The 57,091-nt window shown below is 74.7% G+C and carries 49 protein-coding genes (2 of these 49 cut by a window edge); 28 read left to right on the top strand and 21 right to left on the bottom strand.

Features of this window, described 5'->3' with window-relative positions:
• Positions 1–27, top strand: the end of a protein-coding gene (locus ACWDBE_RS24920) for a response regulator (protein WP_449790189.1). 639 nt of this gene lie to the left of the window's left edge; the window shows 27 of its 666 coding nt (coding positions 640–666); its start codon lies off the left edge, out of view; its stop codon occupies positions 25–27.
• Positions 28–67: 40 nt separating this feature from the next.
• Here the strand turns inward: ACWDBE_RS24920 and ACWDBE_RS24915 are convergent, their stop codons facing one another.
• The 3 genes from ACWDBE_RS24915 to ACWDBE_RS24905 all read right to left on the bottom strand — a co-directional run bounded on the left by ACWDBE_RS24915 (position 68) and on the right by ACWDBE_RS24905 (position 3,738).
• Positions 68–1,384 (bottom strand): sensor histidine kinase, encoded by a 1,317-nt coding sequence (locus ACWDBE_RS24915; RefSeq protein WP_449809090.1) that lies wholly within the window; start codon positions 1,382–1,384, stop codon positions 68–70.
• A gap of 195 nt (positions 1,385–1,579) precedes the next feature.
• Positions 1,580–2,968: an FtsX-like permease family protein gene (locus ACWDBE_RS24910; RefSeq protein WP_449809089.1), complete on the bottom strand. Its 1,389-nt coding sequence runs from the start codon at positions 2,966–2,968 to the stop codon at positions 1,580–1,582.
• Between the two features lie 5 nt (positions 2,969–2,973).
• Positions 2,974–3,738, bottom strand: a complete 765-nt coding sequence (locus ACWDBE_RS24905) for an ABC transporter ATP-binding protein (RefSeq protein ID WP_449809110.1) — start codon at positions 3,736–3,738, stop codon at positions 2,974–2,976.
• Between the two features lie 661 nt (positions 3,739–4,399).
• Here ACWDBE_RS24905 and ACWDBE_RS24900 point away from each other — a divergent pair.
• The 6 genes from ACWDBE_RS24900 to ACWDBE_RS24875 all read left to right on the top strand — a co-directional run bounded on the left by ACWDBE_RS24900 (position 4,400) and on the right by ACWDBE_RS24875 (position 8,559).
• Positions 4,400–4,891, top strand: a complete 492-nt coding sequence (locus ACWDBE_RS24900; RefSeq protein ID WP_449809088.1) for a hypothetical protein — start codon at positions 4,400–4,402, stop codon at positions 4,889–4,891.
• A gap of 132 nt (positions 4,892–5,023) precedes the next feature.
• Entirely contained in the window at positions 5,024–5,614 is a 591-nt protein-coding gene (locus tag ACWDBE_RS24895) for a hypothetical protein (RefSeq protein ID WP_449809087.1), read from the top strand.
• Positions 5,611–6,168: a hypothetical protein gene (locus ACWDBE_RS24890; protein WP_449809086.1), complete on the top strand. Its 558-nt coding sequence runs from the start codon at positions 5,611–5,613 to the stop codon at positions 6,166–6,168. The genes ACWDBE_RS24895 and ACWDBE_RS24890 overlap by 4 nt, the downstream gene beginning before the upstream one ends.
• Positions 6,165–7,070, top strand: a complete 906-nt coding sequence (locus ACWDBE_RS24885; protein WP_449790219.1) for a ketopantoate reductase family protein — start codon at positions 6,165–6,167, stop codon at positions 7,068–7,070. The genes ACWDBE_RS24890 and ACWDBE_RS24885 overlap by 4 nt, the downstream gene beginning before the upstream one ends.
• Before the next feature lie 246 nt (positions 7,071–7,316).
• Positions 7,317–7,712 carry a hypothetical protein gene (locus tag ACWDBE_RS24880; protein ID WP_449790184.1) on the top strand — a complete coding sequence of 132 codons (396 nt, stop codon included), beginning with the start codon at positions 7,317–7,319 and terminating at the stop codon, positions 7,710–7,712.
• 187 nt (positions 7,713–7,899) lie between these two features.
• On the top strand, positions 7,900–8,559 hold the full coding sequence (locus ACWDBE_RS24875; protein ID WP_449809085.1) for a thiaminase II/PqqC family protein: 660 nt from the start codon (positions 7,900–7,902) through the stop codon (positions 8,557–8,559).
• Positions 8,560–8,586: 27 nt separating this feature from the next.
• On the opposite strand, the gene ACWDBE_RS24870 is transcribed toward ACWDBE_RS24875, so the two are convergent.
• The 4 genes from ACWDBE_RS24870 to ACWDBE_RS24855 all read right to left on the bottom strand — a co-directional run bounded on the left by ACWDBE_RS24870 (position 8,587) and on the right by ACWDBE_RS24855 (position 12,994).
• Positions 8,587–9,120 (bottom strand): hypothetical protein, encoded by a 534-nt coding sequence (locus ACWDBE_RS24870; RefSeq protein ID WP_449790182.1) that lies wholly within the window; start codon positions 9,118–9,120, stop codon positions 8,587–8,589.
• An 884-nt stretch (positions 9,121–10,004) separates the two neighbouring features.
• Entirely contained in the window at positions 10,005–11,240 is a 1,236-nt protein-coding gene (locus ACWDBE_RS24865) for a styrene monooxygenase/indole monooxygenase family protein (protein ID WP_449809084.1), read from the bottom strand.
• A 238-nt stretch (positions 11,241–11,478) separates the two neighbouring features.
• Positions 11,479–12,228 (bottom strand): thioesterase II family protein, encoded by a 750-nt coding sequence (locus tag ACWDBE_RS24860; protein WP_449790179.1) that lies wholly within the window; start codon positions 12,226–12,228, stop codon positions 11,479–11,481.
• 139 nt (positions 12,229–12,367) lie between these two features.
• Positions 12,368–12,994 carry an AAA family ATPase gene (locus ACWDBE_RS24855; RefSeq protein ID WP_449809083.1) on the bottom strand — a complete coding sequence of 209 codons (627 nt, stop codon included), beginning with the start codon at positions 12,992–12,994 and terminating at the stop codon, positions 12,368–12,370.
• Positions 12,995–13,176: 182 nt separating this feature from the next.
• Here ACWDBE_RS24855 and ACWDBE_RS24850 point away from each other — a divergent pair, with 182 nt between their 5' ends.
• Positions 13,177–14,727, top strand: a complete 1,551-nt coding sequence (locus ACWDBE_RS24850; protein WP_449809082.1) for an AMP-binding protein — start codon at positions 13,177–13,179, stop codon at positions 14,725–14,727.
• Between the two features lie 165 nt (positions 14,728–14,892).
• Positions 14,893–15,075, top strand: coding sequence for a hypothetical protein (locus tag ACWDBE_RS24845; RefSeq protein ID WP_449790176.1), 183 nt, complete (start codon positions 14,893–14,895; stop codon positions 15,073–15,075).
• A gap of 64 nt (positions 15,076–15,139) precedes the next feature.
• Here ACWDBE_RS24845 and ACWDBE_RS24840 read toward each other — a convergent pair whose 3' ends face one another.
• The 3 genes from ACWDBE_RS24840 to ACWDBE_RS24830 form a co-directional block, all read right to left on the bottom strand.
• Entirely contained in the window at positions 15,140–16,126 is a 987-nt protein-coding gene (locus ACWDBE_RS24840; RefSeq protein WP_449790175.1) for an ABC transporter ATP-binding protein, read from the bottom strand.
• Positions 16,127–16,364: 238 nt separating this feature from the next.
• Positions 16,365–19,205 (bottom strand): hypothetical protein, encoded by a 2,841-nt coding sequence (locus ACWDBE_RS24835; protein ID WP_449809081.1) that lies wholly within the window; start codon positions 19,203–19,205, stop codon positions 16,365–16,367.
• Positions 19,202–22,525 (bottom strand): FtsX-like permease family protein, encoded by a 3,324-nt coding sequence (locus ACWDBE_RS24830; protein WP_449790173.1) that lies wholly within the window; start codon positions 22,523–22,525, stop codon positions 19,202–19,204. Before ACWDBE_RS24830 ends, ACWDBE_RS24835 begins: the two co-directional genes overlap by 4 nt.
• A 417-nt stretch (positions 22,526–22,942) precedes the next feature.
• Here ACWDBE_RS24830 and ACWDBE_RS24825 point away from each other — a divergent pair, with 417 nt between their 5' ends.
• A complete protein-coding gene (locus ACWDBE_RS24825) occupies positions 22,943–23,674 on the top strand; it encodes an ABC transporter ATP-binding protein (RefSeq protein ID WP_449790172.1) in 732 nt (243 codons plus the stop codon).
• A 368-nt stretch (positions 23,675–24,042) separates the two neighbouring features.
• Here the strand turns inward: ACWDBE_RS24825 and ACWDBE_RS24820 are convergent, their stop codons facing one another.
• Positions 24,043–25,662, bottom strand: a complete 1,620-nt coding sequence (locus ACWDBE_RS24820; RefSeq protein WP_449809080.1) for an alpha/beta hydrolase — start codon at positions 25,660–25,662, stop codon at positions 24,043–24,045.
• 316 nt (positions 25,663–25,978) lie between these two features.
• The gene (locus tag ACWDBE_RS24815; RefSeq protein ID WP_449809079.1) at positions 25,979–26,584 is read right to left on the bottom strand and encodes a TetR/AcrR family transcriptional regulator; all 606 of its coding nucleotides are present in this window, start codon (positions 26,582–26,584) and stop codon (positions 25,979–25,981) included.
• Between the two features lie 175 nt (positions 26,585–26,759).
• On the opposite strand from ACWDBE_RS24815, the gene ACWDBE_RS24810 reads away from it, so the two are divergent.
• The 9 genes from ACWDBE_RS24810 (at position 26,760) to ACWDBE_RS24770 (ending at position 39,500) form a co-directional block, all read left to right on the top strand.
• A complete protein-coding gene (locus ACWDBE_RS24810) occupies positions 26,760–27,980 on the top strand; it encodes an FAD-dependent monooxygenase (protein WP_449809078.1) in 1,221 nt (406 codons plus the stop codon).
• Positions 27,981–28,037: 57 nt separating this feature from the next.
• Positions 28,038–28,559: a MarR family winged helix-turn-helix transcriptional regulator gene (locus ACWDBE_RS24805; protein ID WP_449809077.1), complete on the top strand. Its 522-nt coding sequence runs from the start codon at positions 28,038–28,040 to the stop codon at positions 28,557–28,559.
• Between the two features lie 156 nt (positions 28,560–28,715).
• Entirely contained in the window at positions 28,716–29,204 is a 489-nt protein-coding gene (locus ACWDBE_RS24800; protein ID WP_449809076.1) for a hypothetical protein, read from the top strand.
• On the top strand, positions 29,201–30,067 hold the full coding sequence (locus ACWDBE_RS24795) for an NmrA family NAD(P)-binding protein (protein ID WP_449809075.1): 867 nt from the start codon (positions 29,201–29,203) through the stop codon (positions 30,065–30,067). The genes ACWDBE_RS24800 and ACWDBE_RS24795 overlap by 4 nt, the downstream gene beginning before the upstream one ends.
• Before the next feature lie 391 nt (positions 30,068–30,458).
• Positions 30,459–34,433 (top strand): Pls/PosA family non-ribosomal peptide synthetase, encoded by a 3,975-nt coding sequence (locus ACWDBE_RS24790; RefSeq protein WP_449809074.1) that lies wholly within the window; start codon positions 30,459–30,461, stop codon positions 34,431–34,433.
• A 47-nt stretch (positions 34,434–34,480) separates the two neighbouring features.
• Entirely contained in the window at positions 34,481–35,806 is a 1,326-nt protein-coding gene (locus ACWDBE_RS24785; RefSeq protein ID WP_449790164.1) for a M1 family metallopeptidase, read from the top strand.
• Between the two features lie 183 nt (positions 35,807–35,989).
• Entirely contained in the window at positions 35,990–37,369 is a 1,380-nt protein-coding gene (locus tag ACWDBE_RS24780; RefSeq protein WP_449809073.1) for a serine hydrolase domain-containing protein, read from the top strand.
• 371 nt (positions 37,370–37,740) lie between these two features.
• On the top strand, positions 37,741–38,577 hold the full coding sequence (locus ACWDBE_RS24775) for a GNAT family N-acetyltransferase (protein WP_449809072.1): 837 nt from the start codon (positions 37,741–37,743) through the stop codon (positions 38,575–38,577).
• On the top strand, positions 38,574–39,500 hold the full coding sequence (locus ACWDBE_RS24770) for a lysophospholipid acyltransferase family protein (RefSeq protein WP_449809071.1): 927 nt from the start codon (positions 38,574–38,576) through the stop codon (positions 39,498–39,500). The genes ACWDBE_RS24775 and ACWDBE_RS24770 overlap by 4 nt, the downstream gene beginning before the upstream one ends.
• 101 nt (positions 39,501–39,601) lie before the next feature.
• On the opposite strand, the gene ACWDBE_RS24765 is transcribed toward ACWDBE_RS24770, so the two are convergent.
• The gene (locus ACWDBE_RS24765) at positions 39,602–41,167 is read right to left on the bottom strand and encodes an MFS transporter (protein ID WP_449809070.1); all 1,566 of its coding nucleotides are present in this window, start codon (positions 41,165–41,167) and stop codon (positions 39,602–39,604) included.
• A 137-nt stretch (positions 41,168–41,304) separates the two neighbouring features.
• On the opposite strand from ACWDBE_RS24765, the gene ACWDBE_RS24760 reads away from it, so the two are divergent.
• From ACWDBE_RS24760 to ACWDBE_RS24750, 3 genes are all read left to right on the top strand, one after another.
• Positions 41,305–42,003, top strand: a complete 699-nt coding sequence (locus tag ACWDBE_RS24760; protein ID WP_449790159.1) for a TetR/AcrR family transcriptional regulator — start codon at positions 41,305–41,307, stop codon at positions 42,001–42,003.
• Between the two features lie 56 nt (positions 42,004–42,059).
• Positions 42,060–43,022, top strand: coding sequence for a prolyl aminopeptidase (pip, locus tag ACWDBE_RS24755; RefSeq protein WP_449809069.1), 963 nt, complete (start codon positions 42,060–42,062; stop codon positions 43,020–43,022).
• A gap of 118 nt (positions 43,023–43,140) precedes the next feature.
• A complete protein-coding gene (locus tag ACWDBE_RS24750; RefSeq protein ID WP_449809068.1) occupies positions 43,141–44,139 on the top strand; it encodes a YdcF family protein in 999 nt (332 codons plus the stop codon).
• Positions 44,140–44,284: 145 nt separating this feature from the next.
• On the opposite strand, the gene ACWDBE_RS24745 is transcribed toward ACWDBE_RS24750, so the two are convergent.
• Complete coding sequence (locus ACWDBE_RS24745; RefSeq protein WP_449809067.1) at positions 44,285–44,833, bottom strand: PaaI family thioesterase; 549 nt, start codon at positions 44,831–44,833, stop codon at positions 44,285–44,287.
• 256 nt (positions 44,834–45,089) lie between these two features.
• Here ACWDBE_RS24745 and ACWDBE_RS24740 point away from each other — a divergent pair, with 256 nt between their 5' ends.
• Entirely contained in the window at positions 45,090–46,580 is a 1,491-nt protein-coding gene (locus ACWDBE_RS24740) for an extracellular catalytic domain type 1 short-chain-length polyhydroxyalkanoate depolymerase (protein WP_449809066.1), read from the top strand.
• Positions 46,581–46,648: 68 nt separating this feature from the next.
• Here ACWDBE_RS24740 and mca read toward each other — a convergent pair whose 3' ends face one another.
• Positions 46,649–47,569 carry a mycothiol conjugate amidase Mca gene (gene mca / locus ACWDBE_RS24735; RefSeq protein WP_449809065.1) on the bottom strand — a complete coding sequence of 307 codons (921 nt, stop codon included), beginning with the start codon at positions 47,567–47,569 and terminating at the stop codon, positions 46,649–46,651.
• 59 nt (positions 47,570–47,628) lie between these two features.
• Entirely contained in the window at positions 47,629–49,074 is a 1,446-nt protein-coding gene (locus ACWDBE_RS24730) for an MDR family MFS transporter (protein WP_449809064.1), read from the bottom strand.
• Between the two features lie 158 nt (positions 49,075–49,232).
• On the opposite strand from ACWDBE_RS24730, the gene ACWDBE_RS24725 reads away from it, so the two are divergent.
• Positions 49,233–49,880 (top strand): TetR/AcrR family transcriptional regulator, encoded by a 648-nt coding sequence (locus tag ACWDBE_RS24725; RefSeq protein ID WP_449790152.1) that lies wholly within the window; start codon positions 49,233–49,235, stop codon positions 49,878–49,880.
• A gap of 56 nt (positions 49,881–49,936) precedes the next feature.
• On the opposite strand, the gene ACWDBE_RS24720 is transcribed toward ACWDBE_RS24725, so the two are convergent.
• Positions 49,937–50,137, bottom strand: coding sequence for a hypothetical protein (locus tag ACWDBE_RS24720; protein ID WP_449809063.1), 201 nt, complete (start codon positions 50,135–50,137; stop codon positions 49,937–49,939).
• A 206-nt stretch (positions 50,138–50,343) separates the two neighbouring features.
• On the opposite strand from ACWDBE_RS24720, the gene ACWDBE_RS24715 reads away from it, so the two are divergent.
• Both ACWDBE_RS24715 and murQ read left to right on the top strand, forming a co-directional pair.
• Positions 50,344–51,024, top strand: coding sequence for a DUF6445 family protein (locus tag ACWDBE_RS24715; RefSeq protein WP_449790150.1), 681 nt, complete (start codon positions 50,344–50,346; stop codon positions 51,022–51,024).
• A 435-nt stretch (positions 51,025–51,459) separates the two neighbouring features.
• Positions 51,460–52,365 carry an N-acetylmuramic acid 6-phosphate etherase gene (gene murQ / locus ACWDBE_RS24710; RefSeq protein WP_449809062.1) on the top strand — a complete coding sequence of 302 codons (906 nt, stop codon included), beginning with the start codon at positions 51,460–51,462 and terminating at the stop codon, positions 52,363–52,365.
• An 86-nt stretch (positions 52,366–52,451) separates the two neighbouring features.
• Here murQ and ACWDBE_RS24705 read toward each other — a convergent pair whose 3' ends face one another.
• Together ACWDBE_RS24705 and ACWDBE_RS24700 are read right to left on the bottom strand one after the other, a co-directional pair.
• Entirely contained in the window at positions 52,452–52,964 is a 513-nt protein-coding gene (locus ACWDBE_RS24705; protein WP_449809061.1) for an isochorismatase family protein, read from the bottom strand.
• A 25-nt stretch (positions 52,965–52,989) separates the two neighbouring features.
• Positions 52,990–53,622, bottom strand: coding sequence for a TetR/AcrR family transcriptional regulator C-terminal domain-containing protein (locus ACWDBE_RS24700; RefSeq protein WP_449809060.1), 633 nt, complete (start codon positions 53,620–53,622; stop codon positions 52,990–52,992).
• Between the two features lie 127 nt (positions 53,623–53,749).
• Between ACWDBE_RS24700 and ACWDBE_RS24695 the strand changes: the two genes are divergently transcribed.
• Complete coding sequence (locus ACWDBE_RS24695) at positions 53,750–55,063, top strand: MFS transporter (protein ID WP_449809059.1); 1,314 nt, start codon at positions 53,750–53,752, stop codon at positions 55,061–55,063.
• A 64-nt stretch (positions 55,064–55,127) separates the two neighbouring features.
• Here the strand turns inward: ACWDBE_RS24695 and ACWDBE_RS24690 are convergent, their stop codons facing one another.
• Positions 55,128–55,325, bottom strand: a complete 198-nt coding sequence (locus ACWDBE_RS24690) for a hypothetical protein (RefSeq protein ID WP_449809058.1) — start codon at positions 55,323–55,325, stop codon at positions 55,128–55,130.
• Between the two features lie 41 nt (positions 55,326–55,366).
• Between ACWDBE_RS24690 and ACWDBE_RS24685 the strand changes: the two genes are divergently transcribed.
• Positions 55,367–55,615, top strand: coding sequence for a hypothetical protein (locus ACWDBE_RS24685; protein WP_449809057.1), 249 nt, complete (start codon positions 55,367–55,369; stop codon positions 55,613–55,615).
• Between the two features lie 318 nt (positions 55,616–55,933).
• On the opposite strand, the gene ACWDBE_RS24680 is transcribed toward ACWDBE_RS24685, so the two are convergent.
• Positions 55,934–57,091, bottom strand: the 3' portion of a protein-coding gene (locus tag ACWDBE_RS24680) for a glutamate synthase subunit beta (RefSeq protein WP_449790146.1). 351 nt of this gene lie beyond the right edge of the window; only the last 1,158 of its 1,509 coding nucleotides appear in the window; the start codon falls outside the window, past its right edge; its stop codon occupies positions 55,934–55,936.

The raw sequence follows: 57,091 nt of genomic DNA, 5'->3' as shown, positions 1-57,091 counted from the left end.
GCCTACCTCGCGGAGAGCGGCGCCTGAATCGGACGCGGCCCCGAGGGCTCGGGCCCGTGCCCGCCCGTCAGAGCCGGCCGGGCAGGTCGGCGCTGACCACCGTCGGCCCGCCGGCCGGGCTGTCCACCCGCAGCCTTCCGTCCACGGCCGCGAGCCGCTCGGCCAGGCCGGCCAGCCCGGTGCCCGTCCCGATCGCGGCCCCGCCGTGTCCGTCGTCGCGCACGGTCAGCCGGACCCTCCCGTCGGCCGCCGTCACGCTCAGCTCCGCCGACCGCGCGCCGCTGTGCTTGGCCACGTTGGTCAGCAACTCGGCCGCGCAGAAGTAGACGGCCCGCTCGATCACCTCCTCGGGACGCTCCCGCAGGTCCAGCCGGACGTCGACCGGCACCGGCGAGGTGGCGGTCAGACCCGGCAGCGCCTCGGCCAGTCCGCCGTCCAGCGCCACCGGGTGGATGCCCCGGGTCAGCCGACGCAGGCCGGTGATGGTGTCGTCTGCCTGCCCGCGAGCCCGGTCGAGCAGGGTGCGCAGCCGCCCGAGGTCGGGCCCGGCCGCGCCGAGCGGGCCGCTCCTCCCGGGGCCGGCCCGGCCCGCCGCCCCCTCACCCACCGCGGTCTGGCCCACCGCGGTCTCACCCACCGGGCCGTTCCCCAGCGCGTCGTCGGCCAGGGACAGTGTGATGGCGAGCGCGACCAGTTGCGCCTGGGTGCCGTCGTGCAGGTCGCGTTCCAGGCGGCGCAGCCGATCGGTGCTGTCGGCCAGCAGGGTGGCCCGGGCCTCCTCCAGCTGACGCACCCGCTGCTGCGAGCGCACCGGCCCGAGCAGGGTGCGGGCCAGCGTACGGTCCGCCCCGGCGAGCGTTCGCACCACGGCGGGGACGACGGCCAGCACCGCGAGGCCGGCCGGGATCGCACTGAGGTCCAGCAGACCGGTCGACCTCGGGCCCGGCTCCATCATCCGCGCCCAGAGCGGGAAGCCCACCAGCCAGACGCTGCCGAGCGGCAGTCCGACCACGGCGGGGAAGCCGAGCACGCCCAGCGGCAGCCGCAGGAGCAGGTAGAGCAGCGTCCGCCAGGCCGCCGGATCGGTCAGCACCGCCCGGCCCCGGGCGAACGCCCCGGACGGACGCGGCAGCGGCGGCGGTGCGGGCACCTCCTCCCCGAGCAGCCGCCCGACCAGCCACCGGTGCAGCCCGCCGAGCCGCGTCGCCCCGAGCAGCGCGGCGACCACGAAGGGCAGGCCCAGCACGGTGAGCGAGAGCAGCGCACCGGCGTAGAGGACGGCGACCGCGTACACCCCGCCGAGCACCCCGAGCGGCAACCCGAGCACCGCGAAGGCCAGTTCACCGCCGCGCACCGACCGGTACCGCTGCCGCTCAGCCACCATCCACCTCACCACTCACCCGCCGACCGGCCCCCAGCATCCACCAGGAACCACGGGCACCACGGGAACCACCCACTCACCTGCCCTTCCTCGCTCACGACCCACCGGACAGCCGGTCCACCGACACCGTGCCCGGCCCACTTCCCCGGCCCGCCGTGCGCGGCCCGCCGTCGACGCCGCCTGCTACCTCCCCCCGCCTCACCCCCGTTCCCCGCCCGTCGCCTCCACCGCCGAGCCGCCGACCGCCCACAGCCCCGTGCCGACGATCCCCGGAACCGTGAGCACCGCCGCCCCCAGCACCACCCGGGCGCACGCCGCTCCCGGTACGACCGGCGCCGCCGAGCCCGTCACCGCCAGGCTGAACGCCCCCGAGGCCGCGGCCGCCACCGCCGCCCCCAGCAGCACACCGATCGCCGTGGTCAGGACCGCCTCCACGGAGAGCATCCGCAGCAGCTGCCGCCTCGTCGCCCCGACCAGGCGCAGCAGCGCGAACTCGCGGCGCCGGTCGGCGGTGAGCGCCACCAGGGTGTTGACCGTGGAGACCGCCGCGAAGCAGACCAGCAGCCCGAGTTCCATCTCACGCAGCCAGATGTCGCTCGCCTTGGTGACGCTGGTCGCGGCACCCGTCTCCCGGGCGACGTACTCGGCCGTGCTGGTGAGCACCAGCATGGTGCCGGAGAGCCCCACAAGCAGCGCGACCGGCACCACCGCCGAGGAGAGCCGGGCCGCGTAGCCGCGCAGGTTGGCGTCCGCCAGCCAGCCGGTCCTGGGCGCCAGCATCCGCACCGGGGCGCCGAGCACGGCTGCCAGGCCCCGCGCCGCGACCGGCGCCAGCAGTCCGACTGCGACCAGCAGCACCAGCGAGCCGAGCAGCGAGGCCTGCCCCGCCTTGTCCAGCTCTCCGGCCGGTCGGCTCGCCGCCAGTCGCAGCAGCAGCCCACCGCCCGCGAGCACCGCCAGCCCGGCGAGCAGCCGCGGCACTCCCGTCCGCCGTGGCCCGCCGCCCCCGGCCAGCGCGACGGCCGGGGCCGGCCCGGTGATCCGGCGGGCCGCCACGGCGGTGGCCGCCAGGCCGACCAGCAGCGCCACCCCGATGCCGATCAGCGCCGGCACCGGCGCCCCGGGTATACGCAGCCCCGGTGCGGCCATGCCGCGCTCCTGGAGTGCGGCGAGGAACGCCCGGGCGGCGAGGAATCCCACCAGGCCGCCGGGCACGGCCACCAGCAGGACCGTCACCGCCACCTGCGCGCGGACCACCCTGCGCACCTGACGGGGTGTCGCCGCGACGGTACGCAGCAGCGCGAGGTCGCGGTGCTGCTGGCGCAGGGTGAAGCCGAGCGCGTTGACGACCACGAACAGCGCGACCAGGACGGCGATCTCGCCGAACGCCCCGGCGATCAGCACCAGCCCCGGCCCGGGGACCGCCGCCCGCTTCGCCGCGTCCGGCGCCGTGACCTGTGCGGCGACCAGCGAACCGAACAGCGTCACCGCCGCCACCGCCAGGAACAGTGCCGTCCCCAGCCCGGCGAAGGAGGCCGGTCGGCGACGGATCTGCCCCGCCGAGAGACTCAGTACGGGACTGTTCATCGCGCTCACCCTCCCAACCGGCTCAGCCGCTCGCCGACCTGTGCGGCCGTCGGCCTGGTTAGCTCGTCCACCAGCAGGCCGTCGGCCAGCAGCAGCACCCGGTCCGCGTACCCGGCGGCGACCGGGTCGTGGGTGACCATCACGCACGTCTGCCCGTCGGCGTCGACGCCCGCGCGAAGCAGGGCCAGGACGGCCTGCCCGGTGGCACGGTCCAGCGCGCCGGTCGGCTCGTCGGCGAACAGCACCTCCGGCCGGGAGACCAACGCCCTGGCTATCGCCACCCGCTGCTGCTGACCGCCCGACAGCTGCCCGGGCCGCTGCCGCTCGCGCCCGGCCAGCCCGACCCGGGCCAGCGCCTCGCGCACCCGGGCCCGCTCCGGCGGCCGCCCGGCCAGCCGCCCCGGCAGTTCGACGTTCTGCGCGACCGTCATCGCGGACATCAGGTTGAAGGCCTGGAACACGAACCCCACCCGGGTGCGGCGCAGCTCCGCCAGCCGCCGCTCGGGCAGCCCGGACACCTCGGTGTCGCCCCACCGCACGGTGCCCCTGGTGGGGCGGTCCATGCCGGCCAGGCAGTGCAGCAGGGTGGTCTTGCCGGATCCCGACGGCCCCATCACCGCCGTGAACGTCCCCGGTGCGAAGGCTACCGAGACCCCGCGCAGCGCCCGTACCGCCGCCGCGCCGCGCCCGTACTCCCGGTGCAGCCCGGCCGCGCTCAGGGCGGAGCCCGTCACTCCGTCGTGCGCCACCGTGGCGGCGGCTGTCGTCATCCCGTTCATGCCCTCCATCGTGGGCGTCCGGGGCCGGGAGATCGATTGTGCTGGCACCCGAATCCGGGGTTCGGGAAACCGAACCCCGCAGGTGGTGCTAAACCCCCTCGGAGAGGACCTGGCCAGTGCGAGCAGCCGTGCGCGGGCCGCGGCGGGCAGTCGCAGCGCCGGGTCCTTGCCGAGGACCGCCCCGACCAGCGCCGGGGAGCCGAGGTCCACGGCGCGCAGCAACGGGGTCGTCCCGTCGGGCAGCGGACGGTCCGGGTCGGCGCCGTGCTTGACCAGGACGGCGGCGACCTCGTGATCGAAGCCGTCCACAGCCGCCCACAGCAGGGGCAGCCCGTACGTGGTGCGGGCGTCCGAGTCCGCACCGGCGCAGAGCGCCTCCCACACCGCGTCGACGTCCCGCGCCCGGACCACCGCCACAAGGGGCGCGTCCGCCGCCAGTCGTTCGTCCGCCGCCAGTCGTTCGTCCACCGCCATCCGCGCGCTCCCCCTCGCCGCACAGCCGTCGCCTTCCGCACCCTGGACGAGTAGATCCGATGTGGCAGTGAGCGAAGTCTTCTGAGCACGCGGCTGGAGGGCTGACCAGGCCACTTCGGCCAGCCGCTTCGCCGTTAGACTGCAGTGGGTCAACCGAGGCCAGGAACAAGAGGCGCCCATGACGGTCGAGCAACGGTGGCTGTTGGACGAGACTCCCTGGCCCGAGCGAGCCACTCTGGCCTACGGCGAGTTGGTGGAACTGACGACGCCGAATCCACCCATGCAGGAGCTGGGCTGGCTCGGGCCGGAGATCGTGGGCAGCCGCGGTGTGATCATCGGGTGTGTCATCGAGCAGGACGAGCGCGACGGCTACGTCGGACCGTTCTACTCGGTGGAGACCGAGGACGGCAGGCCCTGGGGACTACGGCCAGAGTTCCTTGTCTCCCGGGGAGGGCTTCATCCCGGAATGCCGCCCCGTTATCGCAGCGACCTGCCCGAAAGAACCCGCGTCCGAATCCGCATCGAGTCGGACTCCCCGGGCGAGACGACGGCCGTAGGGGAGATCACCGGGATCTGGTGGACGACATCCCTGGAACCACCGAAGGGCTACACCGTGGAGGTCGGCGAGTACTCCTACTGCGTCACCCCGGGTCAGGCCGAGGTCATCTGACCCGGCGAGAGCCCGCCTGCGGTCACTTCCGGACGCCGTCAGTGGTCGAACGCGATCTGCCCGCCTCTTCCCCCCCCGGCTCTTCCACCCCCCGGCTCCTCGACCGTCCGCCTGACGGGCGATCATGATCAGGTGACCATCGACCTGCTGCCCGGTCGCGGCGTCGGCCTGCCCGCCCCGCTGCCCGAGCTCCGCTTCTGCCTCACCGAGGCGGAGGTGCGCGCGCTGCTGGCCCCGCACGCCGGCCTGCTGCCCGACGGGGTGCGGAGCACCTTCGTCTGCGGCTGCTCCTGGGCGCTGGCCTTCGAGCTGCCCGGGGTGAGCGTCACCATCGGCGCCGACGACCACGACCGCCTCCACTCCGTCACGGTCGGCCGGAACCCGAGCGACGACCGCCCCGCCTGCCCGGTCGGCTACCACGGGATCGACCTGCTGGGTCGGCCGGCGCACGAGCTGGTCGAGGCGCTGCGCGCCGAGGGCCTGCCGGTGCCCGATCCCGGCGGCGGCAACCTCCGCCATGGAGCGCTCTTCCTCCACCGGGCGCCCGGCCCCCGGCGCCTACCGCCCGCCCCGGGTCGCAAGCCGCGCCGCGAGAAGCCGTCCGCCTTCGACTACGCCTCCCTGTCCGCCCCCGCCGAGGAGGGCGCACCCACCGGGCACGAAGCACCCGCAGAGCACGGAGCACCCACCGGGCACCATGCCCCCGCCGGGGCCGCCGGATGATCCCCCACCCGACCGGTACCGCCACCGGTCCGCACGACGCCGCCTTCCTCCCTCGCAGGCAGCTGTCCCCGCGCCCGGCCGAGCGGCCGATCACCGCACCCGTCCCCAAACTCGGCGGCGAGCCTTCTTGGTTGACCGAGCCCACCTGGCCGCTCTCCCCCACCACCGGTGAACCCCTGGTGTTCATCGGGCAGTTCCCCGTCCCGGGCGAGCCGGTCCGGCTGGCGTACCTCTTCCTGGAGGAGGAGGACGAGCTCATGGGCGGCCTCGACCCGGAGCGGGGCGACGGCCTGCTGCTGGTCCAACCCGACGGGCGCATACCGCCCTTCGCGGTGATCGGGCCGCCCGGCACCCGGGGTCGTACGCTCTGGCGCTGCGAACCCGACGGCGAGCGGACCCCGGTCGAGTACCACCTGGACGTGGTGCCGCTGCCGGACGGCGTCGACCGGGCGATGGACCGACGGGCCGACTTCCAGCGCTACCTGCGCAACGAGGGCCCCCTCCATCCACCCGCCCCCACCCACCCATCCATCCATCCACGGGAGTCACCATGACCACCACACCCTTGACCGTCGCCGTCCTCGGACCGGGCGGCGTCGGCGGACTGATCGGCGGGCTGCTCGCCCGCGACGGCCACCGGGTCGTCTGCCTGGCCGGCGAGGCGACCGCAGCCGCCATCGAGCGGGACGGACTGCACGTCCGCAGCGGCCGGTTCGGCGAGTTCACCGCCCGGGTGGAGGCCGCGACCGAGCTGCGCGAGCCGGTCGACGCGGCCTTCGTGACGGTCAAGGAGACGGCGCTGGCCGCCGCGCTCGACCGGATGCCCCCGCAGGTGCTCGGCACCGGGATCGTGGTGCCGCTGCTCAACGGCCTGGACCACATGGCGCTGCTGCGCGAGCGCTACCCGGCCGGACGGGTGGTGGCCGGCACCATCCGGGTCGAGGCCACCCGGACGGCACCCGGGCGGATCGAACACACCAGCCCGTTCGCCACCATCGAACTCGGCGCGACCACCGAACCCGACTCCCCCGTGGCCGAGTTCGCCGAGCAGCTGCGGCACAGCGGGCTGGACGTCGTGCTGCGCGAGGACGAGACGGCGATGCTGTGGAGCAAGCTCTCCTTCCTCGCCCCGTTCGCCCTGCTCACCACCCGTCACGCGAGCGGGATCGGCACCGTGCGCACCGAGCACCGGGCCGAACTCCTCGCCGTGCTGGACGAGATCGCCGCCGTCACCCGGGCGGTCGGCGCGCCGGCGGACGCCCAGACCCTGCTCGCCTCCTTCGACCGCCTTCCCGAGGCGATGAAGTCCTCGATGCAGCGCGACGTGGAGGCCGGCCGACCGACCGAGCTGGACGCCATCGGCGGCGCCGTGCTGCGGGCGGCCGACGCGCACGCGGTGGCCGTCCCGACCATCGCCGGCCTGGTGCGCGACCTGTCCGACTCCGCCGACCGGTAGGACCGGCCCGGGTGTTCACCCCGCGGACGTCTCCCCGGGGTGAACACCCGGCACCCGGCCCCGCCCGCCCTGCCCTACCCCGCCCCGCTCTGCCCCGCCCCGCCCTGCCCTCCCTGCCCTGCCCTGCCCGGACCAACCGACGGGGCACCTCCTCCCCCGAGAGCAAGGACTTTCCCAACAGTTCACACAGCCACCCGGAACCGCCACACGGCATACCGGCGTTGACCCGGTGGGAGGGATACAGACATGACAAGGAAGCCGTACCGCCTGGCCGCCACCGCGCTCGCGCTGCTCCTCGCGGCCCCGCTGTTCACAGCGTGCGACGCCGACCAGGCCCTGGACTGCGGAAAGCGGGCGATCAGCCTCACCGGCGACGTCCAGGACCTCGCGGATTCGGCGGTCAACGTCGGGCAGATCACCGACGACAGCCGCCGCACCCACACCGTCGAGGCCCTGAAGAAGGTCGCCGACGATGCGAAGAAGATCCGCCAGGACAACGGGGGCAAGGCCGACGCGGCCGCCGACCGGCTCTCCAAGGCCGTCAACGACGCCATCGACCGGGTCTCCAAGGGCAAGCAGCCCGACTTCAAGCCGATCACCGACGCCGCCGGCGACATCGGCAAGGCCTGCGCGGACTCCTGACGGACGGAGCACCCGCCCCCACCCACCCGCCGCCACCGACTCACGGCCGCCCACTCGACCGGCTCCCGGCCGGGCGCACCGCCCGGCCGAGGGCGCGTCCCCGCCCCGGGCCCGGCCTGTCGCCGCCGCACGGGCACCGCCGGACGGTAGGAATGGCACCGGACCGAACCGCACCCCGGAGGCACCGGTGAACCACCCGATCCTCGACCAGATCCACGCCCTGCGCGCCGAACTGGCGCCCGGCGACACCGCCCCCGCTCTGGTCACAGCACTCGCCGACGGCACCGCGCCGCGCTCGGCACTGGCCGAACTCGCCGCCCAGCAGCACCGGATCATCCGCTCCGACCGCCGCAGCCTGCTGCTGCTCGCCGGTCGCTGCGCGGACCGGCCGGTCAGCGCCTGGTTCGCCACCATGGCCGAGGGCGAGAGCGCCGCACTACGAACCCTGCCCGACCTCGGCGCCGCCGTCGGCCTCGACCGCCGCGCGCTGGAGTCCCACCCGCCGCTGCCTGGTTGCCAGGCCTACCCCCACTACCTCGCCTGGCTCGCCCTGAACGGCGAGCCCGACGCCGCGGCCGTCGCCCTGGTCGCCAACTTCGCCGCCTGGGGCGGCTACTGCGCCGCCATCGCGCAGGCCCTGCGCCACCAGTACGGGTTCTCCGACGGGGCCTGCGCGTTCTTCGACTTCTTCGCCCGGCCCGCTCCCGAACTGGAGCAGCAGGCCGCCGACGCGCTGGGCCCGGGCCGGCTGGACGAGCCGACCATGGACACCGCACGCGAGTACGGGCTGCTGCTCCAGGGTTACGAGCACCTGTTCTGGGACACCCTGGGCGTCATCGACATCTGAGCGCGGACCGCCCCGGGCCGAGGGGCCTCAGGCCTGCCAGTGCGGCTTCCCGCTGACCATCCGGCAGTAGATCACCCGGCCGCCGGCCTCGTGGGTGCTCTTGCCCAGGTCCGCGTTGCGGCAGAACTGCCCGGCCTCGTAGCAGTTGCCCGCGTTCGAGCGGATCTCGCACCCGGCGCCGGCCCCGGCCGCCGCGGGGGGCTCGGGGTCGGTCGGCGGCTGGGCGGTGGTCACCTTCGGCTGCGGCGCCTTGGTGGCGGGCGCCTGCGAGTGGGCACCGGGCTGGGCCGAAGGCGCCGCGGGCGGGGGCGTGGCCACCGGGGCGGCGGGCGCCGGCTCGGCCGGCGGGGTGCTGACCGGGGCCGGCGCCGCAGGAGCCGCCGGCGGAGTGGTCACCGCGGCCGCGGCCGTGGTAGTTGCCGCGGTCGGCGTGGCCGAGGCCGTGGCGGCGCTGTCGGCCGCCGACGGGTCGCAACCGGTCAGCGCCAGGCCGACGGTGAGGACGAGTCCGGCGAATCCGGCCAGGCCGGCCCGGCGGCGACCGGGTATCCGTGAAGGCATGGGTGGAGAACGCTCCGTTCCGTTTGGATGAGTCGTGCGATTCAAGCAGGAACCGCACACGCACCGTCCACCGAATCCCCACTCGTTGGCAGATCGAGACCTTCCGACCACCGAGCGTCGCCGACCCACCCGGTCCTCGGCCGCCCCACCCGCACACCCCGCCGTCAGCACCGGCCGTCCGTCAGCGCCAGGCCGGCTCTCAGCTTGGCGTTTAACCTCGCAGGTCACCCGACCTGCTGATCGGCGGTTCTTCCCGAGACAGCGGAGGCGGCCGTTCTCCACGCTTCGAGATGTCGAGTCACGAAGCACGAGAGAACGGCCGCTGCCCCGTCCGACCCCGCAGGCTCACCCCCGCCCGGGTCCGACGGAGGTTTCGCAACATCCGCGCGACCGCGGCGAGGCTGTCGCACGGCTTTCCCCGGCCGGGAGTCAAGAGCGGGATCGTGTGGTGCTGGAGATGAGTTTGCTGAGGTTGTGGACGGTGCCGAGGAGCTTGATCTCGGTGTCGACGGCTCGGCGGCCGCGGTAGTCGAGGTGTCGGCCGAACCGCTGGAAGAGCTGCGCGAAGCCCGGTTCGACGAGAGCGCTGCGCTGGCGGTGTTGGGCCCGGCCGGTCGGGGTTGCCCAGGAGGCCGGCCATGGCTTGCTGGCCGGCGGGGGCGGCCTGGCGCTCCGCGGGGTCCTGCCTGGCCAGCCTCGCTGGTGACCGAGACCAGCAGCGGCAGGTGGGTGAGCTCCTCGAAGGAGGCGGCGCTGGCGTATCCGCTGTCAGCGAGCCACAGGAGGATCTCGCCTGGGATGGTCATCACGGCTCCAGGCCAGGACGGGGCTCTCGGCCGCAGCCGGTGGGAGCCCGCAGACGCAGTCCTGGGGAATCCGCAGTGCTAGCCGAGCATGGCGAGGTAGGCGGCCGTCAGGTCGGGGGTGGCCAGCCAGGCGGCGTGGTCGCTGGGTTCGGCGTAGGTGTTGGCGAGCCGGCGGCCGACTTCAGGGTGTTCGGCGGCGGCCGCGAACACGTCCTGGAGGTGGGCCGGAACGGTCAGCATCGCCGCTGTGAACTCCACGCTGTGGCGGGCTTGTTGCTGCCAGAACCGTTCGGCGGTGCGGCACATCCAGTCGGCCGTGTACGGGGCGTCGCCGTGCTCGACGACGGCCTGGCGGTAGGCCTCGGCCGCGCGGGCGGCGTTGTTGGCGCCCTGTCCGGTGATGGGGTCGGTCACCACCACCGCGTCGCCGAGGCCCAGCACGTGGACGGCGTCCACGCCCGAGCCGAGTTCGGCGACCGGGCGGCGGACCACCGGAGTGACCGCGCCGAACAGTCCGGCCCCCGCGTCGGTCGGCTCGGCTTCCGTCCAGAGTTCCGCCTCCCAGGGCAGGTACTCGCCCAACAGCTCGCGGATCCGGGCCAGTTGGACGTCCGGCGGCGGGGCGTCGCCGAACGCGTCCAGCGGGCTGCCGGGCAGCGCCTCCCAGAGCAGGATGTCGCAGGGGCCGGAGAGGGTGAGCGCCGGCTGCAGGTACAGCTCGCCGAGGCCGGGCAGGGCGTTCATCCGGGCCCTCGGCCCGGCGGCCGGGTCCGGCGAGCCGACGCCGTGGGCGTACAGGCAGGACAGTGCCCGCTGCGGCCGGTCGAAGGGCGAGCGGACGGCGTCGCGCTCGAAGATCCCGGACAGGGCGCCGCGCCCGGCCGCGACCACGGTCAACTCGTGCCGTAGGGCCAGTTCCTGCAGTCCGGCGCGGTCCAGCGTGCGGTACTCGACCTCGCCGCCGCGCTCGGCCAGCAGTTCCAGCCAGGCGGCCAGCTTGAGCCGCTGGTCCACCGACTGGGCGGGTTCGTCCAGCGTCATGGTGTACTCCAGCGCCCGCACGCCGGGGGGCGCCGCCAGCACCGCCTGCACCGAGGAGACGGCCGGCGCCTGCTCGGCCCAGAGGTCCAGCCCGGCCGCCGCCTCGATCCGCAGCGCCGGGCCGAACATCGCCTGGGTGGACAGCACCCGGCCGCCGCGCAGCTGCTCCGGGGTGCGCTCGGCGACCAGCGTCACCCGGTACCCGTCCGCCACCAGCCCGAGCGCGAGCTGGAGGCCTGCCTGGCCCGCTCCGACAACGGCGATCCGGCGCACGGTTTCCTCCCGGTGATCCACTGATGGCCTGTCAAGCAGGCACAGTAGTCGAGCGGGCACGCTCCGGTCACCGGTACGGGCACACCGGTTCGAAAGTCGGAGCGGTGTCCGGCGCGGTGTCCGGCGCGGGAGCCGGTACGGGAGTCGGCACGGTGTCCGATCCGCACCGCCGGCCGCTGCCGGCCCCCGCCGCCGTCGCCGTCGCCCGAGCGCCCCGGGTGTGCCCGAGCGGACCGGCTCAGCCGCGCAGGTGCGCGGTGAGCACCTCCACCACGTCCGCGGTCCGGTCGGCCAGGTAGAAGTGCCCGCCGGGGAAGACCCGCAGGTCGAAGGCGCCGGTGGTGTGCCGCTCCCACTCGCCGACCTGGTGGACATCGGCGTTCGGGTCGGACTCCCCGGCCAGGGCGGTGATCGGCAGCGACACGGTCGCATCCGGGGAGCTGTGGTAGGTCTCGATCGCCGTGTAGTCGGCCCGCAGGCTCGGCAGGATCAACTCCCGCAGGGCGGGGACGGCGAGGACCCGCTCGTCCGTGCCGCCGAGCGCGGAGATCTCGGCGAGCAGTTCGTCGTCCGGGAGCTGGTGGATCCTGCTCGTCCGGGCCAGCAGGGGCGCGCGGCAGGCCGAGACGAACAGCCGGTCGGGGCCCTTCACACCGTCACGCTCGAAGCAGCGGGCGGTCTCGAAGGCCACGGCCGCGCCCATGCTGTGCCCGAAGAAGGCGAGCGGCCGGTCCGCCCACTCCCGCAGCTCCCGGGCGAGTTCCTCGGCGAGACCGGCCACCGAGCGGATCGTCGGCTCGGAGATGCGGTTCTGCCGGCCCGGGTACTGGACCGCGAGCACGTCGGCGTGCGGCGCCAGCGCGTTGGCGTACTCCAGGTAGTAGCTGGCCGAGCCGCCCGCGTGCGGGAAGATCACGATCCGGGCGGGCGCGGAGTCGGACGGGTTGAACCTGCGGAACCACGGATTCTCGACGACGGCGCTGGACATGCGGGGTGTGGCCTCTCTCGGTGTCGAACACTGCCGGCCCCAGTCTGGCAGTGCCGGGCACCGCCGCGGGGCCAACCGGCGATCATGGACCCCGGGTAGGCCGGTTCTCGCCCGGGGCGGCCCCGCCCGTGGCCGGTGGTCAGCCGGCGGGCCCGAAGCGCACCGCCTCGGCGCGGGAGCGGGAGACGGCGTCCAGCAGCAGCACGGACGAGGCCTCGGGCGTCGGCATCGGGCCGCCGGAGCGCACGTGCCGGGTGAAGTCGGCCAGCAGCCGTTCCAGGCCCCGACGGTGGCGGGCGAAGACCCGGGTGGAGGCGTGCCGGCCGCGGGCCCGCTGGCCGTCCAGCGCGGTGGCGGCACCGACGTCCAGCAGCACCAGGTGCAGTTCGCGGCCCCGTCGGCTCGCCTCCCGGGCGAGCCAGCGCCGCATCCAGGCACGGCTGCCGCAGTCGTGCACCAGCAGCGGACCACCGCCGCGCACCGAGGAGCGCAGCAGCCGGAAGTGCTCCAGCCGGGCCCAGGGCCGGTACACCGCGTACGGCAGGGCGGCCGGCATCACGGCCTCGCAGGCCTCGTGCACCGTCCGTGGGTCCACGGCCCGGACGGCCACCCCGGACCAGCGCCGCAGCAGCGTGCTCTTCCCGGCCCCGGGCAGCCCGGACACCACCACGACGGCGTCGGCCGGGTAGACGGTGACGAACCCCGCCCCGTCCTCGCCCCGCAGATCGACCACGCCGCGCGGCGCCACGACCGCATCCGCTTCCACCTCGCCGCCCACCAGCCCGAGCCCCCGTTCACGTCCGACCGGGAACCCTAACAACAGCCGCCGACACCGCTCACCCCCGCCCGCGCGCGCCTGTCGGTGCCGGTGGGGCCCCGGTCGCCGCAGTGCATCCGTGGGACCGGCCATCCACTAGGCTGACGCCCCGTCATACAGGAGGAGGGGCCATGGCCGAGGCGGCTCCGACGTACACCGCGCTGGTGCTGGACGGGCTCGCGGGCGATCCCGCCCGGGTGGCGATCCGCTACGGGGACGAGGCGTGGAGCGCGCAGCGCTGCCTGGACCTGGTGCACCGCGTCGCCCGGGCCCTGGAGCGGGCCGGGCTCGGGCGCGGGGACGGCGTGACGGTCCTGGCCGGGAACCGGCCGGAGGCGCTGCTGGTGCGACTGGCCGCGAACCTGCTGGGCTGCCGGGTCGCGCTGCCGTTCCCGGAGTGGCCGGTCGCGGAGCAGGTGGCGCAGGCGCAGTTCGTCGGAACCTCCGCACTGGTCTTCGACCCGGTCCGGTGCGCGGCGGCGGCCGACGGGATCGCGCGGGCCGTGCCCTCGGCCGTCCTACTCGCCCTGGGGCCCTCGCCGCTCGGGCTCGGCACGGACCTGCTGGACCTCGCCGCGGCCTGCTCCCCCGCCCCGCTGGAACCCCGCTACCGACCCGAGGACGTGATGGCGGTGAAGTTCACCGGCGGCACCACCGGGCGCCCGAAGGGGGTGCTGCGCCGCTTCGCGCGCCCGCCGCGCCCGCGGCTGCTGGCCGGCTCGGTGTTCCTGCTGTGCACCCCGCTCTGCCACGGCGGCGGCACCACCGCGGACCTGGCCCTGGCCTCGGGCGGCACCGTGGTGATGCAGGACGGGTTCGACGCCGGGGCCGTACTGGCCGCGGTGGAGCGGCACCGGGTGTCCCGGTTGTTCCTGCCCCCGCACCTGCTGTACCGGCTGCTGGACGATCCGCTGCTGCCCACGACGGACACGGGGAGCCTGCGCCGGGTCGGCTACACCGGCTGCGCGCCCGCGCCACGGCGCCTGGCCGAGGGGACCCGGCGGCTGGGCCGGGTGCTGCACCAGACCTACAGCCTGACGGAGTGCGGGCCGGTCACCCGGCTGAGCCCGGACGAGCACCTGGCACCGCGTCTGCTGACCACCGCCGGCCGCCCGTACCCGGACACCGGGCTGCGCATCCTGGACGAGGACGGCGTCGAGCTGCCGCCGGACCGCACCGGGGAGATCTGCGTGCGGACGCCGACCGCGATGGCCGGCTACTGGCGCGACCCGGAGCTGACCGAGCGGGTGCTCAGGGACGGCTGGCTGCACACCGGCGACCTGGGCAGCCTGGACGCGGCCGGCTATCTGACGGTGGCCGGGCGGCGCGACCCGATGGCGATCGTCGAGGGGCGCCACGTCTTCCCCCGCGAGATCGAGGAGTCGCTGCGCACCCACCCCGAGGTCCGGGAGGCGGTGATGTTCACGACCACCGACCCGGACCGCCTGGAGCGGGTGCACGCCGCCGTCGCGCTGGCGCCCGGCTCGCGGCTGACGGCCGAGCAGCTGCGCCGGTGGGGGCAGGCGCACGGCTTCGGCCGGAGCGCCCCGGACACGCTCCTGCTGCTGCCCGCGATCCCGCTGAACGGCCTCGGGAAACCGGACCTCGACGCCCTGCGGGCCCGGGTGGACGGCGGGACGGGACGGGCGGCCGCCACCACTGGGGCGCGCGACATGGCGTGACGCGCCCTACGAGTGCGTCGAGCGCCCACGTGTGCGGCCTCTCGTGCGCCACCCGGCGGGAAGAACCGTCCGTGGGCACTCGACCGTGCGCCCCGACCTGCCGATACCTCCCCGGCGGCGTCGCGCACGTCGGTGTGGGCCGCACCATCCCCCGGGAGGCACTCCTTGACCTGGCTCCGCGTCCTGACCGCACTGGGCATCCTCGCCGTGGCGGCCAGTGCCCTGATCGTCTTCGCGCTCTGCACCGCCACCTCCCGCGGCGAGCGCGCCGCGCAGGAGGCACCGCCCGACCTCCGTGCGGACGCCGAGGGCAGCGGCCTCTTCCAACGGATGGGCGGCGACGGCTGACCCCCCGGGGAGGCGGCGGCCTCCGCCTCCCGGACACCCGTCCCCGGGCACTGGGCCGTACGGCTCAGTGCCCGGCGAGATCGTCCGGCCGGACCTCGATGTGGTCGGCCGCGAGGTCCACGGCCACCCGGTGCTCCATGCCGAGCGACTCCAGGAACTTGACCGGCAGCTGCACCCGGCCGCCGCGGTCCAGCATCACGTACTCGCGCTCGTTCACCGACTCCTCGCCGTGCTCGTCCGTGACCGTCCGGCGCAGCACCTCGCTGGCGGTCCGTCCGTCCCGGATCGCGACCGTGCGGCGGACCTCGCCCGCGACCATCGGGTCGTGGGTGACGATCACGACGGTGGCGCCGAGTTCCCGGTTGACGGTGCGGAAGGACTCGAAGATCACCCCCGCGGTCTCCGAGTCCAGCTCGCCGGTGGGCTCGTCGGCGAGCAGCACCGGCGGGTTGTTGGCCATGGCCACCGCGATCGCGACCCGCTGCTGCTGGCCGCCGGAGAGTTCGTTGGGCCTGCGGTGGGCGAGGTCCCCGATCTCCAGCGCCTCCAGCAGCTCCGCGACCCGGGCCGCCTGCTGCCTGGCCCCGCCGGCGCCCGAGCGGCGGCCGCGCAGCTGCATCGGCAGGGCGATGTTCTCGGCGGCGGTGAGGAAGGGCAGCAGGTTGCGGGCGGTCTGCTGCCAGATGAAGCCGACCACCTCGCGCCGGTAGCGCAGCCGCTCCTTGACGGACATCTCCAGCAGGTCGCAGCCGGCCACCGTGGCGGTGCCGGCGGTCGGCACGTCCAAGCCGGCGAGGATGGTCAGCAGGGTGGACTTGCCGCTGCCCGAAGCGCCGACCAGGGCGACCAGGTCGCCCTGCCGGATGGTCAGTTCCAGGCCTTGGAGCGCCTGGACCTCGACCCCCTCCGCGCTGAAGATCCGCACCAGCCGGTCGCAGACGATGGCCGCGCCCTCGCCGTGCGCCTTGGGCGCGGCGGCGGCCAGGGCCCGCTGCTGGAGCTCCTGGAGGCTGGGGGTCTCGGCGACCGTCCGCTCCTGGGGAGTGCTCATCACCGCTCGTCTCCTGTCTCGACTGTCCGCTTCATCGCACCGTTCTCCACTGCCCGGACGGTCGGCGCCGCCGTCACGGCCCGTGCACCGCTCCCGGCCACCGGTCGCGGCCTTCCCGCCGCGCCGCCGGCCACCGCCGCTCCCGACCTCACCGCCGCTCCCGACCTCACCGCCGCTCCCGACCTCACCGCCGCTCGCGGCCTCACCGCCGCTCCCGATCGCGCCGCCGTTCCCGGCCTCACTGCCGCTCCCCCGCCCGCAGTTCGGAGGCGATCTGGCGCCGGCCGGCGACCAGCGTCTCCAGCACCACCCCGAGGCAGACCACCAGGGTCAGGCCGGCGGTGGGCAGCAGCACCGGCAGCAGCGCCGGGGCCAGGGTCTCGCCGACCGGGGCGCCGACCAGCGCCGAGAGGTCGAACGCGCCCCCGAGCAGGGCGACCGCCGCGACGGCGGTCAGGCCGCCGCCGACGGCCGCCGCCAGGGTCTGCGGCAGCGCCTCGGCGATGATCAGCGCCAGGCCCTGCCGGGGTCGCAGACCCATGGTGCGCAGCCGGGCGAGCACCGCCGTACGGTCCGGCGCGGCCCGCAGCAGCGTCAGCAGCACGGCCAGCAGGGCGAACCCGGCGGCGGCGAGGCCCGCGTACCAGAACAGCCGTCCGGCGGCGAGCTGCACCGGGTCGTCGGCCAGCTCGGCGGTCTTCTCCCGGCTGCTGTGCACCACGTAGCCGGGCGGCAGGCCGGAGCTGGTCCTTCCCGCCGCCGTGGCCTCGTCGTTGACCAGCTTGGCGATGCCCGACACCTGGGTGCTGCTGCCGATGCCGCGCTCCCGCAGCAGGGCGCGCACCCGGTCCGGGTCGACGTCGCCGACGGCGAACCACTTGTTCACCCTGGTCGCCCGCTTGAGCTCCGGCAGGTGCTCGGTGGCGGGGCCGGCCGGCACCACGACGAAGGGTTTGCCGGGGTCCGGCAGGGCGGGGGTGGCGGTGACGATCCCGGCGACGGTGGTGGTCATCTGGCTGCCGCTGGGCGTGCGCACCTGGGGCGCGCCCCCCGTCAGGCGTTTGGCCAGGTCCTGGCTGAACAGCGCGGGTACCGGGGCGTCCTTGCCGCCCGGGGCGGCGGCCAGCTTGGCCGGGTCGTACCCGCCGACCCCGACGGTGCGGGAGATCTCCGCGTAGGCGCCGGGCTCGACCACCACCAGGATGGCGTCGGTGGTGTCCCGGTCGCCGCCGATGAAGGTGGCCCGCTCCTCGATCCAGGCGCCGGTGGCGGCCCGGAGGCCGGGCAGTTCGCCGGCCTCCTTGGTGAAGGCCTCCGGCAGGTTGGCGTAGACCGGGACGCCGACGGACACGTCGCCGCCGGTGGCGATCCGCCCGGCACGCGTCCGGGAGTGGTCCACCGTGTCGAGCACGGTGGCGCCGAACCCGGTGGCGGTGACGGCGATCAGCAGGGCGAGCAGGGGCAGTACGGAGGGCCGGCGCCGGCCCGAGTCGTCGCGGGCGGCCCGGACCAGGCCGAGGAATCCGACCAGTCCGCGGCCGCGGGCGGCGAGTGCGGCCAGCCAGCCGACCACGACCGGCTCGATCCGGGCCAGCAGCAGGCCGCCGGAGACGGCGAGCAGCAGCGGGGCGGCCACCAGCAGCGGGTCCACCCCGCCGCCCGGGTGACCGACACCGCGCCGGCGGACCTCGGCCACGGCCGCGGCGGTGACGGCGAGCACGGCGAGCTCGCCGACCATCCGGCGCCGACCGCCGGCGGCCCGCGGGCGGCGCCAGAGCAGCGCGGCCCGGGCCGGGAAGGCCAGGATCGCGAGCAGGGTCACGGCGAGCGCCACGAGCACCGGTTCGACCCACCGCGGGGTCGGCAGCAGCACCAGCGCGAGGGCCGTCCCGAGCACGGCGGCGGGCAGGACCGTCACCGTGCCCTCGCCGAGCAGCCGCAGCAGCACTCCGCTGCGCGAGCCGCCGCGGGCCTGGAGCAGCCGGATCTCGGCGGTGCGCCGGTCGGTGCTGAGCGCCGCGGCCAGACAGAGCACCACGACCGCGACGCCGGCGACGCCGGCCGGGCCGATGGCGCCCAGCGGGGCCGCGGCCTGGTAGCGGTCGGTGGCCCGGGACAGGACGTCCGGCATCAGCGAGGTGGCGTGCAGGTCGGCCCGGAGGGTGGTGTCGATCAGGCTGGTCATGCCGGGGCCGGCCGTGTACGAGCCGATGGCCTGACGGGTCCGGTCGAGCTGGTCGGCGCGCAGCGAGCCGGCGTCGACGGGCAGCCGCCAGAAGTTCTGGCCGACCGAACCCCAGCGGCTCAGCGCGGTCAGGCTGCCGCCGTCGACGAAGCCGCTGGTCCAGTACCACGCTTCGTCGCCCTTGAGGCCCAGGCAGGCCCTGGCCGGGCAGCCGAGCCCCTCCCAGAACGGGTCCTGGGGGTCGTTGACCCGGTAGAGGCCGGTCACGGTGCTGCGCAGCGGGACGGGCCCGTCGGTGCCGCTCTCGATGACGTCGCCGATCTTGATGCCGATGGCCTCGGCGGCCTGCTGGCTCAGCACGATCGGCAGCGGGCCGTCGGCCGGGGCAGGGCCCGGCCAGGTGCCCGCGGTCAGGGTCACCCGGTCGGCGAGGCCGTGCAGGTAGAACAGGCCGAGCACCGGGTTGGCGTTCGGGGAGAAGCGGGTGTACCCGGGGTTGAAGATCGAGCGCTCGTTCTTCACCCGGGTGCCGAAGACCCGGCCGACCGGGCTCAGCGGCAACCGCCGTCCGATCTGGGCGTCGAGCTTCTGCTGCAGGGTCTCCAGCTCGGTGGCGGTGTCGCCGGGGGCCGTCCCCGAGGTGACCTCCAGGTTGGTCACGTTGGCGCCCAGGCTGCGCGTGAACTGCTGGAGCGCGGTGTCCGCGCCCCGGTCCGCGAGGCGCGGGAACGCGGCCGCCAGGAAGACGGTGACGAAGGCGAGGGCCGCGGTCAGCAGCGCGGCCAGCGGCATCGCGCGCAGCCGGGTGCGGACCCAGGGCGCGGGCCGGGGAGCGCGCGCGGGTGCGGGCGCCGGCGCGGGGGTGGGCGCGGTGGTGCCGGCCTTGGTGGTCACATCTCCTCCACGTGGCGCAGCCGGGCGGCCACGTCTCGACGCCGGCGCCCGATCAGGAAGGCCGACAGCAGCGGGACGACGGCGATCGCGGCCGCGAACAGCAGCGCCTGACCGTACGGCAGCTCGACCACGGCCTCGGGCACCGGGCGGCGGGCGGCCGGGGTCAGCACCACGAAGGGCACGATCAGCCGGACGAGCAGGGCGCCCAGGGCGAGTCCGACGATGCCGCCGAGGCCGACCAGCACCGCGTTCTCGATGGCGGCGGTGCGGGCGACCTGCTTGCGCGGGGCACCCAGGGCGAGCAGCAGCGCGGAGTCGCGGGAGCGCTCGTGGGCGGAGCCGGCCACGGCGGCGGCGAAGCCGATCGCGGCGAGCACGGCGGTGGCGATCGCGATGGCCATCAGCGCGCTCTGCGGCGCGGCGCCGACCGGGTCGCCGAGGAGGCCCTCGGAGACCTCGTCGTAGAGCGCGAGGTCCTGACTGCCGGGGGCGCCGCGCAGGGCGGCGGCGGCCTCGGCCGGGGCGCGGTCGCCCGGCCCGGCGGCGGGCAGCCACCACTCGGTGCGGGTCGGCAGGTTGCGGTCCTGGGCGGACAGCATCCGGGCGACCGAGTCGAGGTCCAGCACCAGCGCCCGACGGCCGGCCACCGGCACGGCCTCGACGGCGCCGGTCACCTTGACCGGGACGACGACCCCGCTGAACGGGACCTGGAGGGTGTCGCCGACCGAGGCCCCGAGGGCCTTCAGGTAGTCGCGGGTGGCGACGCCGTTGAGGGCGGTGGGCAGGGCGGCGCCGGCCGGGCTCAGCACGGCGCGCACGGAGTCGCCGATGCCGCGGCCGGACTGGTAGCGCACCGTGAACAGGCTGTCTGCGGTGGCCGCTTCGGAGGCGAGCTCGGCCTTCGGGGAGCTGTTGACACCGGGGCGGGGCGCCGGGGGCTTGAGGGTCCACCCGGTACCGGCCGGCACCGGGACGGCGGTCGACGGGCCGTCGGCCGTCTCCGAGACGGCCAGGTTCCGTACGGTGACCTCGCCCGTGCTGCGGTCGCCGAAGCCGACGGTCGCGCCGACCACGGTCAGCGGGGCGGCGACCGAGCCCACCGGGGCGTCGACCAGCGCGCCGAGCGGGATCGAGGCGCGGACCCGGCCGTTCAGCGGGAGCTCGCCGAACGGGACCTTGTGGACCAGGCCGAAACGGTCGCGCAGCAGCAGCCGGACCTCTGGGTGGACCGGGCTGCCGGACCAGGAGGACCCCAGATCCTGCTGGTTCACCGCGATGTCGGCGTCGATCCGCAGCGGGTGGCCGGGCAGCGGGATGGCGGAGGCGGGGGCGGGAGTGGCGAGCGTGCCGAAGACCTCCGCGCCGCTGTGGCCGTCGAGCAGGTCGGAGCGGAGCGGGACGCGTGAGGCGAAGGCCGCGGAGTCCACGGCCAGCAGCTCGCCGGCGCCGCCCTGCATCGGCTGCTCGTCGCGCACCACCGGGACCAGCCGGTCGCCGCCGGGCAGGCTGCCGTAGCGGCCGCCCTGGCCCATCTGGGCGTTGTGCGAGCCGGAGATGCGCAGTCCGCCCGACGTGGCGAAGACGGCCTGGTCACGCTGGGAGGCCGTCCAGGTGGCGTGCTGACCGAGCGCCAGCACGCCGGTGGCCACGGCCATCACGAGCAGCAGGACGGGACCGGTGGCGCGGCCGGGCCGGCGGGCCAGCTGCCAGCCGACCATGGCGGGGCCGAGGCCCTTGCCCCGGGCCGCCGCGCGGGCGCCGAACCGGGCGACGAACGGGAGCAGCCGCAGCACCACGAGGGTGCCGGCGCACAGGGCGAGCGTCGGGGTGGCGACCAGCAGCAGGTCCACGTCGAGCCGGCCGCTGGAGTCGGCGGACAGCCCGCCACCGTACTGGTCGAGCTGCTGGTAGGCGAGCACGGCCAGGGCCAGCACGGCGAGGTCGCCGCCGTTGCGGGCGACGCCGGAGACCAGGGCCTGCCGGCGGCCGGCCCGGCGGCGCAGGGCGGCACCGACGCCACGCACCACGCTGGGCACGGTGGCCAGCAGGATGCAGGCGAACGCGCAGGCCGCGGCCACCGGCCAGAGCGACCAGCTGATGCCGGTGTCCAGGGCGACCTGGTGGGAGCTGCCGAGGCCGCCCAGCGCGCGGACCAGGGCCGGGGTGAGCAGCGGCGCGAACGCGGCCGCGGGCAGGGCCAGCAGCAGCGACTCCAGGGCGGTGAAGGAGCCGAGCCGGAGGGCCGAGGCGCCGCGCGCGGCGAGCACCTCGTTCTCGGACTCCTGCCGCGCGGAGATCAGGTGGACGACCAGCAGCAGGGCCGCCGCGGCGAGCACCGCCAGTTGGAGGGCGCCGATCAGCAGGGTGGACCGGGCGACCACCATGCTGTCGGACAACTCGTGCATGATGTCGGGAAGTTCGGTCTTCGCGCCGAGGGAGGCGGCGGTCCGCAGCTCCCCGCCGAGGCTCTGGGCGCGGTCCCCGAGGGCCTGCGCGGCGGCCCGGTCGATGCCGGAGAAGTCGGCGTCCAGCGACCAGCTGCGGCCGCTCTGGACCAGGCCGGCCGTGGTGAAGGCGCTCTGGTCGACCATCATCGGGCCGTAGGTGGTGAAGCCGCCGACCTCGATCTCGTGGCCGCCGACCGGGTCGATCCGCCAGTACGGGGCGGTCGGGTCGGTGGCCCGGTAGACGCCGGTGACCCGGACGGTCAGCGGCGTGCTGTCGGCCCGGTCGACGAGCCGGACCTCGGCGGGCAGGGCCTGCTCGGCCAGGCCGAACCGGTGCAGCAGGCTCAGTGGGACGGCGACCTCCGGCGCGGTGGACCGGACCGGGCCGGTCGCGGCGCCCGGCCAGGTGCCGGCCAGCAGTTGGACCCGACCGCGGTCGAGGTCGGCGAGGACCGTGAGGTCGAGCTGGGCGCCGGGGGCGCCGGAGGCGGTGCCGCTCGGTGCGGCGCCGCTCGCCACCGTGCTGTTCGCCGGGGTGCCGTTCGCCGGGGTGCCGTTCGCCGGCAGGCTGTAGGAGCGGCTGCGCGTCACGCTGTCGGTGTGCACGGGCAGGTCACCGAAGAGCTTCTGCCGGTAGGCGGCGAGCGCCGCCTCGTCCTTCGCCCGCTGGTCCAGGCCGTGCTCACCGGTGACCGCCACCGTCGTCCGGGCGTGACCGGGCCCCTGGAGCGCCTGCCGCAGGCCTGCCTCACCGACACTGCTGTTGAAGGCCACCAAGGCGGTCAGCACGGACGTGGTGATCAGCACCGCCAGCAGGACGGCGGCAGCCAACGGCAGTCGCCCGCGCAGTCGGCGCACGACGAAGCCGAGCATCAAGTTCCTCCCCCGGATTCACATCCCCGGTTGCACCTCCGGGCTCCGCCCATCGATCCGGTCCGAGTACAAATCGGCCACAGATGGACACTTCGCGAGCACACCGGCGCATTGACCACCGGCAATGGGTCGCCGGATAGCGGACGATGCTGTCAGATTCGATCCAGGAACGGAAGGGACTTGCGCGAATCAAGTTTGAGGTGAGCAAATTCCGTTCATTGGTAACATCCCGGCCGGGGATGCCCCCGGTTGAATGCCATGCACACTTCACAAATTCGGCCTCGGCGCGCTCCTTCGGCCCGGAACACCGGCTTCCCGGATGTGCCGCCCGGAACGTGAACGCCGGAACAGTCATATCCGTAGAACCGGACGGGACCCGGACGCGACCGGGCCGCCACTCCCACAGGGGGACGCCGCATGACGCACCACCAGGCCGCCACCGCCGACACCGCCACCCAGCCGATGGTGGCCGTGACCGACCTCCGCCGGAGCTTCGGCAGCGGCGAGCGGGCCGTGCACGCCCTGCGGGGCGTCTCGTTCACCGTCGGCCGCGGCGAACTCACCGCGCTCAAGGGCCGGTCGGGCTCCGGCAAGACCACCCTGCTCAACCTGGTCGGCGGCCTGGACACACCGACCGGAGGCAGCATCGCGCTGGACGGCATCGACCTCGCCGGGCTGGACGAGGACGGCCGGCTCGCCCTGCGGCGGGAGCGGATCGGCTTCGTCTTCCAGTCCTTCGGGCTGATACCGATGCTCACCGCCGCCGAGAACGTCGGCGTGCCCATGCGGCTGCGCAAGACCCCCGCCGCCGAGCGCGAGGAGCGCGCGCACACCCTGCTCGCCCTGGTCGGCCTGGCCGACCACGCCAACCAGCGCCCCGGCGAACTCTCCGGCGGCCAGCAGCAGCGCGTGGCCATCGCCCGCGCGCTGGCCAACGAGCCCAGCCTGATCATCGCCGACGAGCCGACCGGGCAGCTGGACTCGGAGACCGGCCGCGCGATCATGGAGCTGCTGCGCGCGGTGGTGCGCAGCGAGGGCGTCACCGTGCTGGTCGCCACCCACGACCCGACGCTGATGGGGCTCGCCGACCGGGTGATCGAGGTCCGGGACGGACGGGTCGTCGAGGAGGGGGCGGAGCAGGCCGCCTAGCGGAGCGGGCAGTTCGGCCCCGGCGGGTCACGGGGCCCACGGGCACGGGCGTGGGGATGCGGGGTGCGACCCCACGCCCGGTCGGATCGATGGCAATTCGGTGCGACCGAGCGTCATTCCTACTGGTCAATCGGCGGTCTGGCCTTCGACACCGCAGCGGAACCCGATTGTCAGTGGCATGGGCTACGGTCATCGACGACTCACGGGAAATCCGCTCCGCCGGAGGTTCGATGACGATCCACCACCGCATTCCGCGGACCTTCCGCACCCTCCGGGAAATCGCCGGAAAAGCAGGGTCGTGGTGGCCGGCAGCACCGCCGACCACCACGACCGTCAAGCCGCCCCCACGGTCACCGGGGGCCGTTCCGTCAGGCCGCCGGGAAGATCTCCGCGTCCGGCTTCAGCAGCTGGCCGGCGGCCGGCGCGGTGCCGTCCACCAGGTAGCGGGTGACGAGCTGGTTCAGCGCCTTGCTGCGGCCCACGGCACAGTGCTCGATCGAGTCGACACTGACCAGCACGGCGTTGCCCAGCTCCTGCTGCATCCGCTGGGCGAACTTGTACTGGGTGGCCGGGTCGTAGAGGTTGCCGATCACCATCACGGTGTTGGAGGTCTTCTTGTTCCACGGGCCGGAGAAGCGCTCGGCGTCCCGGGCCGGGGCCGGCCAGCTCGCGCACGCCGGCGCGTCGAAGGCCTGGTAGCGGCCGAAGGTCGGCATGTCCTTCTCCCACGCCTTGGCCGCGGTCGCGAACACCCGGTCGTTGGAGGGGTACGGCTTGTCCTGGCAGTTGACGGCCAGGTAGGAGTCGTCCGCGGTGTACTCGGAGTCCACCGGGGCCTCCCGCAGCGCCGTCCGCGGGACCTCCACCGAGAGCAGCTTGGCGTCCTCGTCCGAGACGTTCGCCTGCGGGGCCAGCAGCGCGGCCGCGGCCGGCTTCTGGAACTGCTGGTAGGTCGCCTGGAGCGACTTGGCCAGCGGGGCCAGCTTGGCCTGCGAGTACAGGGCGCTGGCCACCTCGCCGGTGAAGCTGCTCAGCGTCACCTTGGCGCCGCCCGGCAGCGTGATCGGGCTGGTCCGCAGGTGGTCCCGGAGCTGGTCGAACTTGGCCCTGGTGTCGCCGTCGCCGAAGGCGCAGCGCGGGGCGCCGGCGGCCTGGCAGCGCTTGAGGAACTCGTCCAGGGCGATCTCGAAGCCGTTCGCCCGCTGGCGGTCGTACTCCATGCCGTTGTGCAGGCGCAGGTTCGGGTCGACGTTGCCGTCGACGATGATCGCGCGGACCTTGTTCGGGTACATGTTGGCGTACGTCGACCCGATCAGGGTGCCGTAGGAGAACCCGGCGAAGGTGAGCTGGGAGTCACCGACGGCGCGGCGCATCCGGTCGAGGTCGCGCACGACGTTGATGGTCGACATGTGCTCGATCAGCGGGCCGGCGTTCTTGCTGCACGCGTCGCTGTAGTCCTGGTCCGCGTCCAGCGTCTCGTCGATCTCGGCCTTGGTGACGGGCACGCCGATCATGCGGTTGGTGACCGCGTCGGCGTCCTCCTGGGTCTTGAAGCACTTGAGCGGGTTGCTCCGAGCCACGCCGCGCGGGTCGAAGCCGACCAGGTCGAACTTGGACTGCACCTCTGCGCCGAAGCGGGTGGTCGTCGCCCACAGGTAGCCACTGCCGCCCGGGCCACCGGGGTTGAGGAACAGCGAACCGATCCGCTTCGACGGGTCGCTCGCCCGCCGCCGCATCATGGCGATGCCGACCTTCTCACCCGAGGGGTTGTCGTAGTCCAGCGGCACGGGGTAGACGGCGCAGTCGTAGATGCCGGGGTCCGGCTTGCTCGGGTCGGGGTTGCACGGCGTCCAGGCGACGGGGTCGACCTTCGCCTCGGCCAGGCCGGGGGCCTGGTCGAAGGGCGCGGCCGACGCGGCGACGGCGGTGCCGGTGACAAGTGCGAGGGCGCAGGTGACCGCTCCGGCCAACGTGGATATGCGGGACAAGGAACCTCCTCGGTACTGAAAAGGGCGGCCCCAGCCTGTCAGCCGGAGATCTCCGTGGGAAGACCTGCGGGCGGCGTAATTCATCTAACCGAGAGGCACCACATCACGAAACATTCTGTGAATGAACCAACTTGACGGTTGATTGACTTGATGCCCGGTCATCCCGAGTCGCCGATCGGCCGTCGACCGTCCGGGTTCGGCGAAGGCAGGCCGGGCCACCCCGGACGATTCCCCGCGCGCCCCGCCCCCCGGGAGCACCACTTTTGTGTGGCCGTCCGGGAGTTCGCGGTCGAGCCGCACCGGTACCGCCCGGCACTCAGCTCGCGGGCGCTCCCCGCAGGGCGGCCGCCACCAGCCCCTGGATCGCGTCGGCACCGGGCCCGCCGCCGCCCACCAGGTGCTCGAAGACCAGGCCGTCGACGCAGGCCAGCAGCGTGGTGGTCCGACCGTCGGGGTCACCCACGCCCCGAGCGGCGAGGAAGGCGCGGACGGCGGCGCGCCCGGCGTTCTCGCGCGGGACGAGGATCTCGCGCAGCTCGGGGTCGCGCACGCTCTCCACCGCGCAGGCGTACCGGGCGAGCGAGCGCCGCCGACCGTCGCCGGACAACCTTTGCCGCATCAACTCGGCGATCCCCTCGGCCAGTTCCGCCTCCGACCGGACCGGCACCCGCTCCCCCATGGTGTGCAGCTCGCCCTGGTCCAGCTCCACCAGCCGCCGTACCAGCGCGGTGAGCAGCGCCTGCCTGGTCCGCAGGTAGGCCGAGGTGGTTCCGACCGGCAGCCCGGCCGCCGCGTCGACCGCCCGGTGGGTGAGTCCGCGCACGCCGAGGTCCGCCAGCACCCCGATCGCGGCGTCGGCCAACACCGTCCGCCGGTCCGGCCGCCCCGCATCGTCCCGCTTCTGGTCCTCGTTTCGCCACATCCCCCCTTTCTACCGGGCCCGTCACGCCCGTCGCGCACCCCCTCGGGCCGGACCGGCCCACGGCCCCCGACCGTCGTGCCCAGCCCGGCACACCCCCGCTCGCCCGCCGACGGCCTCGTAGTACGCTCTTTCTACAGCTGTAGAAAGCAGTGAGGCGACACAGGAGGGACCGGGCATGAGCAACAACAGCGCGGTGGTGGTCGGGGGCGGGATCGGCGGGCTGGCGGCCGCGATCGGGCTCCGGCTGGCGGGGTGGGACGTGACCGTGGTCGAGCGGGCGGCCGTCCTGGACGACGCGGGGGCCGGCATCTCCCTGGCCGCCAACGGGATGCGCGCGCTCGCCGCCCTCGGAGTCGGCGAAGCGGTCGAGGCGGCCGCCCGCCGCCAGTACACCGGCGGCACCCGCACCCCGGACGGCCGCAGGCTCGCCGCCATGGACGGCGCGGCGCTGGAACGCGAGCTGGGCGCCCCGATCGTCGGGATCCCCCGCGCGGCCCTGCACCGCGTCCTGCGCGAGGCGCTGCCCGCCGAGTCCCTCGTCGTCGGCGCCGAGGTGACCGGGGTGGACACCACCCAGCCGTTCCGGGTCCGGGTCGACCTCGGCGGCACCACCCCGGAGGCGGGCCGCCCACAGCCGGGCCACCCGGAGGCGGGCCATCTGGAGGCCGACCTCCTGGTGGCGGCCGACGGCATCAACAGCCGCCTCCGCCGCCACCTCTTCCCCGACCACCCCGGGCCGGCCTACAGCGGCTCGACGGTGCTGCGCGCGATCACCGAGCGCCCGGTCGACGGCCTGAAGGCGGACTTCGAGCTGACCTGGGGCCACGGCGCGGAGTTCGGCCACATCGCCTTCCCGGACGGTACCGCCGAGTGGCACGCGGTCCTGAACGCCCCGGCCGGGGTCCGCTACCCGGACCCGCTGACCGAGGTCCGCCGCCGGTTCGCACGCTGGCACGAGCCGATCCCCGCACTGCTGGCCGCGACCCGGCCGGAGGCGGTCCTGCACCACGACGTCAACGAGTTGGCCACCCCGCTGCCGTCCTACGTCTCGGGCCGGATCGCCCTGCTCGGCGACGCCGCGCACGCCATGACGCCCCACCTCGGCCAGGGCGCCTGTCAGGCCCTGGAGGACGCGGTGACCCTGGCGGCGGCGCTCACCGAGACCCGGACGGTCGAGGGCGCGCTCGCCCGGTACGACGCGGTCCGCCGCCCGCGCAGCCAGACCGTGGCCCGCGACGCCCGCCGGGCCGGCCGGATGGGCCAGCAGCTCGCCCACCCCCTGGCGGTCGGCCTGCGCAACGCCGCGATCCGGCTCACCCCGCCCGGCGCGATGGTCCGGACCGTCCTGCGGCACGCCGACTGGACGCCGCCTCGGATCGCTCCCCGTGCCGCCTAGGCACGAGCCCAAGGTCACACTTGACCGGCAATCAGGTTAGGCACCATACTACTTCTCGTGACCCAGCACCCCGAGAGCGGCCCGACCGCCCCCAGCCTCGACCAGGCGCGCCGCCAGATCGCCCGCTACGGCCTCACGGCCGATCCGCAGGCGATCCTGGTCGCGACCCGGCTGATGGCGGCGGGCGCCCGACTCGGCCAGGCCGGCGAGGTGCACTTCGGCCGCTTCGGCCTCTCCACCGGACGCTACCGACTGCTGGCGGACCTGGAGGACCACGGCGGCGAGAAGTCCCCCTCCCAGCTCGCGGCGAGCCTGGGCGTCTCCCGGGCGACCGTGACCGGCCTGGTCGACGGCCTGGAGCGGGAGGGCCTGGTGGCCCGGCGGCCGTCCACCGAGGACGGCCGCGGCAACGTGGTGATCCTCACCGCGCGCGGCGCCGACCGCCTGCGGGAGCTGGCACCCGAGCACTTCGCCCGGATGCAGGCACTGGTGGGAGGCCTGACCATCGAGGAGCGCGGCACGTTCCTGGACCTGCTGGCCCGGGTGGTCGCGGGCATGGACGCACTCACCGAGGACTGACCCACCCCGGGGCGGGCCGCAATCCGGCGGCCCGCCTCTCTTCAGCCAAATGGTTAGGCACCTAAGCACTGGCAAACACTTAGCTGCCTAACCATGGCCCGTCGAGCACGGCTGACCGCAGCCGGCCACAGCTGCCCACACACGAAAGGAAGACCCATGAGCAAGAAAGCCCCCGGCGCTCCCCCGCCCTTCGTCCTGTGGCGCGAGGTCCTGGTCGCCTACGCCATGCCCGCCGTCACCGCGGGGGCCGGCGGAGCCGTCACCGGCCAACCGCAGCTGGTGGCCGCCGCGCTCACCACCATCGGCGGCACCTCCGCACTGGTGGCCGCCGCCCTCGGCGCCACGCTGCGCCGCCGCCCCGCCCGCACCCGGCCCGCCCGGACCCCGCGCGTGCTCGCGGCCGCCGCCCTCGGCCTGGCCGCCGCCGCGCTCGGCCTGGCGGTCGGCCTCGCCGCCGCCCGCTGGCTGCCGCAGCTCCCGGCGCTCGCCGACAGCCCGTGGCCGAAGCGACTGCCGATCGACCTGCCCGTCTCCTCGGCGATCGCCGCCACCATCACCACCTGGCGCTGGCGCAGCAGCCGCCCGACCCGCACCGCGCAGCACCGACTCCCCGCCACGCCCCGACCCGAAAGGCAGACGTCATGATCGTCATCATGGGCGCCGCCGGCGCCACCGGCGGCGCCACCCTGCGCAGCCTCGCCGCCCTCGGCGCGCCGAGCCGCGCCCTCAGCCGCGACCCCGCCCGACTGGCCGCCACCCTCGACGAGCGCACGCTCGCCCGGACCGCCGTCCTCCCGGCCGATGCCGCCGACCCCGCCTCCCTGCGCACGGCCTTCCGCGGAGCGCACCACCTCTTCCTCACCATGGCCAACGGCCCGCAGCAGGTCCGGTACGAGCTGAACGCGATCGAGGCGGCGGTCGACTGCGGCGTGGAGCACGTCGTCAAGGTCTCCGCACCCGCCGCCGAGCCGGGCTCCCCCGTCGCCGTCTCCCGCGGCCACCACCTGATCGAGGAGCGACTGCGGTCCTCCGGCATCACCACCACCGTCCTGCGGCCGTACGCGTTCATGCAGAAGCTGCTGCTCCTGGCGCCCGGCATCGCCGCCGCCGGGGTGGTGCACGGCGCGATGGGGCAGGCGCGGTGCAACTACGTGGACGTCCGGGACATCGGGGAGGCCGCCGCCGAGGTGCTCACCCGCCCCGAGCTGGCGGGCGGCACCTATCCGCTCACCGGCGGACGGGCCTACAGCCACCCCGAGCTCGCCGCGCTGCTGGGCGAGCTGCTCGGGCGGCCGGTCCGCTACCTCGACCTGAGCCCGTCCGAGCTGCACACCCACCTGGTCGGCCGGGCCGGGATGCCGGACTGGCTGGCCACCCACGTGGTGGAGATCCAGCAGCTCGCGGTGGTCCGCAAGGAGACGCCGGACGACACCTTCCTCCGCCTCGCCGGACACGCTCCGCGCACCCTGGAGGCCTTCCTCGGCGAGAACCTGCACCGGTTCCGCTGACCGTCGGGCACGGTGGCGGGCCGGGACCGAACCCGGGATTTCCGGCCCGGAAGAGCCCGACCCGCCGCTGTCGCCACCCGAAGGGAGCAGCATTCGCTGTGGTGTGGATCACGGTCGAAAAATCGACCTGACGATCAGTCAATTCGACTGACGTAGCGTCACATCGATGACAAGAAGGCTCAGTTATCAGCTGATGATTCATCAGATTCGGCTGTTCCGACGCCAGTTGGCCCGAGTTTCCGATCCTGCCCGGCCACCGTGCCAGGGCTACCATCGGTCGGGTTGTCCGCTCCGGCCCCGGAGTGGGATCACCCGGTCAGGTGGTGTTCCCACCGCCCCAGGGGCCGGGCATCGGTCGGAACGGGGCGAGGACGAGGAGCGAACGGCTGCCATGACAGCTGAACCGAGCCACCCGGAGCAGTACGCCACGCCACCGCAGGAACCGACGGCGCAGGAACCGACGGCACAGGAACCGGCCCCTCAGGCCGCGCAGGCCCCGCAGGCCCCTCAGGCCGCGCCCGCCCAGCCCGAGCAGCCGCTCGCCCTGTTCCCCGGCCGCCCCGCCGCCGCCCCGCGCACCCTGGTCGACGTGCTGGACGCCACCGTGCGTGCCCACCCCGACGAGCCCGCCCTGGACGACGGGCGCACCGTGCTCAGCTACCGCGCGCTGGCCGCCGAGGTCGAGCGGCTGCGCCGCCGGCTGGCCGCCGCTGGGATCGGCCCCGGCGACCGGGTCGGCGTGCGCGTCCCCTCCGGCACCAACGACCTCTACGTCTCGATCCTCGCGGTGCTCGCCGCCGGGGCCGCCTACGTCCCGGTGGACGCCGAGGACCCGGACGAGCGCGCCGAGCTGGTCTTCGGCGAGGCCGCCGTCGCCGCCGTGCTCGGCGCCGGGCACGGCCTGGCGACCACCGGTGAGCGCGCGCCCGCGCTGGAGCGCCGCCCCACCCCGGCCGACGACGCCTGGATCATCTTCACCTCCGGGTCGACCGGCAAGCCCAAGGGCGTGGCCGTCACCCACCACAACGCCGCCGCCTTCGTGGACGCCGAGGCCGCGCTCTTCCTCCAGGAGGAGCCGATCGGCCCCGGCGACCGGGTGATGGCCGGCCTCTCGGTGGCCTTCGACGCCTCCTGCGAGGAGATGTGGCTGGCCTGGCGGCACGGCGCCTGCCTGGTGCCGGTCCCCCGCTCCCAGGTGCGCAGCGGCGCCGACCTCGGCCCCTGGCTGGCCGAGCAGGAGATCACCGTGGTCTCCACCGTCCCGACCCTGGCCGCGCTGTGGCCGGCCGAGGCGCTCAACGAGGTGCGGCTGCTGATCTTCGGCGGCGAGGCCTGCCCGCCCGAGCTGGTGCAGCGCCTGGTCACCGAGGGCCGCGAAGTGTGGAACACCTACGGCCCCACCGAGGCCACCGTGGTCGCCTGCGCCGCCCTGCTGACCGGCGACGGCCCGGTGCGGATCGGCCTGCCGCTGGACGGCTGGGACCTCGCCGTGGTGGACGAGGCCGGTGTGCCGGTCGCTCCCGGCGGCACCGGGCAGCTGGTGATCGGCGGAGTGGGCCTGGCCCGCTACCTCGACCCGGAGAAGGACGCCGAGAAGTACGCCCCGCTGCCCTCGCTGGGCTGGGAGCGCGCCTACCGCAGTGGCGACCTGGTCCAGGCCGACCCGGCCGGCCTGCTGTTCCTCGGCCGCACCGACGAGCAGATCAAGCTGGGCGGCCGCCGGATCGAGCTCGGCGAGGTCGACGCGGCCCTGCAGGCCCTGCCCGGCGTGGCGGGCGCGGCGGCCGCCGTACGGACCGCGCGCGGCGGCAACCAGCTGCTGGTCGGCTACCTGGTGGTCCAGGACGGCTTCGACCGCGAGCAGGCCGTCGAGCGGCTGCGCACCGAGCTGCCCGCCGCCCTCGTGCCGCTGCTGGCGACCGTCGAGACCCTGCCCACCAGGACCTCCGGCAAGGTCGACCGCAACGCCCTGCCCTGGCCGCTGCCCGAACTGGAGACCGCCGGCCCGGGCGAGGAGCTGTACGGCACCGAGGCCTGGCTGGCCGAGCAGTGGGCGGAGATCCTGGGCATCAAGGTCGGCGGCCCGCGCGACGACTTCTTCGCGATCGGTGGCGGCAGCCTGGCCGCCGCCCGGCTGACCACCCTGCTGCGCACCCGCTACCCGAGCGCGGCCGTACTGGACATCTACCAGAACCCGACGCTGCGCAAGCTCGCCCGGCACCTGGAGCGCACCGCCGGCGACAGCACCGAGGCCAGGACGATCGCCCTGGTCCCGACCAGGACCAAGCTGCTCCAGCTGCTCCTGCTGATCCCGCTGTTCACCGTGGTCGGCCTGCGCTGGACGGTCGCCCTGCTGGCCGCCGGGAACCTGCTCACCCACCTCGGCGACTACCCGTGGGCGCCCACCGCCTCCTGGTGGTGGGTCGGCGCGGGCGCGCTCGCGCTGTACACCCCGCCGGGGCGGCTGGCCATCGCGGCCGGCGGCGCCCGGCTGCTGCTGCGCGGCCTGCGCCCGGGCAGCCACCCGCGCGGCGGCTCCGTCCACCTGCGGCTGTGGACCGCCGAGCGGCTCGCCGAGCTGAGCGGCGCGGACTCGCTGTCCGGCGCCTGGCTGGTGCGCTACGCCAGGGCGCTGGGCGCCAAGGTCGCGCCCGAGGTGGACCTGCACTCGCTGCCGCCGGTCACCGGGATGCTGAAGCTGGGCCGCGGTTGCGCGGTCGAGGCCGAGGTCGACCTGTGCGGCTACTGGCTGGACGGCGACCGGCTGCTGATCGGCCAGGTCAAGATCGGTTCCGGTGCCGTGGTCGGCACCCGCTCGACCCTGCTGCCCGGTGCCCGGGTCGGCAAGCGCGCCCAGGTGGCGGCCGGCTCCAGCGTCACCGGCCAGGTGCCGACCGGCCAGCGCTGGGGCGGCGCGCCCGCCGTCAAGCTGGGCCGCGCCGAGCGCGCCTGGCCCAAGGAGCGCCCGGCCCGCCGGGCCGGCTGGGCCTCGCTGTACGGCGTCAGCGGTGCCGTGCTCAGCCTGCTCCCGGTGCTGCCCGCGCTCGCCGCGCTGGCCGTGCTGTCCCGGTTCGTCGACCAGGGCGCGGCCCTCGGCCCGGCGCTCGGCGGCGCGCTGCTCGGGCTGCTGCCCGCCACGCTGGCGTTCGGCGCGGTGTACGCGGCGCAGCTGGTGGCACTGGTCCGGCTGCTGAGCACCGCCCTGGTCCCCGGGACGCACCCGCTGCACGGCCGGGTCGGCTGGCAGGCGTGGACCGTCACCCAGCTGATGGACCGGGCCCGCGAGGTGCTGTTCCCGCTCTACGCCGGGCTGGTCACGCCGCTGTGGCTGCGCGCCCTCGGGATGCGGGTCGGCCGTGGCGCGGAGGTGTCCACGGTGCTGGCGCTGCCCAGTCTGACCACGGTCGGCGACGGCGCGTTCCTGGCCGACGACACCCTGATCGCCCCGTACGAGCTGGGCGGCGGCTGGGTGCGGCTCGGTGAGGCGAAGGTCGGCGAGCGGGCGTTCCTCGGGAACTCGGGGATGACCGCGCCGGGCCGCTCGGTGCCCAAGCGCGGCCTGGTGGGCGTGCTGTCCGCGACGCCGGCGAAGGCGAAGAAGGGCGGCTCGTACCTGGGCATGCCGCCGATGCGGCTGCCGCGCTCGGCGGACCAGGCCGACCAGAGCCTGACGTACGAGCCGCCGGCCCGGCTGCTGTGGGCGCGCGGGCTGGTCGAGGTGGGCCGGCTGGTGCCGGTGCTGGCCTCGGGGGCGCTGGGCATGCTGACCGTGGCGGCGCTGTCCTGGCTGGCGGCCGGCTCGCCGCTGACCGCCGCGCTGCTGTCGGGCGTGGTGCTGTCGGCGGCCGGTGTGCTGGCCTGCGTGGTCGCGGTGGCGGCCAAGTGGCTGCTGGTCGGGCGGTTCCGGGCGGTGGAGCACCCGCTGTGGAGCGGCTTCGTGTGGCGCAACGAGCTGGCGGACACCTTCGTGGAGATGCTGGCGGTTCCGTGGCTGGTCGGTGCGGTGCCCGGCACCCCGGTGCTGAACCTGTGGCTGCGCTCGCTCGGCGCGCACGTCGGGCACGGGGTCTGGTGCGAGAGCTACTGGCTACCCGAGGCGGACCTGGTCACCCTGGGTGACGGGGTCACCGTCAACCGGGGCTGCGTGGTGCAGACGCACCTCTTCCACGACCGGATCATGCGGATGGATACTGTGGTCCTCCGCGAGGGCGCCACCCTGGGCCCGGGCGGCATCGTGCTGCCCGGCAGCACGGTGGGCGCGCGCAGCACGCTGGGCCCGGCCTCGCTGGTGATGCGCGCCGAGTCCGTCCCCGCCGACACGCGGTGGCTGGGCAACCCGATCGAGGCGTGGCAGACCGCGCCGTGACCACTTCCCCGTCCCCCCGTCCCGGCCCGCAGGAAGCGCACGCCCCCGTGAAGCCCAAGCACGTCCCGGCGGCCGCCGGTGCCCCGGACCCGTACTTCCCGACCAGCGGCGACCACCGCTACCGGGTGCACCGCTACGAGCTGGCGCTGGACTACCGGCCCGGGCCCAACCGGCTGGCCGGCTCGGCCCGGCTGAGCGCGGTCGCGGACGCGGCACTGGCGGAGTTCGCGCTCGACCTGGCCGAGTTCCGGATCGGCCGGGTGCTGGTCGACGGCCGGGCCGCCCGGTACACCCACCGCGGCGGCAAGCTGCGGATCCGCCCCGCCAAGGCGCTCGCGCCGGGCGCGGCGTTCACCGTCGAGGTGCACTACACCGGCAACCCGCGCCCGGTGCGCAGCCCGTGGGGCGGCCTGGGCTGGGAGGAGCTGACCGAGGGCGCGCTGGTGGCGAGCCAGCCGGTCGGCGCGCCGTCCTGGTTCCCGTGCAACGACCGGCCCGCCGACAAGGCGACGTACCAGATCGCGATCACCACGGCGTCCCCGTTCACCGTGGTGGCGAGCGGCCGGCTGCTGACCCGCACCACCAAGGCGTCCAGCACCACCTGGGTGTACGAGCAGAGCGCGCCCACCCCGACGTACCTGGTGACGGTGTCGATCGGGCACTACCGGCCGGTGCCGCTGGCGGTGCGCCCGGCGGTGCCGCAGACCGGCTACGTGCCGGAGCGGCTGGCCGCCGCCTTCGCCCGGGACTTCGCCCGGCAGCCGGAGATGGCGGCCTACTTCGGCGAGGTCTTCGGCCCGTACCCGTTCGGCGAGTACGCGGTGGTCGTCGCCGACGAGGAGCTGGAGGTCCCGGTGGAGGCGCAGGGCGTCGCCACCTTCGGCACCAACCACCTCGGCGGCGGCTGGGAGCGCGAGCGGCTGATCGCCCACGAGCTGGCCCACCAGTGGTTCGGCAACAGCGTCACCGTCGCCGACTGGCGGCACATCTGGCTCAACGAGGGCTTCGCCAAGTACGCGGAGTGGCTCTGGTCCGAGCACGCCGGCGGCCCGGGCGCGGCCGTGCACGCCGCCGCCGCGCACCGGCTGCTGGCCGGGCTGCCGCAGGATCTCCGGCTCGGCGACCCGAGCCGGAAGCTGATGTTCGACGACCGGCTGTACCAGCGCGGCGGACTGGTGGTGCACGCGCTGCGGCGGGTGCTCGGCGACGACGCGTTCTTCGCGATGCTGCGGGACTGGACGAGCGCCAACCGGCACGGCGTGGTCTCCACCGACGACCTGCGCGCCCACGCCGCCCGGTACACCACCGCCCCGCTCGGCCCGCTCTTCGAGGCCTGGCTGGAGCGGCCGGAACTGCCGCCGCTGCCGGACTGACCGTTCCGGCCGATCGGGTCGGTGGGGCGGTCGATCGGGGCGGGTGGCTCGGGAGGGGGCTCGGGGCGGGTGGCTCAAGGCGGGTGGAACGGGCCGGAGCCGGGCATGCCGGGGTAATCCGCTCGGCCCCGCGTCCGGGCTGGACTACTGTCCGTACACATGTCGATGAGTCCAGAAGCCCACATGACCGACCTGCCCCCCGAGCTGCTGCCCGCCACCCGCCGCGCGCTGCTGCACCGGCTCGCCGTCGCCCAGGCCGAGGGACGCACACCCTCGATGGTCGCCGGGGTGCTGCGCGACGGACGGCCGGTGTGGAGCGGCGCCCGCAGCATGGTCGACGGACACGCGCCCACCCCCGACGTCCAGTACCGGATCGGCTCGCTCACCAAGACCTTCGTCGCCGTGCTGGTGCTCCGGCTGCGCGACGAGGGCCTGCTCGACCTCGCCGACCCGCTCTCCCGCCACCTGCCCGGCTCCCCCGCCGACGACGCAACCATCGCCCAACTGCTCTCGCACTCCTCGGGCCTGACCGCGGAGACCCCGGGCCCCTGGTGGGAGCGGACCGACGGTGCCCTGCGGCCCGGCCTCGACGACATCCTGGAGGCCGAGCGGCCGCTGAAGCACCCGGCCGGGCGGGTCTACCACTACTCCAACCCCGGCTACGCGCTGCTCGGCGCGCTGGTGGCGAAGCTCCGCGGCGAGCCCTGGGGCGAGGTGCTGCGCCGCGAGGTGCTCGCCCCGCTCGGGATGGAGCGCACCACACTGCTGCCCGAGCACCCGCATGCCGGGGGCTTCGCCGTCCACCCCTGGGCCGACGTCCTGCTGCCCGAGCCGCTCACCGACACCGGACTGATGGGCCCGGCCGGCCAGCTCTGGTCCACCATCGCCGACCTGGCCCGCTGGGCGGCCTTCCTGTCGGCCGGCGACGACAAGGTGCTGTCCGCCGACACCGTCGCCGAGATGCGCCGCCCGGCCGTCGCCCCGGACGACGCCGAGTGGACCGGCGGCTACGGCCTCGGTCTGCAACTGCGCCGCCACGAGGGCCGGTTGCTGTACGGGCACACCGGCTCGATGCCCGGCTTCACGGCGGGTCTGTGGATCAGCGAGTCCGACGGCCTGGCCGCGTACGCCCTCTCCAACGTGACCAGCGGTGCCAGCGCCGCGGCGCTGGCCGCCCAGCTGATCGCGCTCACGGCCGAACTCGAACCCCGGCTGCCCCAGCCGTGGCGCCCCCTGGCCGAGGTGGACACGGAGCTGCTGGAGCTCACCGGCCCCTGGTACTGGGGCGCCATGCCGGCCGCCCTGCGACTGCGGCCCGGCCGGGTCCTGGAGCTCACCCCGCTCACCGGCGCCGGCCGGGGCTCGCGCTTCCGGCCCGAGGCGGACGGCACCTGGACGGGTGTCGAGAACTACTACGCGGGCGAGACCCTGCGGGTGGTCCGCCACCCCGACGGCACCGTCAGCCACCTCGACGTCGGCTCCTTCGTCTACACCCGCGAGCCGTACGGCCCGGCCGGCGCCGTCCCGGGCGGGGTCGACCCGGAGGGCTGGCGGGTGTTCTGAGCCGAGCGTCGCGACCGTGACGGCCACGGCGTGCCGACGACGTGAGGTCTGGCGTGACGGCCGGCCGTCACGGCCGGGCGTGACGGCGGGGGCGTGACGGCGGGGGCGTACGGTGCGGTCGTACGCCCCCGCGGCAGGTGCTGTCCACCCCCGGCAGGCGAGCGCCCGATGCCGGTCAAGTGACCACCGGGCCACGGGTGTTCCCATTCAACAGGTGCACATCTGCGCTCCGCCGGGCCGCAACATAAATGCCAACCGATTCGGAGAGACATACGGGGACCGGTTCGCGTCCATGCCCAACCGCCTGCGGACCGGGACGGTGCCCTGGCGATCCACGGCACCGCCGATCGTGCTGCCCTGGAGGGTCCGCCATGACCACCGTCCCCACGTACGCTCCGTCCGCAGTCGCCACCACCCACGACGCCCCGGCGGTCCCCGCGCCTCGCCCCCAGCCCGCCGCCGCCCCGGCCACGTACACCGTCTCCCTCGCCCGCGACGAGGACGACGTGCGCGCCGCCCAGCGGCTGCGCCACCAGGTCTTCGGCGCCGAGCTCGGCGCCGTGCTGCACAGCCCGGTCGCCGGCCTGGACGTCGACCCGTTCGACGAGTACTGCGACCACCTGCTGGTCCGCGAGGGCGAGCAGGGCGCCGTCATCGGCACCTACCGGCTGCTGCGGCCCGAGGCCGCCCGCCGGGCCGGCCGGCTGTACTCCGACGGCGAGTTCGACCTCTCCGCGCTCGCGCCGGTCCGCCCGGGCCTGGTCGAGCTCGGGCGTTCCTGCATCCACCCGGACCACCGGGGCAACGGCGCCGTCATCAACCTGATGTGGGGCGGCATCGCGCGCTACCTGGCCGACACCGGCAACACCTGGGTCGGCGGCTGCTGCTCGATCGAGCTGGCGGACGGCGGCGCCACCGCGGCCCGCGTCTGGGACACCGTCAGCGCCAAGTACCTGGCGCCCGAGGAGTACCGGGTAACCCCGCACCGGCGCTGGGACGCCACCGGGGTGGCGCGCGCCGAGCGGGGCGCACTGCCGGCCCTGCTCCGCGGCTACCTGCGGCTGGGCGCCTGGGTCTGCGGCGAGCCCGCGTACGACCCGGACTTCGACTGCGCCGACCTGTACGTGCTGCTGTCGCTGGAGCGCACCGACCCGCGCTACCTGCGGCACTTCCTGTCCGGCATACCCGCCTCGGGCGCCTCGTCATGAGCGCCTGGCTGCCCACCGCGACCTGCCGGCCCGAGACCTGCCTGGCCGACGCCTCGCCGGAGGTGTCCCACCCCCGGCGGGCGCTGCGGCTGGCGGCCTGTCTGGCGGCACTGCTGGCGGGGATCGTGCTCATCCCGCCGGCCCGGCTGGTCCCGTACGGCACCCGGATCCGGCTGGTCCGGTTCTGGGCGCGGGTCGTGCTGCGCAGCCTCGGGGTGACCGTCCACCTGGCCGGGCCCGGCGGACCGGGTTCCGGCGGGCCCGGCTCCGGTGGGCCCGGCTCCGGCGGGCCCGGCTCCGGTGGGCCCGGCTCCGGCGGGCCTGGTCTCGGCGGGCCCGGCTCCGGCGGGTCGGCTCCCGGCTCGGGCGGCGGGGTGCTCGTGGTGGCCAACCACGTGTCCTGGCTGGACATACCGTTGCTCGCCGCCGGGCAGCCGGGCCGGTCGCTGGCCAAGACCGAGGTCCGACAGTGGCCAGTGCTCGGCCCGCTGACCGCCCGCTGCGGCACCGTCTTCCTGGACCGCGACCGGCTGCGGACGCTGCCGGACACCGTGGAGGCGGTGGCCGGGGTGCTGCGCTCCGGGCAGCCGGTGATCGTCTTCCCGGAGGGGTCGACGTGGTGCGGGCGGGAGAGCGGCCGGTTCCGGCCCGCACTGTTCCAGGCGGCGGTGGAGGCGGGGGCCGACGTCCAGCCGGTGACGATCCGCTACCGGCTGGCGGACGGGCGGCCGACCAGTGTGCCCGCGTTCATCGGGGACGACGGGCTGCTCACCTCGCTCGCCCGGGTGGTAGCCGCCCGCGGGCTGGTCGCCGACGTGACCTTCCTGCCGCCGATACCGCCTCCCGGCCCGCAGCCCAACCGGGCGGGCGCCCGGCGCGAGCTGGCCCGCAGGGCACAGGCGGCGATCGAAGGCATCCGCTGACGGGACGCCGGTGAGACCGCCGGTCGTGGTCGGCCGGTTCCGGTCGCCGGTCGCGGCGGCGAGGCGTGGCGGCAGGTCGCGGCGGCAGTGTGCGCGGCAGGTCAGGCGGAGCGGGCCCCGGCCGGCTCCGCCGGTCGCGGACGGGCGGCTTCCGACGGCGCGATCGGACGGGCCCGGCCGAGCAGGACGGCGACCAGGACGGCTGTGGCCAGGAGCGCGAGCGCCCCGCAGCGCGCGGCGAGGTGGATGCCTTCGACGAAGGCGCCGTCCACCGCCTCCTGGAGCGGCCCCGGCAGGGCCGCCGCCGCGCCGCCACCGCCGTGCACCGCACCGGTGGGGGCGTTCGCGACCGGGCCGACGGCCTCCGGTGGGACGCCGAGCCGGTGCAGCGCGCCCGCCAGGGAGTCGGTCAGCCGGTTGGTCAGGACGGCGCCCAGCACCGCGATCCCCAGCACGCCGCCGAGTTCGCGCAGGGTGTTGATGGTCGCCGAGGCCATCCCGGTCTGCGCCGGGGCGACCCGCTGCATCACCCCGATCGACACCGGGGTGAAGGTGAGCCCCATCCCGAGGCCCATCGCGAACAGCGTCCACAGGTACTCGGGGTAGCGGGCGTGGTCGCCGTACAGCGACAGTCCGCCGAGGCCGGCCGCGCAGAGGACGAGGCCGAGCACCAGCGGCGGCCGCGGCCCGTGGCGGGCGGTCAGCCGGCCGGAGAGCGGCGCGGCGACCACCAGCATCGCGGTCATCGGCAGCCCGGCGTAGCCCGCGGCGGCCGGGGACCAGCCGAGGGTGCCCTGCATCATCAGCGGCAGGAAGAACAGCGCGCCGAACATCCCGAAGCTGACCATGAACCCGCTGAGCAGCGCGCCGCCCAGCATCCCGTCACGGAACAGCCGCAGTTCCAGCATCGGTTCGACGAGGCGCAGTTCGAGCAGCAGGAAGGCGAGCAGCAGCGCGACGGCGGCCACGCCGCAGCCGAGCACCCGGGGATCGGTCCAGCCCCGGTTCGGGCCCTCGATCAGCGCGTAGACCAGCAGGCCCAGTCCGGCGGCGGACAGGGCTAGACCGCCGAGGTCGATCCGACGGGCGCGCGGCGGGATGTCCGGGAGCACCCGGACGGCCAGCAGCAGTCCGGCGACGCCGATCGGCACGTTGATCCAGAACACGCTGGCCCAGCCGAGGTGTTCGACCATCGGGCCGCCGACCACCGGGCCGACCGAGAGGCCGAGCGCGGAGACCCCGGACCAGGTGGCGATGGCCTTGGCCCGCTCCTGCTCGTCGGTGAAGACGTGCCGCAGCAGGGCGAGGCTGCCGGGGGTGAGCAGCGCGGCGCCGACGCCCTGGAGCATCCGGGCGCCGACCAGCACGCCGATCGTCCCGGCGAGCGCGGCCCCGGCCGAACCGAGGGTGAAGAGGGCGAGGCCGAGCCGGAACACGCGGGTGCGGCCGTACCGGTCGCCGAGCGCGCCGCCGGTCAGCACGAAGGCCGCGTAGACCAGGCTGTAGCCCTCCGCGACCCACTGCAGGCCGCTGATTCCGGCGTCCAGGTCCCGGCCGATGCGGGGCAGGGCGTTGTTGACGATGACGTTGTCCAGCATGGACATGAACATGGTGACGCAGAGCGTGAGCAGCGCGAGCCGTCGGCGGCGGGCACTCGACTCGTCCATGGATTCCCTCCCGGTCATGAATACCTAACAGTGTTAGGGGTCGACGTGGCAGCCACAGACTGCACCTAACGGTGTTAGATTGCAAATGAGAATCCACCGCGGGAATCCACCACACAGCCGGAGGCGTCCGCACAGCCATGCCGCAGAACCACACCGACACACCCGGAACCGACGGCACGACACCCGCCGTGACCAGGGAGGCCCTCGCCCAGGCCGCACTGCGGGTGCTGGAACGGGACGGCCTGACCGGACTGTCCATGCGCAAGGTCGCCGCCGAGGTCGGCGTCAAGGCCGCCTCGCTGTACTGGCACGTCCGCAACAAGCAGGAGCTGCTCGACCTGCTCACCGACGCGGTGATGGGCTGCGCCGAGCCCCCACCGCGCGAGGGCGGCTGGCGCGAACAGTTCCACGAGTACTGCCGGCGCTACCGCCGACTGCTGCTCGACACCCGGGACGCGGCCAAGGTCGTCGCCGGCCGGCTCGCCCCCGGGCCCAACCTGCTCGGCCTGATGGAGGACCAGCTGGAGCGGCTCCGCGCGGCCGGCTTCTCCGACGCCGACGCCGCCATGGCCAACTACCTGCTGGGCGCCTTCGTCCAGGGCTTCGTGCTCCAGGAGCAGTCCCCGATCTCGGCCTCCGAGGTCCTCGGCAGCAGCCGCCGGGACATCGCCGACGCCGCCGGAGACCTGTTCCGCGGCCTGCCCGCCGAGACCTTCCCCAACCTGGTCGACCTCGCCGACGACCTCACCGTCCCGAACATGGACGCCCGCTTCGAGTTCGGCGTCCAGCGGATCCTCGACGGCCTCGCGGCCCTGCTGCCGCCGGAGCGGCGCTGACCCGACGCCGGGGTAGGCTCGCCGGGCCCACCCGCACGACGACGGAGGAGTCACCCATGGCCGAGCCCTACCCCCTCTACGAGCCGTACGCGCAAGGCCTGTTGGACGTCGGCGACGGGCAGCGGATCCACTGGAACACCTCCGGGAACCCGGCGGGCAGGCCGGCCGTGGTGGTGCACGGCGGGCCCGGCTCCGGCCACAGCCCGGGCTCCCGGCGGTACTTCGACCCGGAGCGCTACCGCCTGGTCCAGTTCGACCAGCGCGGCTGCGGGCTCAGCCTCCCGTCCGCAGCCGACCCCTCGACCAGCCTGGAGCACAACACCACCGCGCACCTGATCGCCGACATGGAGCGGCTGCGCGAGTACCTCGGCATCGACAAGTGGCTGCTGTACGGCGGTTCGTGGGGCTCCACGCTGATCCTCGCGTACGCCCAGGCCCACCCGGAACGGGTCTCCGCGATCGTGATCTGCGGGGTCACCATGACCCGCCCCGAGGAGACCGACTGGCTCTACCGGGGCGTGGGCCGCTTCCTGCCCGGCCCCTGGGAGGCGTTTCGGGACTTCCTTCCGCCCGCCGACCGCAACGGGGACACCACCGAACTGCTCGCGGCCTACAGCCGGCTGCTCGACAGCACCGACGAGTCGGTCCGGCGGGCCGCCGCCAACGCCTGGGCCACCTGGGAGGACGCGGTCATCTCGCACGAGACGCTGGGCAAACCGAACGCGTACACCGACCGCCCCTCCGACGCGCTGATGGCCTTCACCCGGATCACCGCGCACTACTTCTCGCACCAGGCCTTCCTCGAGGACGGCCGGCTGCTGCGCGACGCCGGGCGGCTGGCCGGAATCCCCGGCGAGCTGATCCACGGCAGGCTGGACCTCGGCGGCCCGCTCGACACCGCCTGGCAGCTGGCCAAGGCCTGGCCGGACGCCCGACTGACGGTCATCGACGAAGCCGGGCACACCGGAAGCCCGCGGATGGCGGAGGCGGTCCTGGCGGCGGTCGAGCGCTTCGCCTGAGCGGCCACGCGCCTCGGCTGAGCCGCCGCGAGCTTCTGCCGAGCCGCCGTGCGCCGCCCCGGACGGTTGGGCCGCTCGTGCGAATGGTCCAGACCGAGTAAGCCCTACCATACGACGCATGATCGCCTATGCCCCAGCCGCCCTGTTCTTCCTGTTGTTCGGAATCGGGGTACTACGCGACCGCCGCCGCTTCAGCAACGCCGTCCTGCTCGGCATCGCCGTCTCCCTGCTCTCCCTCGCCCTGCTCGCCGAACTCCGCAAGGCGCCCAGCATGGTGATCACGCTCGCGGCGGCGGTCATCGTCCTCCTCCCCGCCCTCGGCGCGGCGGCCCTGGTCTGGTTCCTGCTCGCCAACGGCCTGACCATGATCCGCAAGGAGGGCAGGCGGCCGGCCAACCTGCTGTCACTGCTCGCCGGGCTGGGCATCCTCGCGGTCATCGGACTGCTGGTCGCGGCCCTCGTCTTCCACTCCCGGCAGCTGGCCGCCCTGGCCGGCACCGCCGTCCTGGTGGTCGGCTACGTCTCCTTCCTGTTCACCTGCTTCGTCGGCTACGCCTTCCTGTACAGCCGCCACCGACCGCGCCGTGACGTGGACTTCGTGGTCGTGCTCGGCTCCGGGCTGATCGGCGGCGAGCGCGTCCCCCCGCTGCTGGCCAGCCGGCTGAACCGGGGCCGTGAGGTGTACGAGAAGCAGGCAGCCCGCGGCAACCCGCCGGTGCTGATCACCTCGGGCGGCCAGGGGCCGGACGAGAAGCTCCCGGAGGCCCACGCGATGGCCGACTACCTGGTCGAGCGCGGCTTCCCCGAGGAGCACATCGAGCGGGAGGACCGCTCGCGCACCACCGAGGAGAACCTGCTGTTCAGCAAGGCCATCATGGAGCAGGCCAAGCCCGGCTACCACTGTGTCGTCGTCACCAACAACTTCCACGCCTTCCGGGCCGCCCTGCTCGCCCGTCAGACCGGCGTCAACGGCCATGTCTTCGGCTCGCCCACCGCCCGGTACTACTGGCCGAGCGCGACCATCCGCGAGTTCGCCGCGATCTTCCTCTCGCACAAGCTGGTCAACTTCGGGATTTGCGGCTTCATCGCCCTCTGCGGGGTGCTCGCGGCCCTCTGAGCCACCAGGGGACCCCTGACTCGGCACGCCTGTGGAGTCCCGCTGGGTGGGCCCCGGTCGCCGCGGCGACCGGGGCCCACCCGTTCCGGGGACGAGGCCGCTCCGGTGGGGACGAGGCCTGACCCGGAGACAACGAGGCCGCCGGTCAGGCGGTCGGACGGGGAGTCAGGATCGCGCAGGTGGTGGTGGCGTGGGCGTAGAGCTTGCCGTTCTCCGCGCCCACCACCCTGGCCTCGGCCGTGGCCATCGTCCGGCCCAGGTGCAGCACCACGCCCTCGCAGCGCAGCGGCCCCGAGTCGGCGAACAGCGGGCGCAGCATGTGGACGTTGAGCTGGGTGGTGGTGTAGCCCACCCCGGCCGGCAGCCTGCTCATCACCGCGCAGCCGAGCGCCGAGTCGAGCAGGGTGGCGAGGTAGCCGCCGTGCACGGTGTTCATCGGGTTGTAGAGGTGGTCTCCGGGCTCGCCCTGGAACACCGCCGTCCCAGGCTTCACCTCGGTCAGGTGGAAGTCCATGGTGCTGCAGATCGAGGGCTCCGGGATCCGTCCGGCGATCCACTCCAGCAGGATCTCCTCCCCGGTCAGGTGGGCGTACTCGGTGATCGGCAGGCCGGGCGTCCAAGTGTGCGTCCGGGTGCGCTGCTCCGGGCCGTTCGCGGGCTGCGGGCCTTCGGGGGCGGTCTGATCGGTGGTCATGGGATCAACCTGCCCGCTTCGACCGTTCGCTTCAAGTGCCGTCCGCCGTGGGGCCGGTACGGTCCCCGGGCGGCTACCGGGGCTCGCGCCGGACCGGTGGACAGCGGGACGGCGCGACGGCACGACGGCACGACCATGGCGGTCTGCCCCATGCCCGCGCGGCGGACCCCGGATGACCGTCACATGGCACCTGGGCACCGGGCACGCCACTCTGCACGGGACCGACCCCCACTCCTCCCCCCACCCAGGAGCCCCCATGCCACTGCGCCCCACCGCCACGGCACTGCTCACCGCCGCCACCCTCGCCCTCGGCACCGCCGCCCCCGGCGCGGCCGAGGCCTCCCCCGCCGCGGCCCCCGTGACGGCCTCCGCCGCGTCTCCCGCGCCCGCCGCCGCGAGCGGCAGCTTCCAGCAGGTCACCGGGTTCGGCACCAACCCGGGAAACCTCGCGATGTACACCTACACGCCCGCCGGACTGCCCAGCGGCGCGCCCCTGGTGGTCGCGCTGCACGGCTGCGTCCAGAGCGCCACCGACTACTACCGCAACTCCGGCTGGACCAAGTTCGCCGACCAGTACGGCTTCGCGGTGGTGTTCCCGCAGACCGGCAGTGCCAACAACAGCCTCTCCTGCTTCAGTTGGTTCGACGCGAGCAAAGCCGCCCGGGGCGTCGGCGAGGCCAGGTCGGTGGTCGAGATGGTCACCAAGGCCGAGTCCTTGTACGGCTCGGACGCCCACCGGGTGTTCGTCACCGGGCTCTCGGCCGGCGGCGGGATGGCCGCCGACCTGTTGGCCGACTACCCCGACGTGTTCGCCGGCGGCGCGATCGATTCCGGACTGCCCGCCCACTGCGCCACCAGCCAGGCCGCCGCCTCCGGCTGCCAGAACTCCGACCAGGGGCTCACCCCGGCCCAGTGGGGCGACAAGGCCCGGTCCGCGTACCCGGGTTACGCCGGGCCGTGGCCCCGGGTGGCGATCTGGCAGGGCACCGCCGACACCGTGGTCAGGCCGGTGAACGCGACCGAGCTGCGGGACCAGTGGACGAACGTCCAGGGCATCGGCCGTCAGCCGAGCAGCACCCGGAGCCTCCCCGGCGGCACCACCCAGGAGCTCTACGCCGACGCGAGCGGAATGCCCGCCGTGGCCGTGTTCACGATCAGCGGGATGGGCCACGGCCTGGCCGTCCACCCGGGGGCCGGGGCCGACCAGTGCGGGGCGACCGGCGCCTACTTCCTCGACACGATCTGCTCCGCCTACCACACCGCGCGGTTCTGGGGGCTGGACGGCGGCTCCGGCCCCACCGACCCGGGACTGCCGGCCCCGAGCGGCCTGACGGCGACCGCAGGCGCCGGGTCGGTCGCCCTCGGCTGGCAGGCCGTCAGCGGCGCGGCCTCGTACCAGGTCTTCCGCAACGGCACCCAGGTCGGCAGCGCGAGCGGCACGGCCTTCACCGACACCGGGCTCACGGCCGGCACCACGTACAGCTACACCGTGGCGGCGGTCGACGCGTCCGGCGCGGCGGGTCCCCGGTCGGCGGCGGTGACGGCGACCACCCCGGGCGGCGACACGCCCCAGTGCTTCACCGCCAGCAACTACGACCAGGTCCTGGCTGGCCGCGCCACCCAGAGCGGTGGGCTGACCTACGCGCTCGGCTCGGGCCAGAGCATGGGGCTCTGGAACACCTTCGTCACCCACACCCTGAAGCAGACCGGCCCGGGCTACTACGTGCTCGCCGACGGTCAGTGCTGAACGGGCGGCAGCCGTCGCGCCACCGAGCAACGCCGCGACGGCCCGCCTCGCCGCGCCCGCCATGAGGCTCATCCCGCCCCCGCTTCCGCCCCCACCCGGAGCCCGGCGAACAGGTCGCTCTCGATCCCGCCCGCCGGGGCCGCCCCGGCCGCCGCGCCGACCTCCGGCACCAGGCTCCGGGCCAGGTGGTAGTCCTCGGTCGGCCAGACCTCGCGCTCGATGTCCCGCGGGTGGGCCATGAAGGCCACGCCCGGCTGGACCTGGGTGGCGTGCGCCAGCAGCGCCGCGTCCCGTACGGCGAACTGCTCGGCGCACGCGATCCGGGTGGTGGTGGCCAGGGCCGGCGGGGTGTCGGGCCAGCCGGCGAGCAGCTCCCCCATCTCCGAGGGCACGCCCCGTTCCGTCATGCCCTCGTGCAGGGCCTGGAACCAGGCCCGGGAGAGCGCCAGGTGGTAGTAGAGCTTGGACACCTGCCAGGGCTCGCCCAGCTCGGGGTGGAGCTCCGGGCCGGCGGCGGCCTCGACGGCCGCCACGGTGACCCGGTGGGTCATCACGTGGTCCGGGTGCGGGTAGCCGCCGGTCTCGTCGTAGGTGATCACCACCTGTGGGCGGAACTCCCGGATCAGTGCGACCAGCGGTGCCGCCGCGAGCTCCACCGGCTCGGCCGCGAAGCAGCCCTCCGGGAGCGGTTCGTCCGGCCCGGGCATCCCGGAGTCGACGAACCCGAGGAACCGCTGGCGCACGCCGAGGATCTCCCGGGCGGCCGCCATCTCCTCGCGCCGGACGCGGGCGAGGTCGGCCCGGACCTCCGGCCGGTCCATGGCCGGGTTGAGCACCGAGCCGCGCTCGCCGCCGGTGCAGGTGGCGACCAGGACGTCCACCCCCTCGGCCGCGTACCGGGCCAGGGTGGCCGCGCCCTTGCTGGACTCGTCGTCGGGGTGCGCGTGCACGCTCAGCAGGCGCAGACCGTCGGGGTGACGGGTGAACACGGGTGCCTCCAGGGTCTCGGTGGCCGGGAAGCGGCCGGTGATCGGGACGCGGCCGACGGTCAGTCGGCCCGGCGGGTGTTCGGGTAGAGCAGCGCCGGGGCGATGGCGAGCGCGGAGAGGGCCAGCACCCACCAGAAGGTCTCGCCGAAGGCCGCACCCGGTTGGCCCGGGTGCCCGCCCTGCGCCTGCTGGAGCGCCAGCGTCAGCACGGCGGTGCCGAGCGCCCCGCCCACCCGGTTCAGCACGTTGACCGCACCCGCCGCCGCGGGCACCTGGTCCTTCTCGACGCTCCCGTACACCACCGCCAGGCCCGGGATCGCGATGATCCCCATGCCCGCGCCGCGCAGTGCCAGCGAGCCGGCTATCAGCCAGTCGGCCGGTTCGGAGCCGCTGCCCAGCTGGGTGAACGCGACCGTGCCGACCAGGGAGCAGGCGATGCCGATCATGATCAGTGGACGCGGCGCGAAGCGGTCGGTGATCCGGGCGGCGAGCATCGCCGTGACCGCCGTGCCGAGGGCCTGCGGCGCCAGCAGCAGGCCGGCCTCCACCGCGGTGGCGTGCTTCACCTGCTGGTAGTAGAGCGGTACCAGGAACATCGAGCTGTAGAGCGCGGCGCCCTGGAGGAAGCTGTTGGCCGTCGCCACGGCGAAGCCGCGCCGGGCGAACAGCCGCAGGTCGATCAGCGGCGTCCGGACACCGCCGCGCCCCACCCGCAGCGCGTGCCGGCCGTAGAGCGCCACCAGCACCACGCCCGCCACCAGGGCGACCCTGCCGGCCGTCGCACCGTCACCGATCGTCGCGAGCCCGTAGACCAGCCCGGTCAGACCGGGCGAGAGCAGCACCAGACCGGTCACGTCCAGCTGTGGCTTCGGAGCGTCCGACGCCTCGTCAGCCGGCAGCCAGCGGGCGGCGAGCAGCAGGATCACCAGCCCGACCGGCACGTTCAGCAGGAACATCCACCGCCAGTCGAAGTGCTCCAGCACCAGCCCGCCGAGGATCGGCCCCAGGACCGGAGCCAGGCTGATCGGCAGCATCAGCGTGCCCATCACCCGCCCGACCCTGGAGGGCCCTGCCGCTTGTATGATGATCGCCTGGCCGAGCGGTTGAATCATCCCGCCGCCGATCCCCTGCAGCACCCGAAAGGCGATCAGACTGCCCGTCGACCAGGCCAGGCCGCACAGCGCCGATCCGAGCACGAACAGGACGACCGAGGCGAGCCACGCCCGTCGGCCACCGAAGCGACCGGCGGCCCAACCCGAGAGCGGCATGGTCAGCGAGATCGCCAGCAGGTACCCCGTGGCCACCCACTGCACCGCCGCGATCGAGCTGTGCAGATCGCGGCCGACGGAGTCGATGCCGACGTTGACGATCGTGCTGTCCAACAGCGCGAGCACCGGCCCCAGCGCGAGCACCCCGCCCATCTTCCACAGGCCCGGCGGAATCGGCTCCGACGCCTCCCCCCGGACTCCTCCCGGCCGGCCCTTCGCGGTGACGGATGTGCTCATGCGCCCTCCCCTGGTCGCCCTCGAGCGAGCCGCCCCCGAACGCGGACGCCCACTCGGGCAGCCCTTCCGGCCGCCCGAGGAGAACTTAGGACGGACCCATCGACTGGGTCAAATCAAATTTCTGTGCCCGACCCAGTGAACTGCGCTACGCTCCCCCCATGACCGAATCCGGGACCACGCCGACCCTGCGCGAGCTCAACAAGCGCCGCACCCGCGAGGCGATCTCGCACGCCGCGACCAGACTCTTCATCGAGCGGGGCTTCGACCGCACGACCATCGCCGAGGTCGCGGCCGCCGCGGGCGTCGCCAAGATGACCGTCACCAACCACTTCCCGCGCAAGGAGGACCTCTTCTTCGACCTGCACGAGGAACTCGTCGCCCGGCTCGCCGGAACCGTCGCCGGGCGCGCGCCGGGCGAGTCCGCGCTCGCCGCGCTGCGCCGCGACTGCCTCGCCGGCCTCGACCGGCACGACGCCCGGCTCGGCTTCTCCGGCCCCGACTTCGCCCGCACCGTCTTCGACAGCCCGGCACTGGCCGCCCGACTGCGCGAGCTGCACGAGCAGGGCGAGACGGCACTCGCCGAGGCACTGGGCGAGGCGGTGCACGAGAGACCCGTCGGCTTCGAGTGCCGGGTCGCCGCCGCGCTGCTCGCCGCCGTCGACCGGGCGGTGTTCGCCGAGGTGTTCCGCCGCACCCTGGCAGGCGAGGAGCAGTCGGCGATCGCCGCCGCGGTGCGCCCCTCCGCTGTCCGGGCCTACGACCGGCTGGAGGGCGCCCTCGGGGCCTTCGCCGTGCGGGAGGCCTGAAGCCCGCCCCGGCGGGCCGCGACCGCCGCCGCCGCCGCCGGTCCGGTCCGGTCCGGTCAGCGGCAGTTGTCGTTCGAAGGGCTGCAGAGCCCGACATCCCCGACGCCCGGCAGGTCGGCGGTCCTCTGCCGGAGGAGGTCGAGTTCGGCGGCGGGAGTGCGGATGTCGAAGACGACGGTGAGGGTGCCGCCGGGTACTGCGCCGACCTCTCCCAGACTGACGGACGTGGCACCGTGGCCGAAGCCGTCAGCCGGCACCGACAGAATCCGGGCCGCCCGCGGCACCGGCCGACGCACGCTCGAAGCCTCCACGGCAACCCCCACATTGAACACGTTCAAATCAATGGCGGCGCCACGGTACCGGACGCACCCCCACGCCAACCGCCCCAGGTCGGCGCACCCTTGACGAAAGGTTGACCTGCTCACGGCAGAAGATTGACGATCGCCGCCTCTATCGTCGGCCCATGCCCTCACAGCCCATCAGGCCCACCGCCCTGCCGGTCCTGCCCTACCGCAAGCCCACCCGGGGCCGGGACTACTGGGTCCTGGACAACGTGCTGTCCGACCCGGACGCCGTCCGCGAGCGCTGCCTGGCCCGCGGGGACTGGACGGAGGGCTACCCCCACCGCCCCGAGACCTGGCCCGGACTGCGCACCATGCCGGGCCTGGAGCCCGAGGAGCTGGCCCGGGTCGAGTCGCTGGTCCGCAAGGCCACCGGCGCCTCCCGACTCTGGGTGCAGAGCACCCCGGGCGGCGGCACGCTCAACCACAACTGCGTCCAGGTCGTCGGCGCCGGCGAGTCCGAGTCCCGCCCGCACACCGACTCCCGCGCGCTCTGCCGCTACGCCGCCGTCCTCTACCTCAGCCCCGGCGCCCCCAAGGACGCCGGCACCAGCTTCTACCGCCAGCAGTTCCCCGGCGGGCGCCTCGGCGGCAACCTGGTCGACGCCCCCCACAACAACCTGGTCGAGGCGCTCGGCACCCGCCGGGTGCCGGCCGACCACTTCACCGAGGACGTCCGCGTCCCCAATCGCTACAACCAGCTGCTCCTCTACCACGCCAACCTGATCCACAGTGCCACCGGCTACTACGGCACCGAGCTGGCCGAGCGGCGGATGACGGCGGTCTTCTTCTGGATGGCCTGACCCCGCACGCCGCCTCCGGGCGGGCTGCCGACACCCCGGGACGACCCGCCCCGAGACGACCGACCCACCCATCAGCCGCCCCCCCGGCCCCGACGTACACCGGGCTCGCCCTGGTCAGCGCCGCCGCCGGCCGGGCCGGCTCCCCCGACCCGATCCGGGGGAACTCCCGGAGCAGCTCGCCGATCCGCTCCGACTCGCCTCCGGCCTCCTCCCGCAGCCGCCGCAGGTCACCGTCCCGGCGGTCGAGCAACAGCTCGACCCCCTGGCCGGGCGCGGTGGCGGTGCTCTCGTCGTAGCGCACGTGGTGGGCCCGGCCCAGGGCCGCGATGAGCGTCCCGCGCCTGGCGTCGGCCGCCTCGCACCCGGAGAGGCTCGCCGCATGAGCGGGCGAAGCACGGGGGTGCACCCGGCCGGAGGCTGGGGAAGAACATCGGCATGAGCCGTGACGCCGTACCCGCGACCGAGACCGTCCGCCCCGACTGGGCCGCGATCGACCAGCTGCCCACGGTCGAGCTGCTCCGCCTGATGAACGCCGAGGACCGCACGGTGCCCGTCGCCGTCGCCGGGCAGCTGGAGCGGATCGCCGCCGTGGTCGACGCCGTGGCCGCCGGGATGGCACGTGGCGGTCGGCTGGTCTATGCCGGCGCGGGGACGGCCGGGCGGCTCGGCGTGTTGGACGCCGTCGAGTGTCCGCCGACCTTCGGCACCGATCCGGCACTGGTCGTCGGTCTGATCGCGGGCGGGAGTTCGGCGGTCACGGCGGCCGCCGAGGGCGCCGAGGACCGCACGGACCTCGCCGAGGCCGACGTGGCCGCGCTCGCCCTCTCCCCCGCCGACACCCTGGTCGGCATCTCCGCCTCGGGCCGTACGCCCTACCCGCTGGCCGCCGTCCGGGCGGCGCGGGCGGCCGGGGCGCTGACCGTCGGGCTGGCGTGCAACCGGGGGTCGGCGCTCGCGGCGGCGGCCGAGTTGGGCGTCGAAGTGGAGGTCGGCCCCGAGGTGTTGGCCGGATCGACCCGGCTCAAGGCGGGCACGGCGCAGAAGCTGGTGCTCAACCTGCTGTCCACGGCCGTGATGGTCCGACTCGGCCGGACGTACGGAAATCTGATGGTCGACCTCCGCGCCACCAACGACAAGCTGCGCGACCGCGCCCGACGGATCGTCGCCGAGGCGACCGGTGCCGACGAGGTTGCGATCGACCGCGCCCTGACCGCGACCGGCGGCCGGGCCAAGGACGCGATCCTGTCCCTGCTCGCGGACGTGGACGCCCCCACCGCCGCCCGCCTGCTCAAGGCCTCGGACGGACGGCTGCGCGAAGCCCTCCGCCACGCCCGGCCGTAGCAGCGCCCCTCCCGCCACGCCCGGCCGCGGCGGCCCCCTCCGCAAACGCCCGGCCGCGACCTCACGCTGACCTCACGTCCGCCGACTCACCCCACCCGCACGTCCGCCGCCGCGACGACCTCGCCGAGGCGCGGAAAGTCCAGCTCCACCGACGCCCGGTGCTCCTCCGCCGTGAGCGCGGCCATCGCGTCCTCGACGAACACCAGCCGGTACCCGTGGTCGCCGGCCGCGCGGGCGCTCGACTCCACACCGAGGTTGGTGGCGATCCCGGTGAACACCAGGGTCTCCGCACCCCTCGCCCGGAGCAGCTCGTCCAGGCCGGTGCCCTGGAAGGCCCCGATGGTCCGCTTCACCACGACCTCGCCGGCCGCCGCCGCGACCTCCGCGACCAGCCCGCTCCCGGGCGGCTGCTCGGTGACGTTCGGCCGCTCGACCCGCACCGCGACCACGAGCGCGCCGACCGCCCGGAACCGCCGGGCCAGCTCCAGTGAGGCCTCCACCACCTCCGAACCGGTGCGCGGCGCGAGCGGGTTGGCGACGATCCGGTCCATCAGGTCGATCAGGACCAGGGCCGTGCTGCGAGGATCAACGGTGGTCATGGGCGTCACGCCAGCCCATCGGACGTCAGGCTCCCGCCTCCCGTGCGATCTCCGCCCGGAACCCCTCGATCAGCACCCGCAGCCCGTACTCGAAGTCGGCGTCGTGGTCGGTCATCCGCAGCACGTCGACCGCCTCACGCAGCAACGGGAGTTCGCGCAACGCCTCGTCGGGGAACGGCGACCGCTCACGGTCCGCGGCGTCCTGCCGCCAGGCCTGCTCCTCCGTGACCCAGCCCATGATGTACCGGTCGACGGTCAGCAGCAGCCGCAGCGCCGTGCGCGGGCGCAGCCCGGCTCCGCACAGGGCACCCAACTGGGCCTCGACCGCCGGAAGTTCATCCTCGGTTGGCAGGGTGCCGGCGTGCACCCGGGCGCCGTCGCGGTAGGCGAGCAGGGCGTTCCGCTTGGCGCGGGCGTCGGCGGCGATCCACTCGGGCCAGTGCGCCGGGTCGGGTTCGCGGTCGGGCGGGAGGGCCTCGGCGAGCATCGCCTCCGCCATCAGGTCGAGCAGTTCCCGCTTGCTCTTGAAGTGCCAGTACAACGCCGGTGACTGGACGCCGAGTTCGCGGGCGAGCCGGCGGGTGGTCAGCCCGTCGATGCCCTCCTCGTTCAGCAGGCGCAGCGCCGTGCGCACCACCTCGTCGCGTTGCAGCGCCATCCGATCGACCTCCCGGGTTATCCGCTTGCCAGGCCACCTTATCGCCGATAAGTTCCCGAGCTGGAATTTATCAGCGATAAGGACGACCGTCGCGACGCCGACGGCCGTTGAAGGGATCCCACCCCTCATGACCTCCGCACCGACCCCGACCCCAGGAACGGACCCGACCCCAGGAACGGACCGCTTCTGGTCCCGACTGCTGCCGAACACCGCACCCTGGCGATCCTCCAAGGACTTCCGGCTGACCTGGACCTCCGGCACGGTCACCCTGCTCGGCTCGATCTTCACCATGACGGCGATCCCGCTCCAGATCGCCGACCTCACCGGCTCACCCCTGGCCGTGGGCGCGGTCGGCGCGGTCGAGCTCGTGCCCACCGTCCTGTTCGGCCTCTACGGCGGCGTCCTCGCCGACCGTGCCGACCGCCGCACCGTCGCACTGGTCACCGAGGTCGCACTGGCCGCGCTCAGCGCCCTGCTACTGGTCAACGCGCTGCTCGGCGCTCCCGCCGTCTGGCCGCTCTACGTCGCCGCCGGACTGGCGGCGGCACTCCAGGGCGTCCAGCAGCCCTCGGTCGAGGCGATGGTCCCCCGGCTGGTGCCCCAGGACCAGCTGGTGGCGGCCGGGGCCCTGCTCTCGCTGCGCTGGAGCATCGGCGGCGTGGCCGCCCCGGCGGCGGCCGGCCTGCTGATCGCCACCGCCGGCGTCCCCGCGGCCTACCTGGTCGACCTCGGCACCTTCCTGCTCTCGATCGCCCTGCTGGCCCAGGTCCGGCCGGTTCCCTCGGCGCGGGACGCCGAGGCGCCGCGGCTCGCCGAGTTCCTCGACGGCGCCCGGTACGCGGCCCGACGGCCCGATCTGATCGGCACCTACCTGGCCGATCTCGCCGCCACCGTGTTCGCCCTGCCCACCGCGCTCTTCCCGTTCCTGGCCGCGGAGCTGGACGCCACCTGGGCGCTCGGGCTGCTCTACTCGGCCGGCGCGGTCGGCGCCCTGATCGCGGCCGCGACCGGCGGGTGGGCGGAGCGGGTGCACCGGCACGGCCGGCTGGTGCTGCTCTCCGCCGCCCTGGTCGGAGCGGCAACGGCCGCGGCGGCGTTCACCCCTGGCCTGTGGGCCGTCCTGCTCTGCCTGACCGTCGCGGGCGGCGCGCACTGGATCGGCGACACCTTCCGCAGCGCCATCTGGAACCAGTCCATTCCGGACGAACTCCGGGGCCGTGCAGCCGGGTTGGAGATGCTGATCGGCTCCGCCGGGCCGGCCCTGGGCGACCTGCGGGCCGGCGGGCTCGCCGCCCGGCAGGGCATCCGGGCGGCCCTGCGCACCGGCGGGCTGCTCTGCCTCGGCAGCTCGGCCGCGCTGTCCGCCGCGCTCCCGGCCCTCTGGCGCTACGACCGGCGAGCGCACCGCACCGAACCCGCCCTGCCGGAGCCGACCCCGTGACAAGCCCGTACACGCCACCCGACGAACAGCCGCTCGTCCACGACGAGCTCGGTCCAGGACGAACTCAGTCCGGGACGAGCGCCTCGGCATGCCGGCCGATCAGCTGCCCCAACACCCGGACGTCCTCGACCCCGCGCTTGGGCAGCACGGTCACCACCCCGGGCTCCTCCGCACCGGCCAGCAGCAGGAACAGCTCGCGCGTCTCCAGGAAGTACCGCTGCTCCGGCCAGCCGAGCAGGGTGTCCGAAGCCTCGTGGCTCACGAACCACCCCGCACTCGTCCAGCAGGACCCGGAACTCGCCCTTGTCCGCCACCCTCCGCACCACCCGGCGCGCGTGCCTCCGGCTCGGTGCGAACAGCACCCACAGTGCGCACACCAGCAGCAGCGCGGCCGGCAAGAGTGCCGCCCCGCCGACCAGGGCGAGCAGCCCGGCACCCGCCGCCGCGCCGGCGGACACCGTGCGCCTGGCGTTCCGCGACCGGCGCCCGGGCGCCGTGTGCCGGGACAGCACGGCGAAGGCCTCCCGGAAGTCGGCGGCCGTCGGGGTGTAACGGACCTCGACCGACGTCACCGCCCACTCGCGCTCACTCACGCCCACGTCTTCCGACCCCCGTACGCCCGACTCCTGACACCGACGTCGCCGGATCGTAGCAAAGGCCGTACGTACCCGACTCACCCGTCCGCGCTCTTCCGACGGTCGCACACCCGCCCGCTGACCGACCGCCGCGCCCTGCGGCCGGCTCACCTCGAGCCGGTCGCCGGGGAGTTCGGCCTCCACCGCCTGCCGCTCCCCTGCCCGCGCCCACGGACCCATCACCGGCACACGACCACCTCAGCGCACGACCACCCCGCCGGGGCCGCCGCCCGCCTCACGCCGTGAGCGCCCGCGCCGAGGCCCGGATCGGCGCCGGCAACTCCGTCCACCCCCGCAGGTACCGGTCCACCGCCGCCGCCACCGCCCGCCCCTCGGCGATCGCCCAGACGATCAGCGACTGCCCGCGCCCGGCGTCCCCCGCGACGAACACGCCCTCCGCCTCCGTCGCGAAGCCGTCGTCCCTGACCAGGGTGGACTCCGGACCGGTGGCGAGGCCGAGTTGGGCGAACAGCCGCCCGTCCGGCTCCGGCCCGGTGAAGCCCAGCGCGAGCAGCACCAGCTGGGCCGGGAGCCTGCGCTCGGTGCCCGCCCGCGGGCTGCGGTCGGCGGGCTCGGCCTCGGCGATGCGGACGGCGGCCAGCCGACCGTCCGGGCCGGGCTCGAAGGCCACGGTGACCGCCGCGAACACCCGGGGCCCGGCCGCCGCGGCGCCGGACTCCTCGTGCGAGGTGGTCTCCCGGTACACCTTGGGGTGCACCGGCCAGGGCTGCCCGGAGGCCCTGCCCTGCGGCGGCCGCGGGTTGATGTCCAGTTGGGTGACCGAGGCGGCCCGCTGGCGCAGCGCCGTCCCCAGGCAGTCGGCCGCCGTGTCCCCACCGCCGACGATCACCACGTGCCGCCCCTCGGCGGACAGCGGCGAGACCGGGCAGTCGCCCTCGTCCACCCGGTTCGCCCAGGTCAGGTACTCGATGGCCTGGTGCACCCCGGGCAGGTCCCGCCCGGGCACCGGCAGGTCCCGGCAGGCCGTCGCGCCCACCGCGACCACCACCGCGTCGTACTCGGCCCGCAGCTCCTCGCCCGGGACGTCCCGGCCGACCCACACCCCGGTGCGGAAGGCCGTGCCCTCGGCCCGCAGCTGGTCCAGCCGGCGCTCCAACCGGTGCTTCTCCAGCCGGAACGACGGAATGCCGTACCGCAGCAGTCCGCCCGCGCGGTCGGCCCGTTCGTACACCGTGGTGGCGTGCCCGGCCCTGGTGAGCTGCTGGGCGGCGGCCAGCCCGGCCGGGCCGGAGCCGATCACCGCGACCCGCCGCCCACCGGCCCGCTCGGGCAGCCGGGGCGCGTCCCAACCCGCCTCCCAGGCCCGGTCGGCGATCGCCAGCTCCACGTTCTTGATCGTCACCGCGGCGCCGTCGATCGCCAGGACGCAGGC

The sequence above is a fragment of the Kitasatospora sp. NPDC001132 genome, assembly GCF_053598415.1.
The sequence above is the reverse complement of the archived record's forward strand: the minus strand, read 5'-3'. Positions and strand labels throughout refer to the sequence as shown.

Coding starts and splice junctions, on each gene's coding strand:
- ACWDBE_RS24915 (WP_449809090.1), bottom strand. CDS start 1,384: ATGGTGGCTGAGCGGCAGCGGTACCGGTCGGTGCGCGGCGGTGAACTG.
- ACWDBE_RS24910 (WP_449809089.1), bottom strand. CDS start 2,968: ATGAACAGTCCCGTACTGAGTCTCTCGGCGGGGCAGATCCGTCGCCGA.
- ACWDBE_RS24905 (WP_449809110.1), bottom strand. CDS start 3,738: ATGACGACAGCCGCCGCCACGGTGGCGCACGACGGAGTGACGGGCTCC.
- ACWDBE_RS24900 (WP_449809088.1), top strand. CDS start 4,400: ATGACGGTCGAGCAACGGTGGCTGTTGGACGAGACTCCCTGGCCCGAG.
- ACWDBE_RS24890 (WP_449809086.1), top strand. CDS start 5,611: ATGATCCCCCACCCGACCGGTACCGCCACCGGTCCGCACGACGCCGCC.
- ACWDBE_RS24885 (WP_449790219.1), top strand. CDS start 6,165: ATGACCACCACACCCTTGACCGTCGCCGTCCTCGGACCGGGCGGCGTC.
- ACWDBE_RS24880 (WP_449790184.1), top strand. CDS start 7,317: ATGACAAGGAAGCCGTACCGCCTGGCCGCCACCGCGCTCGCGCTGCTC.
- ACWDBE_RS24870 (WP_449790182.1), bottom strand. CDS start 9,120: ATGCCTTCACGGATACCCGGTCGCCGCCGGGCCGGCCTGGCCGGATTC.
- ACWDBE_RS24860 (WP_449790179.1), bottom strand. CDS start 12,228: ATGTCCAGCGCCGTCGTCGAGAATCCGTGGTTCCGCAGGTTCAACCCG.
- ACWDBE_RS24850 (WP_449809082.1), top strand. CDS start 13,177: ATGGCCGAGGCGGCTCCGACGTACACCGCGCTGGTGCTGGACGGGCTC.
- ACWDBE_RS24840 (WP_449790175.1), bottom strand. CDS start 16,126: ATGAGCACTCCCCAGGAGCGGACGGTCGCCGAGACCCCCAGCCTCCAG.
- ACWDBE_RS24830 (WP_449790173.1), bottom strand. CDS start 22,525: ATGCTCGGCTTCGTCGTGCGCCGACTGCGCGGGCGACTGCCGTTGGCT.
- ACWDBE_RS24825 (WP_449790172.1), top strand. CDS start 22,943: ATGACGCACCACCAGGCCGCCACCGCCGACACCGCCACCCAGCCGATG.
- ACWDBE_RS24815 (WP_449809079.1), bottom strand. CDS start 26,584: ATGTGGCGAAACGAGGACCAGAAGCGGGACGATGCGGGGCGGCCGGAC.
- ACWDBE_RS24810 (WP_449809078.1), top strand. CDS start 26,760: ATGAGCAACAACAGCGCGGTGGTGGTCGGGGGCGGGATCGGCGGGCTG.
- ACWDBE_RS24800 (WP_449809076.1), top strand. CDS start 28,716: ATGAGCAAGAAAGCCCCCGGCGCTCCCCCGCCCTTCGTCCTGTGGCGC.
- ACWDBE_RS24795 (WP_449809075.1), top strand. CDS start 29,201: ATGATCGTCATCATGGGCGCCGCCGGCGCCACCGGCGGCGCCACCCTG.
- ACWDBE_RS24790 (WP_449809074.1), top strand. CDS start 30,459: ATGACAGCTGAACCGAGCCACCCGGAGCAGTACGCCACGCCACCGCAG.
- ACWDBE_RS24780 (WP_449809073.1), top strand. CDS start 35,990: ATGACCGACCTGCCCCCCGAGCTGCTGCCCGCCACCCGCCGCGCGCTG.
- ACWDBE_RS24775 (WP_449809072.1), top strand. CDS start 37,741: ATGACCACCGTCCCCACGTACGCTCCGTCCGCAGTCGCCACCACCCAC.
- ACWDBE_RS24770 (WP_449809071.1), top strand. CDS start 38,574: ATGAGCGCCTGGCTGCCCACCGCGACCTGCCGGCCCGAGACCTGCCTG.
- ACWDBE_RS24765 (WP_449809070.1), bottom strand. CDS start 41,167: ATGGACGAGTCGAGTGCCCGCCGCCGACGGCTCGCGCTGCTCACGCTC.
- ACWDBE_RS24760 (WP_449790159.1), top strand. CDS start 41,305: ATGCCGCAGAACCACACCGACACACCCGGAACCGACGGCACGACACCC.
- pip (WP_449809069.1), top strand. CDS start 42,060: ATGGCCGAGCCCTACCCCCTCTACGAGCCGTACGCGCAAGGCCTGTTG.
- ACWDBE_RS24750 (WP_449809068.1), top strand. CDS start 43,141: ATGATCGCCTATGCCCCAGCCGCCCTGTTCTTCCTGTTGTTCGGAATC.
- ACWDBE_RS24745 (WP_449809067.1), bottom strand. CDS start 44,833: ATGACCACCGATCAGACCGCCCCCGAAGGCCCGCAGCCCGCGAACGGC.
- ACWDBE_RS24740 (WP_449809066.1), top strand. CDS start 45,090: ATGCCACTGCGCCCCACCGCCACGGCACTGCTCACCGCCGCCACCCTC.
- ACWDBE_RS24730 (WP_449809064.1), bottom strand. CDS start 49,074: ATGAGCACATCCGTCACCGCGAAGGGCCGGCCGGGAGGAGTCCGGGGG.
- ACWDBE_RS24725 (WP_449790152.1), top strand. CDS start 49,233: ATGACCGAATCCGGGACCACGCCGACCCTGCGCGAGCTCAACAAGCGC.
- ACWDBE_RS24715 (WP_449790150.1), top strand. CDS start 50,344: ATGCCCTCACAGCCCATCAGGCCCACCGCCCTGCCGGTCCTGCCCTAC.
- murQ (WP_449809062.1), top strand. CDS start 51,460: ATGAGCCGTGACGCCGTACCCGCGACCGAGACCGTCCGCCCCGACTGG.
- ACWDBE_RS24705 (WP_449809061.1), bottom strand. CDS start 52,964: ATGACCACCGTTGATCCTCGCAGCACGGCCCTGGTCCTGATCGACCTG.
- ACWDBE_RS24700 (WP_449809060.1), bottom strand. CDS start 53,622: ATGGCGCTGCAACGCGACGAGGTGGTGCGCACGGCGCTGCGCCTGCTG.
- ACWDBE_RS24695 (WP_449809059.1), top strand. CDS start 53,750: ATGACCTCCGCACCGACCCCGACCCCAGGAACGGACCCGACCCCAGGA.